At 51.1% G+C, this 57671-nt stretch carries 48 protein-coding genes and 1 riboswitch (1 of these 49 running past the window's edge); of the genes, 30 read left to right on the top strand and 18 right to left on the bottom strand.

The annotated features are described in order from the left end of the window. Positions 1-453, top strand: partial view of a TetR family transcriptional regulator gene (locus B2R29_RS08150; protein ID WP_301180592.1) — the 3' portion only. The gene continues 192 nt to the left of window position 1, outside the view; only the last 453 of its 645 coding nucleotides appear in the window; the start codon falls outside the window, past its left edge; the stop codon is at positions 451-453. Positions 454-473: 20 nt separating this feature from the next. Here the strand turns inward: B2R29_RS08150 and B2R29_RS08145 are convergent, their stop codons facing one another. The 7 genes from B2R29_RS08145 to B2R29_RS08115 all read right to left on the bottom strand — a co-directional run bounded on the left by B2R29_RS08145 (position 474) and on the right by B2R29_RS08115 (position 5546). After that, a complete protein-coding gene (locus B2R29_RS08145; protein WP_301180591.1) occupies positions 474-881 on the bottom strand; it encodes a hypothetical protein in 408 nt (135 codons plus the stop codon). Positions 882-884: 3 nt separating this feature from the next. Beyond that, entirely contained in the window at positions 885-1322 is a 438-nt protein-coding gene (locus tag B2R29_RS08140) for a DUF2059 domain-containing protein (protein WP_301180590.1), read from the bottom strand. 31 nt (positions 1323-1353) lie between these two features. After that, a complete protein-coding gene (gene dkgB / locus B2R29_RS08135; RefSeq protein ID WP_301180589.1) occupies positions 1354-2157 on the bottom strand; it encodes a 2,5-didehydrogluconate reductase DkgB in 804 nt (267 codons plus the stop codon). A 54-nt stretch (positions 2158-2211) separates the two neighbouring features. After that, a complete protein-coding gene (locus tag B2R29_RS08130; protein ID WP_301180588.1) occupies positions 2212-2496 on the bottom strand; it encodes a coiled coil domain-containing protein in 285 nt (94 codons plus the stop codon). A 446-nt stretch (positions 2497-2942) separates the two neighbouring features. Then, positions 2943-4583, bottom strand: coding sequence for a chaperonin GroEL (groL, locus tag B2R29_RS08125; RefSeq protein WP_301180587.1), 1641 nt, complete (start codon positions 4581-4583; stop codon positions 2943-2945). A 51-nt stretch (positions 4584-4634) separates the two neighbouring features. Next, positions 4635-4928 carry a co-chaperone GroES gene (locus tag B2R29_RS08120; RefSeq protein ID WP_068438427.1) on the bottom strand — a complete coding sequence of 98 codons (294 nt, stop codon included), beginning with the start codon at positions 4926-4928 and terminating at the stop codon, positions 4635-4637. Positions 4929-5075: 147 nt separating this feature from the next. Then, positions 5076-5546, bottom strand: a complete 471-nt coding sequence (locus B2R29_RS08115; RefSeq protein ID WP_301180586.1) for an FxsA family protein — start codon at positions 5544-5546, stop codon at positions 5076-5078. 191 nt (positions 5547-5737) lie between these two features. Between B2R29_RS08115 and B2R29_RS08110 the strand changes: the two genes are divergently transcribed. The 4 genes from B2R29_RS08110 to B2R29_RS08095 all read left to right on the top strand — a co-directional run bounded on the left by B2R29_RS08110 (position 5738) and on the right by B2R29_RS08095 (position 10355). Next, complete coding sequence (locus B2R29_RS08110) at positions 5738-7186, top strand: flavin-containing monooxygenase (RefSeq protein ID WP_301180585.1); 1449 nt, start codon at positions 5738-5740, stop codon at positions 7184-7186. 122 nt (positions 7187-7308) lie between these two features. Next, on the top strand, positions 7309-8067 hold the full coding sequence (locus B2R29_RS08105) for an SDR family oxidoreductase (RefSeq protein WP_301180584.1): 759 nt from the start codon (positions 7309-7311) through the stop codon (positions 8065-8067). Positions 8068-8070: 3 nt separating this feature from the next. Next, positions 8071-8391 carry an MGMT family protein gene (locus B2R29_RS08100; RefSeq protein ID WP_301180583.1) on the top strand — a complete coding sequence of 107 codons (321 nt, stop codon included), beginning with the start codon at positions 8071-8073 and terminating at the stop codon, positions 8389-8391. Between the two features lie 482 nt (positions 8392-8873). Further along, positions 8874-10355: a flavin-containing monooxygenase gene (locus B2R29_RS08095; RefSeq protein WP_301180582.1), complete on the top strand. Its 1482-nt coding sequence runs from the start codon at positions 8874-8876 to the stop codon at positions 10353-10355. A gap of 54 nt (positions 10356-10409) precedes the next feature. On the opposite strand, the gene B2R29_RS08090 is transcribed toward B2R29_RS08095, so the two are convergent. The 5 genes from B2R29_RS08090 to aceE form a co-directional block, all read right to left on the bottom strand. Continuing rightward, the gene (locus B2R29_RS08090; RefSeq protein ID WP_301180581.1) at positions 10410-11285 is read right to left on the bottom strand and encodes a M48 family metalloprotease; all 876 of its coding nucleotides are present in this window, start codon (positions 11283-11285) and stop codon (positions 10410-10412) included. Continuing rightward, positions 11260-11877 carry a hypothetical protein gene (locus tag B2R29_RS08085; protein WP_301180580.1) on the bottom strand — a complete coding sequence of 206 codons (618 nt, stop codon included), beginning with the start codon at positions 11875-11877 and terminating at the stop codon, positions 11260-11262. The genes B2R29_RS08090 and B2R29_RS08085 overlap by 26 nt, the downstream gene beginning before the upstream one ends. A gap of 99 nt (positions 11878-11976) precedes the next feature. Next, positions 11977-13998 carry a methyl-accepting chemotaxis protein gene (locus tag B2R29_RS08080; protein WP_301180579.1) on the bottom strand — a complete coding sequence of 674 codons (2022 nt, stop codon included), beginning with the start codon at positions 13996-13998 and terminating at the stop codon, positions 11977-11979. A gap of 22 nt (positions 13999-14020) precedes the next feature. Continuing rightward, positions 14021-15670 (bottom strand): dihydrolipoyllysine-residue acetyltransferase, encoded by a 1650-nt coding sequence (gene aceF / locus B2R29_RS08075; RefSeq protein ID WP_301180578.1) that lies wholly within the window; start codon positions 15668-15670, stop codon positions 14021-14023. Positions 15671-15681: 11 nt separating this feature from the next. Beyond that, positions 15682-18363, bottom strand: a complete 2682-nt coding sequence (gene aceE / locus B2R29_RS08070) for a pyruvate dehydrogenase (acetyl-transferring), homodimeric type (protein WP_301180577.1) — start codon at positions 18361-18363, stop codon at positions 15682-15684. A 487-nt stretch (positions 18364-18850) separates the two neighbouring features. Here aceE and B2R29_RS08065 point away from each other — a divergent pair, with 487 nt between their 5' ends. The 12 genes from B2R29_RS08065 (at position 18851) to B2R29_RS08010 (ending at position 31935) form a co-directional block, all read left to right on the top strand. Then, positions 18851-19399, top strand: a complete 549-nt coding sequence (locus B2R29_RS08065; RefSeq protein ID WP_301180576.1) for a hypothetical protein — start codon at positions 18851-18853, stop codon at positions 19397-19399. 433 nt (positions 19400-19832) lie between these two features. Further along, the gene (locus B2R29_RS08060) at positions 19833-21746 is read left to right on the top strand and encodes a methyl-accepting chemotaxis protein (RefSeq protein ID WP_301180575.1); all 1914 of its coding nucleotides are present in this window, start codon (positions 19833-19835) and stop codon (positions 21744-21746) included. Between the two features lie 11 nt (positions 21747-21757). Beyond that, a complete protein-coding gene (locus B2R29_RS08055; protein ID WP_301180574.1) occupies positions 21758-23311 on the top strand; it encodes a chemotaxis protein CheW in 1554 nt (517 codons plus the stop codon). 4 nt (positions 23312-23315) lie between these two features. Further along, positions 23316-24392 (top strand): chemotaxis-specific protein-glutamate methyltransferase CheB, encoded by a 1077-nt coding sequence (gene cheB / locus B2R29_RS08050; protein WP_301180573.1) that lies wholly within the window; start codon positions 23316-23318, stop codon positions 24390-24392. Between the two features lie 12 nt (positions 24393-24404). After that, positions 24405-25022 carry a HEAT repeat domain-containing protein gene (locus B2R29_RS08045; RefSeq protein ID WP_301180572.1) on the top strand — a complete coding sequence of 206 codons (618 nt, stop codon included), beginning with the start codon at positions 24405-24407 and terminating at the stop codon, positions 25020-25022. 3 nt (positions 25023-25025) lie between these two features. Beyond that, on the top strand, positions 25026-25871 hold the full coding sequence (locus B2R29_RS08040; protein ID WP_301180571.1) for a CheR family methyltransferase: 846 nt from the start codon (positions 25026-25028) through the stop codon (positions 25869-25871). Continuing rightward, positions 25868-26236: a response regulator gene (locus B2R29_RS08035; RefSeq protein WP_301180570.1), complete on the top strand. Its 369-nt coding sequence runs from the start codon at positions 25868-25870 to the stop codon at positions 26234-26236. Before B2R29_RS08040 ends, B2R29_RS08035 begins: the two co-directional genes overlap by 4 nt. Beyond that, positions 26233-29208, top strand: a complete 2976-nt coding sequence (locus B2R29_RS08030; RefSeq protein WP_301180569.1) for a chemotaxis protein CheA — start codon at positions 26233-26235, stop codon at positions 29206-29208. Before B2R29_RS08035 ends, B2R29_RS08030 begins: the two co-directional genes overlap by 4 nt. Continuing rightward, positions 29208-29456, top strand: coding sequence for a hypothetical protein (locus tag B2R29_RS08025; protein WP_301180568.1), 249 nt, complete (start codon positions 29208-29210; stop codon positions 29454-29456). The genes B2R29_RS08030 and B2R29_RS08025 overlap by 1 nt, the downstream gene beginning before the upstream one ends. Beyond that, the gene (locus B2R29_RS08020; RefSeq protein WP_301180567.1) at positions 29456-29827 is read left to right on the top strand and encodes a response regulator; all 372 of its coding nucleotides are present in this window, start codon (positions 29456-29458) and stop codon (positions 29825-29827) included. Before B2R29_RS08025 ends, B2R29_RS08020 begins: the two co-directional genes overlap by 1 nt. 13 nt (positions 29828-29840) lie before the next feature. Continuing rightward, positions 29841-31151, top strand: a complete 1311-nt coding sequence (locus tag B2R29_RS08015; RefSeq protein WP_301180566.1) for a methyl-accepting chemotaxis protein — start codon at positions 29841-29843, stop codon at positions 31149-31151. 16 nt (positions 31152-31167) lie between these two features. Then, complete coding sequence (locus B2R29_RS08010; protein ID WP_301180565.1) at positions 31168-31935, top strand: ParA family protein; 768 nt, start codon at positions 31168-31170, stop codon at positions 31933-31935. Here the strand turns inward: B2R29_RS08010 and B2R29_RS08005 are convergent. Further along, positions 31912-33999, bottom strand: a complete 2088-nt coding sequence (locus B2R29_RS08005; RefSeq protein WP_301180564.1) for a putative bifunctional diguanylate cyclase/phosphodiesterase — start codon at positions 33997-33999, stop codon at positions 31912-31914. The genes B2R29_RS08010 and B2R29_RS08005 overlap by 24 nt on opposite strands. Positions 34000-34245: 246 nt before the next feature. Between B2R29_RS08005 and B2R29_RS08000 the strand changes: the two genes are divergently transcribed. From B2R29_RS08000 to B2R29_RS07980, 5 genes are all read left to right on the top strand, one after another. Continuing rightward, on the top strand, positions 34246-35454 hold the full coding sequence (locus B2R29_RS08000) for a hypothetical protein (protein WP_301180563.1): 1209 nt from the start codon (positions 34246-34248) through the stop codon (positions 35452-35454). Continuing rightward, positions 35454-35882 (top strand): hypothetical protein, encoded by a 429-nt coding sequence (locus B2R29_RS07995; RefSeq protein ID WP_301180562.1) that lies wholly within the window; start codon positions 35454-35456, stop codon positions 35880-35882. Before B2R29_RS08000 ends, B2R29_RS07995 begins: the two co-directional genes overlap by 1 nt. A 228-nt stretch (positions 35883-36110) precedes the next feature. Next, on the top strand, positions 36111-36782 hold the full coding sequence (gene imuA, locus B2R29_RS07990; protein WP_301180561.1) for a translesion DNA synthesis-associated protein ImuA: 672 nt from the start codon (positions 36111-36113) through the stop codon (positions 36780-36782). Between the two features lie 4 nt (positions 36783-36786). Beyond that, positions 36787-38181: a Y-family DNA polymerase gene (locus B2R29_RS07985; RefSeq protein ID WP_301180560.1), complete on the top strand. Its 1395-nt coding sequence runs from the start codon at positions 36787-36789 to the stop codon at positions 38179-38181. Positions 38182-38192: 11 nt separating this feature from the next. Continuing rightward, on the top strand, positions 38193-41243 hold the full coding sequence (locus B2R29_RS07980) for an error-prone DNA polymerase (protein WP_301180559.1): 3051 nt from the start codon (positions 38193-38195) through the stop codon (positions 41241-41243). A gap of 12 nt (positions 41244-41255) precedes the next feature. On the opposite strand, the gene B2R29_RS07975 is transcribed toward B2R29_RS07980, so the two are convergent. Further along, positions 41256-42575 (bottom strand): MFS transporter, encoded by a 1320-nt coding sequence (locus B2R29_RS07975; protein ID WP_301180558.1) that lies wholly within the window; start codon positions 42573-42575, stop codon positions 41256-41258. A gap of 5 nt (positions 42576-42580) precedes the next feature. Next, complete coding sequence (locus tag B2R29_RS07970; protein ID WP_301180557.1) at positions 42581-43066, bottom strand: YajQ family cyclic di-GMP-binding protein; 486 nt, start codon at positions 43064-43066, stop codon at positions 42581-42583. A 176-nt stretch (positions 43067-43242) separates the two neighbouring features. Here B2R29_RS07970 and B2R29_RS07965 point away from each other — a divergent pair, with 176 nt between their 5' ends. From B2R29_RS07965 to B2R29_RS07945, 5 genes are all read left to right on the top strand, one after another. Then, positions 43243-44340 (top strand): hypothetical protein, encoded by a 1098-nt coding sequence (locus B2R29_RS07965; RefSeq protein WP_301180556.1) that lies wholly within the window; start codon positions 43243-43245, stop codon positions 44338-44340. A 15-nt stretch (positions 44341-44355) separates the two neighbouring features. Further along, entirely contained in the window at positions 44356-45285 is a 930-nt protein-coding gene (locus tag B2R29_RS07960) for a ketopantoate reductase family protein (RefSeq protein ID WP_301180555.1), read from the top strand. A gap of 25 nt (positions 45286-45310) precedes the next feature. Next, positions 45311-47254 (top strand): two-component system sensor histidine kinase NtrB, encoded by a 1944-nt coding sequence (locus tag B2R29_RS07955; protein WP_301180554.1) that lies wholly within the window; start codon positions 45311-45313, stop codon positions 47252-47254. A 40-nt stretch (positions 47255-47294) separates the two neighbouring features. Then, positions 47295-47516, top strand: a riboswitch (cobalamin riboswitch). Positions 47517-47612: 96 nt separating this feature from the next. After that, positions 47613-49568: a TonB-dependent receptor gene (locus tag B2R29_RS07950; protein ID WP_301180553.1), complete on the top strand. Its 1956-nt coding sequence runs from the start codon at positions 47613-47615 to the stop codon at positions 49566-49568. A gap of 27 nt (positions 49569-49595) precedes the next feature. Continuing rightward, on the top strand, positions 49596-50789 hold the full coding sequence (locus B2R29_RS07945) for a hypothetical protein (RefSeq protein ID WP_301180552.1): 1194 nt from the start codon (positions 49596-49598) through the stop codon (positions 50787-50789). A 91-nt stretch (positions 50790-50880) separates the two neighbouring features. Here the strand turns inward: B2R29_RS07945 and grxD are convergent, their stop codons facing one another. Further along, positions 50881-51201, bottom strand: a complete 321-nt coding sequence (gene grxD / locus B2R29_RS07940; protein ID WP_301180551.1) for a Grx4 family monothiol glutaredoxin — start codon at positions 51199-51201, stop codon at positions 50881-50883. A 117-nt stretch (positions 51202-51318) separates the two neighbouring features. Beyond that, positions 51319-53256 (bottom strand): transglycosylase SLT domain-containing protein, encoded by a 1938-nt coding sequence (locus B2R29_RS07935; protein ID WP_301180550.1) that lies wholly within the window; start codon positions 53254-53256, stop codon positions 51319-51321. Between the two features lie 217 nt (positions 53257-53473). On the opposite strand from B2R29_RS07935, the gene B2R29_RS07930 reads away from it, so the two are divergent. The 3 genes from B2R29_RS07930 (at position 53474) to B2R29_RS07920 (ending at position 56239) form a co-directional block, all read left to right on the top strand. After that, the gene (locus B2R29_RS07930) at positions 53474-54754 is read left to right on the top strand and encodes an NADH:flavin oxidoreductase/NADH oxidase family protein (protein WP_301180549.1); all 1281 of its coding nucleotides are present in this window, start codon (positions 53474-53476) and stop codon (positions 54752-54754) included. 16 nt (positions 54755-54770) lie between these two features. Then, a complete protein-coding gene (locus tag B2R29_RS07925; protein ID WP_301180548.1) occupies positions 54771-55622 on the top strand; it encodes a peroxiredoxin family protein in 852 nt (283 codons plus the stop codon). 110 nt (positions 55623-55732) lie between these two features. Further along, positions 55733-56239, top strand: coding sequence for a hypothetical protein (locus tag B2R29_RS07920; protein WP_301180547.1), 507 nt, complete (start codon positions 55733-55735; stop codon positions 56237-56239). Here B2R29_RS07920 and B2R29_RS07915 read toward each other — a convergent pair. Continuing rightward, on the bottom strand, positions 56236-57671 hold a 1436-nt coding region (locus tag B2R29_RS07915; RefSeq protein WP_301180546.1), incomplete at its 5' end, for a hydantoinase B/oxoprolinase family protein. The two genes, B2R29_RS07920 and B2R29_RS07915, sit on opposite strands and share 4 nt — an antisense overlap.

Raw genomic sequence — 57671 nt, 5'->3', positions numbered from 1 at the left:
CGCCTTTTAGCGCCTCTTGATGCCTTACATGATCAGATTGAAGACCCCTCAGAGCCTGACCCGCTCAGCCGTTTCCGCGAATTGCTTGAATACCTGACTCTCGAAATCGCCCGTGATCCACGGCGCCGTCGCGGGTTCGAAATTGCGTTTCTGAAATGCGAGCAGACAGAGGCCAATGCGGTGCTGAACGAGCGTCACCGTCAGAACTACCTGGATGGGTCAGAACGAATAAGGAAAGCTCTGGAAGCAGCCATCAGCAAAGGACAGCTTCCGGAAGATCTGGATATCGAGCGCGGCATTGCACACCTGCATATTCAGCTGACGGGGATCATCTACCTCTGGCTGATATTGCCAGACGTGATCGATTTCGAGAAAGAAGCTCGCCATATGATCGAAAGCTTTTTCATCACGATAAAACAAAATTTTGGCCCTGACTCTGGCTCCAAATATTAGAACCAGAATCAGCTCTGGATTCAGGCTTTAGCGGCTGAAGCGCTCTTCACATATACCCAGGCAAAAAACACCATAAACACGGCGTCGTTCAAGCCGTAGATGCTGTAGAAAATACCCGCGAAGAGATCTTGCTCATACACTGCCTGCAAATTCTCCCGACTGAACCAAGTCAGCCAGCAAACAACATACACAAGCTTCTCCACGGCAAATGCACCTGCAATCCAGCGCAGGTTACCCGGCGTAAAAGCAGCCCCCAGGTACGCCAACCCCCAGACCATGATCATGATCAGACCGAAAGACGACATCACCACCGGATCGGCTTCCATCAGTGCTGTATTGGTCAGCCCTTTCGAGAAAATCAGAACACCACTGATATTCGCGATAGCAGCGGCGATAAAGCCTTGTTTAACCAGCGTAGGATTCAGCATGAATTATTCCTGACGCTCTTTCAGTTTAGCTTGTGCGCGTTGCATCAATTTCATGCCCCACTCCTGGCCCACCATCATAGATTCCTGCATGATCAGCGGCTGTACTTTGATCATTTTCTGGCCGGCATCTGATTGCAGAAACTTCAGCTGTGCATTTACATCTGCCTGAGTGAGGTGCTTCTGATAGATTGGAATGACCATGTCTTCCAGCTCACCGCCATCGACCTGACTGGCAAACTCGTCCCAGAAAGCTTCTGGGGCATCCGGCACCATGCGCTTCATCGAAGGAATCATCTGTTCCATCATCTGCACTGCCATGTTACCAGCGCCAGTGACCTGAAGGAGCTCTTTGACGCTCTCACGACTGGGAGCCTCCGCCCAAGATGCCGCAGAAAAGACAACCAAGAGGCTCGTGAGAAGCGTCGACGTAAATGGTTTCATACAATATTCCTTCAACAAATGAAGGCCTATGCTAATCCCATTCTGGAGCAAAGTCAGGGTCAATTTTGCGGTCACCCCGATCAAGTTTGCCGATAGCGATCATGTCTTCAGCATCCAGCTGTAAACCGCGACTACTAAAGTTGTCTTTCAGGTGCTCTTTATTGGTCGATGCAGGAATGGTGATCAAACCGTTCTGTAACTGCCATGAAATAGCAACGTTTGCAGGGCTGACACTGTGTTTATCAGCAATACGAATGATCTCTGGGTCAGAAAGCACTTCGCCGACATAAAATGGATTGTAGCCCGTGACTTTAATATCATTTGAGGCACAGAACGCTCGCAGATCGTGATTCTGCAGATACGGTTGTACTTCGACCTGATTCAGATACAGCTCGCCCGCTGGCAGAATACGCAGCGCATCTTTCAGCTGACCAATCGTAAAATTAGACACACCGATATGTTTTGTCAGGCCCTGCTGTTTCGCCTTCAGGAGTTCGCCGAGATATTCATCCATTGGCGTATTGTCTTCAGGCGATGGCCAGTGAATCAGTAAAAGATCCACGTAATCGACAGACAGCTTTTCAAGGCTTTCTTTTACGCTGGGGATAAAACCGGTGCGATTAAGATGACTATTCCAGACCTTAGTCGTCAAAAAGAACTCGTCACGCTCTAATTCAAAATCAGCGAGCGCGGAGCCCACTTCAGATTCGTTATCATAAATCTGCGCGGTATCAATATGACGAAAACCTACATCAAGCGCGTCAGTGACTGCCTGATATGCGGTTTCGCCTTTGAGACGAAAAGTGCCCATGCCGAGTGCCGGAATGTCTTTCATAAGAAAATATCCTCGAAAATTAAAAGAGTCTGTCAGATGGCCTGAACCGCTTACTCAGAAGCGTGAAGCGGCAGAAGAAACAGCGTCGGACATTGAGCTCCAGGCACTCTCTGCTCCGTCTTTTACATCCTCCCAGGCATCTTCGCTGGCAGACTTAAGCTCTTCGAGCTTGTCATTCATATCACCACGACGACTTTCGAGCTTATCGATTTCCTTCTCGTAATCCGCTTCAGCATCAGCACTGGCTTTTTTTGCTTTTGCCTTCAGCTTATCGATGTCGGCATTCCACTCATCAATTTGAGCTTCCAGTTTTTTCTCATACGCCTGTTTATCACTCATAATAAGTATCTCCTGAGTTTCTCTACTTAAAAATTGTTGCCTGTTTTGTGACGTGTATGCGCCAAACAAGTTCGCTTTTTTATAAAAATCAGGCATAAAAAAACCGGCCCTCGTGAGGCCGGTTTTAATTGCTCCCCGGTAAGGTCGCAACGTTCTTAAATGCATAGAGAACAGCGTAAGCTTCGACAGCTTGAGTAAATTGACTACTAAGGGCAGTTCAGTCGTGGCGCTGGTTTCGATGGTCTGCAATCTGTTCGATGGATGAACGAGGCGTGGGCTTCGACGTGTAGTTCACCTACACGAGAAGCCCACAACAAAGAATGAACAACCTCAGGCAGCAATGAAATCGACGACTGAGGCAGGCTGATCAAGGCGTATTGAGCGACGCTTAGTTCACCTAAGCGAGCGAGATACAACAAAGAGCAGCCAACTTCAGTGGACGATTTTTACATCATGCCGCCCATACCGCCCATTCCACCCATACCACCCATGTCAGGTGCTGCTGGCGCATCCTGTGGCAGCTCAGCAACCATGGCTTCGGTAGTAATCATCAGGCCAGCCACTGACGCTGCTGCCTGCAGAGATGAACGCGTCACTTTCGCTGGGTCTAGAATACCCATTTCGATCATGTCGCCGTATTCACCTGTGGATGCATTGAAGCCGAACGAACCTTCGCCCGCTTTCACTTTATCAACAACGACTGAACCTTCGGCACCGGCGTTACCAGCGATCTGACGAATCGGTGCTTCCATAGCGCGCAGCGCCAGAGCAATACCGACATTCTGGTCTTCGTTATCGCCTTCTACGGTGATACCGGTCAGGGCGCGAACCAGCGCGACACCGCCACCTGCAACAACGCCTTCTTCAACAGCGGCGCGGGTCGCGTGCAGAGCATCGTCTACGCGGTCTTTCTTTTCTTTCATTTCAACTTCAGAACCCGCACCAACCTTGATGACGGCAACGCCGCCAGCCAGTTTGGCAACACGTTCCTGCAGTTTTTCTTTGTCGTAGTCAGAAGTAGACGCTTCGATTTCAGCACGGATCTGTTCAACACGCGCAGTCACGTCCTGCTGAGAACCAGCGCCATCTACGACAACAGTGTTTTCTTTGCTGATCACAACGCGCTTGGCAGTACCCAGCATATCGAGAGTCGTTGTCTCGAGTGACATGCCGACTTCTTCAGAGATCACCTGACCACCGGTCAGCACAGCGATGTCCTGCAGCATGGCTTTACGACGGTCACCGAAGCCTGGTGCTTTAACAGCTGCCACTTTGAAGGTACCGCGCAGGTTGTTTACAACCAGTGTTGCCAGCGCCTGACCTTCTACGTCTTCAGCAATAATCAGCAGCGGGCGGCCAGATTTCGCGACATTTTCGAGTACCGGAATCAGTTCCTGCAGGTTGTCGATTTTCTTGTCGACCAACAGCAGCAGTGGGTTTTCCAGTTCAGCAACCATTTTTTCCTGGTTGTTAATGAAGTAAGGAGACAGGTAACCGCGATCGAACTGCATACCTTCAACAACGTCCAGTTCGTCAGACAGGCCCTTGCCTTCTTCAACGGTGATGACACCCTCTTTGCCTACTTTCTCCATCGCTTCAGCGATGATACGGCCAACGGTCTCATCAGAGTTTGCTGAGATAGTACCGACCTGAGCAATGGCTTTGCTGTCTTCACATGGCTTAGCCTGAGCTTTCAGCGCTTCAACAACCGCTGCGGTTGCTTTGTCGATACCGCGCTTCAGATCCATTGGGTTCATGCCCGCAGCCACTGCTTTCAGACCTTCATTCACGATCGCTTGTGCCAGAACAGTCGCTGTTGTGGTGCCGTCACCCGCCTGATCATTGGCTTGAGAAGCAACTTCTTTCACCATCTGAGCACCCATGTTTTCGAACTTATCTTCCAGTTCGATCTCGCGCGCAACAGATACGCCATCTTTGGTGATGGTTGGGCCACCGAAGGCTTTGTCCAGAACAACGTTGCGGCCTTTAGGGCCCAGAGTCACTTTTACTGCATCTGCGAGAATGTTAACGCCGTCGAGCATTTTTGAACGCGCGTCATTACCAAACTTAACTTCTTTTGCTGCCATGGTAGTTTCCTTAAAATTCGTTGATTTGACGTATCAGAAGACAGATAACAATTAGTCTTCAATCACACCGTAGATTTCGCTTTCATTCAGAATCAGCAGTTCTTCGCCGTCTACAGTAATGGTGTTTGAACCTGAGTACTTACCGAACACAACGATATCCCCTACGTTGACAGCCAGAGCCTGCACATCACCGTTATCCAGAACTCGGCCATTACCGACGGCAACCACTTCACCCTGATTCGGCTTTTCAGCCGCAGCGCCTGGCAGCAGAATCCCGCCAGCTGTGGTTTGCTCTTCTTCCTTGCGACGAACAACGACGCGATCGTGTAAAGGACGGATTTTCATTTGAAGTTCTCTCCAATGTATATGCAATAAGTTGCGTGTTATGAAACCCCGCTGTCAGCGCATTCGCTGATCAGGCGGCCCCAAAATCTGTGTGGTTTTGTTTATTGGGGTAGTGTTCTGCTTTTCAACACCCCGGAATAAAATTTTTCATTCTTCCCGTTTATAGTCGCCTTCAATCACATCACCTCGGCCATTACGCGGACGTTGTGACTCATGACGCTGCTGAAACGGGTCCTGAGCGCCCTGCTGATCAAACGGATTCATAACCTGAGGCTTATAGCGCTTCATAATCGACTGCGCCATAATGCCGCGTATACCGGGCAGCAGAAGGCTGAAGCCAAACGCATCGGTGAGGAAACCCGGCGTCAGCAATAATGCACCCGCCAGAGCCAGCAGAAAACCTTCAGCCAACTCCTGTGCAGGCAGGTTGCCCTGCTGCATCCGCTCGCTGGCACGCATCAAAGTCGCCATTCCCTGAGCACGAAGCAGGGTGACGCCGACCAGGGCAGTCAGAAGAATCAGAGCAAAGGTCCACAGAATGCCAATGGCGCTACCGACTTTGATCAGTACAGCCAGCTCAGCCATAGGAACCAGGATAAATATAAAGAGTAAAGGCACGTATAACTCCCGTAAGCTTTGATGTGTGAAATGGGGGTCAATCCTGCAAATACAACCCCATGATAAGGATTCTGCCACCTGAGACATGGCCCATGCTTGTCATGTTCATCCTTATTTTGTCCCTTTTTGCCCTACTATTTACCGCTTACAAAACGGATAGTGCCCGCGTCAGATAATAATTGGAGTAAAAAATGGCAACTGAACATTTCGACGTATTGATTGCAGGCGCAGGACTCTCCGGTATCGGTGTAGCCTGTCACCTGAGTGAAAAGTGCCCGGACAAATCGGTTGCCATTCTGGAAGCTCGCGACGCCATTGGCGGTACCTGGGACCTATTCCGCTATCCCGGCATCCGCTCCGATTCCGATATGTTCACCCTGGGCTACCGCTTTAAGCCATGGACCAGCGACAAAGGCATCGCCGACGGCGGTGATATCCGCAACTATATTCAGGCCGCAGCTAAAGAACACGGCATCGATAAGAAGATCCGTTTTGGTCACAAAGTGACCAATGCCAACTGGAGCACCAAAGATAAGCTCTGGACACTCACCGCTCAGGTGGGCGATGAGACCCGTGTATATACTGCAAAATATATCGTTGGTTGTACTGGCTATTACGATTATGACGAAGGTTTTACACCAGAGTTCGAAGGACGCGACGATTTTAACGGCCAGATCATTCATCCTCAGTTCTGGCCAGAAGACCTCGACTACACCGGTAAGAAAGTGGTTGTGATCGGCTCTGGTGCAACGGCGGTGACACTCATCCCGTCTATGTCGCGTGAAGTAGAAAAAATCACCATGCTTCAGCGTTCACCGACCTACATCGTACCGGTGCCTAGCAAAGATAAGCTGGCGATCAAGCTGCGTAAGTTCCTGCCTGAGAGCTTCGTTTACACCATTATCCGCAGCCGTAACATCATGCTGACCATGGCGTTTTATAATTACTGTAAACGCTTCCCGCAGAAGGCGCGTGAGTTTATCTTCAACTTCAACAAGAAGATTCTGCCGAAAGATTTCGACATGTCGCACTTCACACCGAAGTACAACCCGTGGGATGAGCGTCTGTGCGCGGTGCCCGGAGGCGACCTGTACAAAGCCATTTATAAAGGTAAGGCAGATGTGGTTACCGATCACATCGACCGCTTCGTCGATAATGGCATTTTGCTCAAGTCAGGTAAAACCCTGGAAGCCGATATTGTGATCACCGCGACCGGCCTCAAAGTCGTCGTTCTTGGTAAGATCAATGTCACAATGGACGGCCAACCGTTCGATGTCACCGACAAAATGAGCTACCGAGGTGTCATGTTTGAAGGCGTTCCGAATGCGGCGATGGTATTTGGTTACACCAACTCCTCATGGACTCTGAAAGCAGACCTGATTGCCGACTACTTCTGTCGTCTTGTCCAGCATATGGATAAGAAAGGGTATGACGAGGTAGTGCCCGTCAACAGCGACCCATCCATGGCGAAGAAGTCCTTCATTGATCTGAGCTCTGGCTATATTGCCCGCGTAAAAGACCAGCTGCCAAAACAAGGCACCAAGGGTGCCTGGAAACTGCATCAGAACTACTTCCGTGACTTCCTTTCACTGCGTCTGAGCAGTATTTCTGCGAAAGAACTGCAGTACGGTAAAAAGTAAGTCTCTGCTGTTGCATTTGTCCGGGGTCTGCCCGGGCAAAGCGGACAGAGCTGTCAGTGCCTGCAAGGCCTGACAGCGAACCGCTATACTCTCTGGGCATTCACCCGCCTCAGGAGCTTTCCATGAATATTCACGGACATACCATCGCGATCACTGGCGCAGGTCAGGGCCTCGGACGCACGATGGCTGTAGAACTCGCAAAGAAAGGCGCTCGCCTTGCCATCATTGATCTCAACCCGGAGCCTATGCAGGAAACCCAGCGGCTGATCAGTGCTTTGGGTGGAGAAGCACGCCTGTACGAGTGTAATGTTGCCGACGAAGAGTCTGTTGTCGCAACGTTCAACGCGATCAACGAAGATTTCGGTGGCATTCATGGCCTTATTAATAACGCCGGAATCTTAAGAGACGGACTCTTCGTAAAATCAAAGAACGACGAAATCACCACGATGAACCTGGCCAACTGGCAGATGGTGATTGATGTAAACCTGACCGGCGTCTTTCTGTGTGGACGAGAAGCCGCCAGCCACATGGTGCGTAACAAAGAGCCCGGCTGCCTCATTAATATCTCAAGCATCAGTCGTGCAGGTAACGTCGGGCAAACGAATTATTCTGCTGCGAAGGCTGGTGTGGCAGCGATGGCGGTCACCTGGGCTAAAGAGCTGGCACGCTATAATATCCGTGCGAACGCCATCGCACCTGGCTTTATCTCCACTGAAATGACGTCGGGCATGCGCCCTGAAACGCTGGAGATGATCTGCTCTGGCATTCCGGCATCGCGCATGGGAACCCCGGAAGAAATAGCTCACGCCGTCGTTTTTCTACTCGAAAATGAGTACGTATCAGGCCGGGTCATTGAGGTCGACGGCGCGCTCCGTATCTGACACATGCAGAGAGACGCCACTACGCCTTCTGATGAAGAAAAGTTATACCTCGCGCTGAGCGGCATTCCTGCCGGAAGAGTCATAGCTTACGGTGAACTGGCCCGGCGCGCTGGACTTCCGGGACGAGCACGATGGGTAGGACGTACGCTGTCTCAATTACCCGAAGGGTCAGGTTTGCCGTGGCACCGCGTTATCAACGCGAACCGACGAATAAGCCTGCCCAGTGGCTCTCCAGGCCACCTCGAACAGAGGCAGAGGCTGCTCTCAGAAGGTGTTCAGTTCTCCTCCGCAGGTACAATCGACAGGAAATACCTGTTGACCTGAAAGCACAAACTACCGGGCATGACGTTAAAGCACCCTACCAGAACCGGAGCGGTAACCTGAAATCCGCCGGAAAAGGTTGAACGTTCCAGCCGTCTTATTCAAAGACCCCGACTATAAATAATAAAAAATCAATTACTTTTAGCTATCAATGGCGAAACGGTAACCTGAGCCACTCAACGATAGTAAGTACATACCAACAAACAGTAGCGGACACCGATATAACAATCGCGGCCAAGGCCTTAAAACCAGTAATGACGGGGCTTTTAGAGCCAGAGCACGTCGTATTCTGCAGCAACTGCCAGAAGAGTTTCCCGACATGTGTCAATTAAGTACAGATTTGTGTCGGTCAATCACCTTTCCCCCTTGCTTTATTTCAGACAAATTACACACCATCAGCCGCAAGGCACCCTTGAACAACGAGGGCCTGCTACCTTTGATCCCCGGATAGCAAGCCGACTCAAACGATAACAACAGGTGTGACTATGTCTCAGACAAACGAATATTTTGACCTTCTTATCATCGGCGCAGGCCTGTCAGGCATTGGTGCTGGCTGCCACATGAAAAAAGAATGCCCGGGCAAAAGCTTCGCCATTCTGGAAGGCCGTCAGGCTATTGGTGGCACCTGGGACCTGTTCCGCTACCCTGGTATCCGCTCGGACTCTGACATGTACACTCTGGGTTACGAATTCAAACCTTGGGTAAACAAGAAAGGCATCGCTGACGGTGACGACATCCGTAACTACATCCGCGAAGCTGCTCAGGAAAACAAAGTCGAAGAGCACATCCGTTTTGGTCACAAAGTGCTCGGAGCAGACTACTCAAGCAGTGAATCTCTGTGGACAGTGACCGTCGAAGTTGATGGTGAGACACGTACTTATCGCTCTCAATTCCTGCTGAGCTGTACTGGCTACTACAACTACAACGAAGGTTTCACCCCTGACTTCGAAGGCCGTGATGACTTCAAGGGTCAGATACTGCACCCGCAATTCTGGCCTGAAGATCTGGATTACGAAAACAAGAACGTACTCGTAATCGGCTCTGGTGCCACCGCTGTCACCCTGGTGCCAGCAATGACGGACAAAGCTAAGAGCGTCACCATGCTGCAGCGCTCACCATCTTACGTGATCTCTGTGCCGCAGATGGACCCTATGATCAACTTCATGCGTAAAATTATGCCTGAAAAGTGGGTCTACAAAATCACGCGTGGCCGCAATGTGACAATCACTCTGGCGATCTACAATTTCTGTAAGAAATTCCCGGGTCTGGCCCGTAAGCTTCTGCAGAAGCAGGTGTCCAGCCAACTGCCTAAAGACTTCGATATGTCGCACTTCACGCCTAAGTACAACCCTTGGGATGAGCGTCTGTGTGCTGTGCCAAATGGCGATATGTTCAAAGCAATCAAAGCAGGTAAAGCCCACGTGGTTACCGATCATATCGATCGCTTTGTTGAAAACGGTATTCTCCTGAAATCAGGTAAAGTGCAGGAAGCAGACATCATTGTTACCGCGACTGGCCTGAAGATTCAGTTGCTCGGCAGCATGAACCTGACAATGGATGGTCAGGAAATACCAATGCCAGAAAAAATGAGCTACCGCGGCGTGATGTTCGAAGACATCCCGAACTTCGGTATGATTTTCGGTTACACCAACGCATCATGGACACTGAAAGCGGACATGCTGTCTAAATGGTTCTGCGGTCTGATGAAGCACATGGACCACATCGGTGCTCGTGAAGCTAAGCCAGTTAACCATCACGGTAAAATGGAAACCCGCCCATTTGTTGATATGCAGTCTGGTTACATCGCGCGCATGGCTCACACTCTGCCGCGCCAGGGTATGGAGAAACCATGGAAGCTGTACCAGAACTACTTCGCTGATATGGCCGCTCTTAAAACGGCTGACTACGATGAAGAAACCATCGAATACGGCAACAAAGTTGTGACCACCGAGCCACGTCCCGCCTGACAGCTCAACGTTGGTCATTGAGAAAGCCCGGTTAATGCCGGGCTTTTTTGTGCCTTACTGCTTAAGCCGTGCGGCGATATCCTGAATATCCTGAGCCAAGCGAAGAATGTCCTGCTTCGTCAGTGAATGGCGGTTTTCATAAGAAATATATCGCCCAGGGGATTCCGACAAAGAATGAGCAATAGCATTGAGACGATCACGGCTGAGAGGGTGGGTGGTCACACGGTCGGAAGTCACAAGTGAGGTCGCCAGAAACCATACGACCATGCCGTAGGGAGGCGTCTTCATTCTGGCCATTACTTCGAGAGCGAAGTCGTCGGCCTGCTGCTCCTGCTTTCGGGCCGCTGCATATGAGATATCATGATATGCGCCATGCTTGAAATGCCAGTGAGCTAACTCGTGCAATAGCAGAAAAGCTAACCCTGATTTCAAAATTTTCTGAGAGACATCGTCCACATATTGACTCTGCTCCCAGGCTTTTTCTGGGACATTCAGCGCGGCTAAAGGCGGTAGAAATGGCAGGCCTTTTCTATGCAGATTAACCACATATTCTGCAATGCTTGTTGGATCCTGGCCTGTGTGCTCATACCAGGCAAAGGACAACGCAAGGTCATCGAAAAACTTGATTGCCTGAGCGGGAAACGCCATTTGCCCACTGTTCAGATCAATCGCAAAACCAAAAACATCTACGCTATCCTTGTTGTCAGGAAGGGGAAAGGTCAGAGATACCTTATTCAGCGACTTAAGCTCTTCAGGCGTCAGATAAGCCCGTATGTCGTCAAATAAAACCGCTTCAATATTTACACCATAAACCTCTCTTACCCGCTCCAGTTCAACACGGGGATAGAGCCCGGCTTCTGCCGCCGCTGAGCAAAGCATCAACAGGAGTAAAACAAACCTTCGCTCAAAGCTCACAGTCCATCGACACATAATTCAGTACCTCTTTGAGTTCAGGATCGCTGATCGGTACTTCAATCTCCGTTAGTTGTTCAGGGGCGCCCCACGTTTCACTATGCCAGACGTCGAGCAGATATAATTTCTTAGCATGATAAATAAGGTTCTCGCGACGCAAAGTCATTTGACCCTGTTCTCCCAGCCAGTGAGCCAGACAATTAAGATCTCCGACCGCCTCAAGTGCTGCGTACCTTGTCTGCTCACTCACCTCTGTGGTGTTCTGATCGCTTTCAGGGTCGATAGGTATTGCGCCCACAAAGTGCCTGGCCTCACTGCGGGATGCATCGGCCAGTGAAGTATCAGCAGACACTTGCCCACCGGAGCGGGTCTCTATTCCCTGATGTAGATTGGTAATCAGAATGAACGCACCGAATACGAGAAAAAAGACACCGGGGCCAACGCGGGATAGCACGACTTTCATTCCGGGTAATTCAATTTCACCCTTCTGATCAGTCTGATGCGGTAAATGAAAGAAGAGCTTATATCCGAGATAGATCGACATGCCGCCAAAGCCAACTACGAGCAGTCGCTCAAGCATTCGCAGTCCAATAATAATGAGATCTTCCATGAAGTTACCCAGGCTTTAAAAGCCATGAGTTTACATTTATTGGGGGATAGTAAAGAAGCCCACTCAGAACAAGTGGGCCCGAATCGGCCTACAGAGACGTCAGTTAACTTTAAACTGGCCGACTTTGTTTCCCAGAGATTCAGCAATTGAGCGCGTCTTGGCGACGGCCTGAACCGTGCCTTCGGCGTTGCGCGACGTCTCCTCACCGGTACTACGAATCTCACTCAGGTTAGTACGCAAGCGCGTGGCCGCCTCACGTTGCTGACCCGCCGTGCCGGCGATACGGTCAGTGCGCTGCTGAATATCGCCCATGCTCTGCTGAATTTCGGCCAGAGTATCACTGACCTGAACTGAATTCTTCACGGTGGCGTCCACCATGTCGCGGTTGACGCGCATGGTATCGACTGCTTTGACAATGTTTTCCTGAACATCGCTGATCAGGGTTTCAATCTCCTGAGCGGACCCCTGAGTTCGACTCGCCAGTGTGCGTACTTCATCGGCAACAACGGCAAACCCACGCCCTTGCTCACCTGCCCTTGCGGCTTCGATAGCGGCGTTCAAAGCCAACAGATTGGTTTGCTCGGCAATGCCTTTAATGGTTTCAAGAATAGAGCTGATGCTGGTCGAGTTTTCCGCCAGGCGATTTACCGCCGCCATGGAGTTTTCCATTTCATCAGACAGGCGACCAACCTCACCCATAACGCGCGTAACTACCTTACCTGCCTCATCCGATTTACCCTGTCCGGAACGCGCAGCCTCTTCCGCTTCTTCTGCAAGACGGCTGACATCTGCCGCACTCTCTGCGACTTCTTCAATTGTGGTACTGACTTCGTTCGTCTGGGCCAGCTGAACAGTGACAGCTTCGCGACTGCGATCTGCGATAGATTCAACCTCAGATACATTAACTCCTACCTCTGACGCCGAGTCTTTTACCGCTGTCAGGGTCTGGCGAATATTGTCGATCATCTGATTAAAGGCATCACGTAACTGCCCCATCTCATCACTGCCCACGACTTCAATCTGACGGGTAAAGTCGCCTTCTGCGACCACGCCAGCCGTTCTGGTGAAGCTTTTGATGGTCGCCCGGACTGACATAAAGAACGATAGATAGAGATAAACGATAATAGAGAGGGTTATGAGCAGCACCGCAACCAGCGTGGTAACCCGCGTGGTCTGTCCTGCCAGGCGCTCTTCGAGGCGGGTTTGCAACAACGGAAAGGCATTGCCGCGAAGATTGTCGAATACGGAAGACGCCTCGAGATAATAGTTATGGAAATCCTGCCACGATCGTTCAATGGAGGCAGCCATAATCACTTCTTCATCCAACGTCATTCGTAAATCGTTCATAAACTTGAGGACATTACTTGCATTGTCGGCAAGCGCCGCATCACCGGTCACTTCAGCGTTCGCCATCACCAGTTCTGTGCCCTGCTCTGCGGCCAGAATTTCATCATAAATAAGATTCATCAAATCATAGGTCGATGATTGAAGGTACTGCTCAGCAAAGGCATATATTCCAGCAGAATGTCCGAGACCAGCTGCCCGTTCTATCTGTGGCAAATCAATCAGAAGTGTCGATGTCAGGCGTTGAATAGCATCGTCAGAATCGAGTGTCAGACCGGATGTCTGCGCGTACTGACGCGCTGTCAGATATATTTCGTCGATATTGGTCTGGAAATAATTGAACTGATCAAGAAATGCGGGCTGACGCTGTTCACCCTCAATGCTGAAGCGCCCAAGGTATTGAGAGCGCCATTCTTCGATCGTGGTGATCAGATTGTTATCTTCAAGCTTTTCAATCAGGGTATTTGTTTTCTGCGGGAGGGATGCGATCAGACGTGTTGCTTCCTCTTTCAACGCTTCATCATTCTGAATTACGGCTGCTGAAGAGACATCCCGAACGTTTTCAAGATCTTTCGCGAATACCAACAAGAGTTCCACCGAGCGGACCGCTGTAATTTCCCGCTCAGTTTTTTTCATAGAATCAAAGGCGGCCAGAAAGACCTGACCGCTGAGAATCACGAGAGGCACCAGAAACAGGAAACTGATGAGGCTGAACTTAGAGGCGTAACTTAAACGCCCCATGAATTTGATACCCGGAAGCATCAGTGACCTGAACATATGTACGATCTCCGCTAAATCATTACATCAAGAGCTGCCGCATATCCTCCAGATAACTCACGAGTTTCTGACTGAAGCGTGCTGCTTCTGCCCCGTCGATCACACGGTGATCATACGAAAGCGACAACGGCAACATCAAGCGAGGTATAAATTCAGACCTATTCCATACTGGTTTCATTTCAGACCGTGACAGGCCCAGAATGGCGACCTCTGGCGGATTAACGATTGGGGTAAATGCAGTACCACCTATTCCGCCCAGGCTGGATAGACTGAAGCAACCTCCCTGCATGTCCTTTAAGGATAGTTTACCTTCACGGGCCAAGTTGGCCTTATCGCTCAGTTCTTGTGTAATTTCTGTAACTGATTTCTGATCGACATCACGAATCACAGGCACCAGCAATCCTTTCGGTGTATCTACTGCCACACCAATATGGATATACCCCTTCATGATGAGAGATTCACCGTCCGGTGCCAGCGACGCATTGAAGGTAGGAAACTCCTTCAATAGTTTCGCGATGGCTTTGAGAACAAACGGCACAATAGAGTAGCGCACATCGCTGTTGGCGTTCTGTTCCTTACGGAAAGCTTCCAGACCCGTGATGTCAGCGTGATCAAACTGAGTGACCTGAGGGACATTCAGCCAGGCTGTCGTCATCGAACGCGCAGTCGCACGCTTAATGTTGTTCAGAGCCTCCTTAGTCACAGGACCAAACTGTGAAAAATCGACTTCTGGAACCGCCGGAATTCCCGAGCCTCCGGTTGCCGCCGGACCATTCACACGCTCTTTCACAAAGGCCTGAACGTCTTCCTTCAGGACACGACCTTTCGGCCCAGAGCCTGCAACTAACGCGAGATCGACACCAAACTCCCGCGCAATCTTACGCACCGCTGGGCCAGCATGAATCTGTTTCGAAGGAGATGACGCAACGGCGGATGAGGCTGGCGCAGCCTGGCTCTTGGCAGACGTGGCCTCAGAAGCCGATGGTGCAGCCGCCGAATCAGGCTTATTAGCACTGTTACTACTTTCAGCACTTGCTGGAATAGCCTTGCTGTCTTGTTTGGGAGCAGCAGAGGCAGCGGTTTTTATCACCACCATAGGGTCGCCTTCGCTGACTTTATCCCCCATCTTAACCAGTATCTCTTCGACTTTACCGGCAACGCCAGCGGGGATTTCCATGCTGGCCTTATCTGTTTCGAGCGTGATCACCGACTGCTCTTCATCGACCTCTTCGCCGACACGAACCGACACCTCGATGACCTCGACGTCTTTCGAACCGCCCAGATCAGGCACAGGTATGGTCTTACTCTCACTACCATTGGCAGGAGCACTATTCTGCGCCGGCTCATCAGTATCACCAGCCTCCGGAGCAGCGTCGTCGCCAGGCGCTTCACTGTCTTCGTTCACACTGTCAGAACTGGTATTGCTATCTTCACTCGTGCTCGCAGCCTTCAGCTCAATAAAGTCATCGCCCTGGCTGACTTTATCGCCAACCTTTACAAGCACACCGGTGACAGTACCTTCATCTTCAGCCGGAATTTCCATCGTGGCTTTGTCTGTCTCAAGAACAATCAGAGCCTGCTCTTTCTCGACGCTGTCTCCCTCACTGACCAGCACCTCGATGACTTCGACGTTACTGGAACCACCCAGGTCAGGAATTTTCAATGTTGTCATCGGTTCCTTCCTCAGCTGTACAGCGGATCTGGTTTAGACGCATCAATAGAAAGCTGTTCTCTCCAGCTTTCTAACTCATCGGCAGACAGTGTGCCTTCTTTCATCAACTCATAACCTGCGGCCCAGGCGACATGCTGCCAGTCAACTTCGAAGAATCGACGCAAGGCATCACGCGTATCACTGCGGCCAAAGCCGTCCGTACCTAACACCTGATAGGCCCGACCTTGCGGAATGTAAGGACGAATTTGATCTGAATACGCCTTCATGTGGTCCGTCGCAGAAATCAGCGGCCCCTCACTTTGTTTAAGCTGAGCCGTCACATACGGTTCCGGAGTACGCTGACCCGCCGACAGCAGCGCTTCGCGCTCACAGGCCATACCATCACGTCGCAGCTCGTTGAATGAAGTCACAGACCAGACGCTGGCCGCGATGCCTTTCTCGTTCAGCCACTCAGCGGCTTTTTCGACCTGACGCAGAATTGATCCCGACCCCATCAATTGCACTGGCTTGTCTGTTCCTGCGGATTCGCGCAGGCGGTAAATCCCCCGACGTATACCTTCTTCAACGCCTTCAGGCATTGCAGGGTGTGGATAGTTCTCGTTCAGAGAAGTGATGTAGTAGAAGACTTTTTCTTTCTTCTCGTACATGCGTTTCAGGCCGTCCTGAACAATCACAGCCATCTCATAGGCATAGGTAGGGTCGTACGAAATGCAGTTTGGAATGGTCGATGCCAGCAGGTGGCTATGACCATCCTGATGTTGCAGACCTTCACCGTTCAGCGTTGTCCGGCCAGAGGTTGCGCCGATCAGGAAACCCTGACACTGCATATCCCCCGCCGCCCAGGCAAAGTCACCAATGCGCTGGAAGCCAAACATTGAGTAATAGATGTAGAACGGAATCATGGCGAGGCCGTTGGTGCTGTATGAGCTGCCCGCAGCCATCCAGGCCGAGAAAGCACCCGCTTCATTGATGCCTTCTTCGAGGATACGGCCCTTTTTGTCTTCGCGATAATACATGACCTGTCCCTGATCGACCGGCTCATAGAGCTGACCTTCAGAGGAGTAAATACCCATCTGGCGGAACATACCTTCCATACCAAAGGTGCGCGCCTCATCCGGAACAATAGGGACAACACGTTCGCCCATGTTCTTATCTTTCACTACCTGAGACAGGATGCGAACAAAAGCCATCGTCGTCGATATTTCCCGCTCACCCGTGCCGTCAAGTTGTGCCTGAAAGAAAGAAAGTTCTGGCGCCGTCAGGCCTTGCCAGTTTTCTGTACGTACCGGCAGGCTGCCGCCCAGTTTCTCACGCTGCTTACGCATGTAGGTCATTTCAGGGCTGTCCGCAGGCGGACGATAGAACGGCAGGTGCTCAAGGTCTTCATCACGAATCGGAATACCGAAACGGTCACGGAACGCCTTCAGGCTATCGATATCCAGTTTCTTAACCTGGTGCGCCTGATTCTGCCCTTCAGCCTCTCCGCCCATACCGTAACCTTTAACGGTGTGCGCAAGAATCACGGTCGGCTTACCTTTGTGATTCACCGCTTCGTTATAAGCTGCAAACACTTTGTACGGGTCATGGCCACCACGATTGAGTTTAAAGATGTCTTCGTCGCTAAGGTCTTTAATCAGGTCTTTCAGCTCAGGATACTTTTCAAAGAAATGCTCACGCGTGTACTTACCGCCCTTGGCTTTGTAATTCTGGTATTCACCATCAACAGTTTCATCCATGCGCTTCTGCAGCAGGCCTTTGCGATCTTTTGCCAGTAATGGGTCCCAATGACGTCCCCAGACCACCTTGATGACGTTCCAGCCCGCACCACGGAACTGACTCTCCAGTTCCTGAATGATTTTCCCGTTACCCCTGACCGGCCCGTCGAGGCGCTGCAGATTGCAATTAATAACGAAGATCAGGTTTTCAAGCTTTTCGCGCCCAGCAAGACCGATAGCCCCCAGAGTCTCCGGCTCATCACATTCACCATCACCAAGAAATGCCCAGACCTTACGCCCCTTCCGAGGTACCAGGCCGCGTGCAGAAAGATAACGCATGAAGTGAGCCTGATAGATCGCCTGTAACGGGCCTAAACCCATCGAAACTGTTGGGAACTGCCAATAGTCGGGCATCAGTTTAGGGTGTGGATAAGATGAAAGACCCGGCGCCAGCGCTTCCTGCCGGAAACGTTCCAGGTCTTTCTCTTCAAAGCGGCCTTCCAGGTAACTACGGGCATAAATACCCGGAGCGACATGCCCCTGATAATAAATCAGATCGCCGAGTGGAGACTGTTCGCTGTCGGCATTAGGCGCGCGGAAAAAGTGGTTAAAGCCAACATCATAAAGCGTTGCGCTGGAGGCAAAACTGGAAATATGTCCGCCCAGGTCACCCGCGCCTTCTTTGTTCGCACGCAATACCATCGCCAGCGCATTCCAGCGAACCAATGAACGGATACGTCGCTCCATAAAGAGATCGCCGGGCATGGGCGCTTCTTTCTCAGGAGGGATCGTATTGCGATAAGGGGTATTCAGGGCGTACGGGAGAGGCATACCATCACGGGTGGCCCTCTCGGCAATTCGCTCAATCAGAAAATGGGCTCTGTCTAACCCTTCTGCGCGAATAACGGAGTGGATTGCATCCACCCATTCTTTAGTTTCCTGCGGATCTGCATCGTTCGTGTAGACCTGATCATCCATTAGGTAGGCTCCTGACCTTGGGCATGTGCTGCACTCAGTATAGATAAAGTCTGGAAAAACACTCAGCCGGGGACGCAAACAATTTCGAGGCTGGTCGCAAAACTCTGTCTCAACCATTCACAGTTGCGGTTCCCGTCACAAAAGTGACTATTTTGTCATTTAAGACTTTCCACCTGATGGTGGGACATCGATATGTCCGTTGGGTTTCATCAGGTTTCTCTGTCTCGTTTTGTCCAGATTGATCATTCCACCTTTTCCAGTGTCCCGTGACGACACGCCATCATGCCAATTTCCGCACAGTACCTATGGTTAATTGCATTGAATTAGTCCAAACAGTTCTAAGACAGCCTACGTCAAGATAAGCAAACCCTCGCTATTTAAAGCTGGCGCTGATCTTTTCTTTAACGGTACCGAGCGCGGTGTTGCTGGTTGTGCTTCGTGCCACAGTGGCGACTTTTTCACTGACGAAGGTTTCCATAACATCGCGATGCCGCAAATCGGTGAAGGCAAAGCTAACGGCGACAACGGTCATGAAGACTTTGGCCGAATGCGCGAAACAGGTATAGAGGGCGATAAGTTTGCCTTCCGTACACCGTCATTGCTGAACGTCGAACACACAGGACCTTTCGGTCACGCCGGTGCGTACGACTCCCTTGAAGCGGTCATTCGTCACCACCTGAACCCGACTCAAGCGATTGATGACTACTTCGCTGCGGGTGGTGAATGCTCGGCTCTGGCGCAAAATGAGAGTAACGCGACCTGTGAGGACTACAGCGGTGGTTACGCGGAAGAGAATACCCGCAAGGTGCTCGCAGCACTCGAAGCGGATCAGGCCGAAGGAACGTCTCTGCTGACGAATACCGAGCTCAGCGATCGACAAGTCGGGTACCTGGTGTCCTTTCTTGAAGCGCTGACGGACCCATGCCTGGAAGACAGTGCGTGTCTGAGCCAGTGGATACCGCAAGACCTGGATGAGGAAGACGGCAATCGACTGGAAATCATTGATCAGTTTGAATCCCAACTGCTGGCCAACTAACCTCAGAGCCTCAACTCAATAGTCGCAAGGCCAGAACGTACAACCTACGTTCTGGCCTTTTTTCATTCGAACAGTCGACGTTAGTCAAATAGATCAATTAACGATTAAAATCCTGCTCGTTATTGATCGTTGTTATAGTATTTCTGTAAGAATAAGCCTCTGTTTACAGCCTGTAACAGCAGAGCGTGGCACCTCGAAACAATACTTAATCATTCTGTTGAATTTATGTAGCCAGCCCCCTCAATTACACAGCACATCACCTCTCCAGTTTTTTGACAAAGCCCCCTCTCCGTCTATCGTTTTAACCATGAGTGGCCCGAAAGGCTAATTCATTGTCTCCCAAAGGGACAATCAACTATCCACTGGCCGTGCTGCATCCCCCTCTATCGGGAGGCTAACGCTGCACTCCAATACCCGAAGCAGGATCACGAACATGGCACTTGTGAAGAAACCTCAGAACTCCAGCGCGAAACCATCCGACACAGCGGTCGACCCCAACGTCGCAAAAGAAGCCGAAGCAAAACGACGCCGGGCGCGCACCTTGGCTAAGCAACAACAGGCAGCCGAGCGTATCGCCGCCGCTACTGGGCAACTATCTTCGGGTATTACGGAAGCTGCCGCAGCGAGCCAGCAACTGCAGAGCGCCTCAGACCAAATTGCGGTAACGGCCGAAGAGACCAGTGGAGCAGCGCAGGAATCACTCGCCGCCTTTAACCAGGTAAACGACTCTATTTCTCTGCAATTGAGCAACGCTGAAGGCTCACGGGCTCGCTGTGAGGTACTGACAGGCGTCGTTTCAGAAACCAGTGAGAAAATCGACAGCCTGGTCGCTAACGTCCGTGAAGCTGCCAATCGCCAATCCGCATCGGTTGTAAAAGTCTCTGAGCTTGAGAAGCAGGCAGCGAACATTGGCGATATCGTAAAGGCTGTCGTGCGCATAGCTGACCAGACCAACCTGCTGGCCCTGAACGCCGCGATTGAAGCAGCCCGTGCCGGCAAGCATGGCAAAGGTTTCGCTGTGGTTGCAGATGAAGTACGAACTCTCGCCGAAACGTCAGAAACCAGTGCCAATGAAATCCAGACCCTGGTCAAACAGATTCAGCACGAAGTAAAAGGCATTGCTGAAGGAATCAAAACCTCCTCAGAGCGGGTTGAAGTCGAAGTTGAAAAGGGTCACGTAATCCGCGAACAGCTGACGGGGATTCGCCGCAATATGTCAGACATCATGGATGGCACTCAGGAAATTGCCAGCGGCGCATCACAATCCAGCGTCGCCGCAAAACAGGCGCTCAAAGGCATCGAAGATATCGCCGCCGCCGCGGAAGAGCAGTCAGCTGCGGCTGAAGAGTCCGCCAAAACCGTCAACGAACAGAGCCAGGCTCTGAGCGAGTGTGAGCGGGCTTCGCAAAGCCTCTTCGACCTGGCGGATGATCTGCGTAACTCGACTGACGTCGCTAAAAGCGCCGAAGAAGTCGCATCAAGCGCAGAAGAGCTCTCCTCTGCAGTGCAGGAAATCAGCCGGGCTTCTACGCAGATCATGACCGCGATTGAACAGATTCGCCTCGGCTCACAAACCGCAGCTGCAGCGACGGAAGAATCCTCCGCTGCCATTAATCAGATTGAGCGTGGACTGGAAATCGCACAGGATCGCGCAACACTCAGCCAGAAGCAGATTGCCGAAATCAAAGAATCATTGACGACAAATAAAGCGTCAGTGGATGAATTAGTACACGGCATTGACGCATCGGTCGAAGCGACACAAAACAGCATCAGACAAGTACGCGATCTTGAAACTGTGTCGCGACGCATCGACAAAATTGTAGAAGCGATTGCAATGGTATCTATTCAGACCAACATGCTTGCAGTAAATGGTTCGATTGAAGCCGCACGTGCTGGCGAGTTTGGTAAAGGATTTGTCGTGGTTGCTACTGACATACGCAACCTGGCTCGCGACTCTGCTGAAAATGCAGACCGAATCAAAGATCTGGTTAAATCCGTGCAGGATCAGATTTTTGCCGTCGGTAGCGACCTCGATGAAATCGTTGTAGCGGCAACCGAAGAAACCGAAAAAGCGAAAACGTCGACTTCAAACCTTACGCGCATTGAGAAAGAAATCCTTATTGTCGAAACAGGCGCCGACGAGATACTCAAAGCCTCTAATGATATTTCCGCTGCAATTCTGCAGGTGAAAAACGGTTCAGAACAAATCGCTACTGCCTCAGAAGAAGCTGAAAAGGCCGCAGATGAAGCCGCGAGTGCGGCAGAACAACAATCTCGTGGTGCCGATGAGCTCGCCTCCGCTATTGAAGAAATTGCGTCGCTTGCTGATGAACTCCAGAGCCTCTGAGGTGCAGAATTATGAGCGCAGCCGAAGAAATTAATGAGCTGGATGATCTGGATAACGACGAGCGACAACAGTACGTCACCTTCCGTGTCGGCGATGAACTGTTCGCCGTAGAGATGAACCCAGTTCAGGAAATCATACGGGTTCCTGACGTTGTCCGGGTACCGCTGGCACCGCCCTCGCTGTGTGGTCTGGCAAATCTGCGAGGAAAAGTATTACCGATACTGTCACTACGTTACCTGTTTGGCATTGCAGAGACAGAAAGTGATGAGGCAACACGAGCAGTCGTCATTGATGTCGGGCAACCCCTCGGCTTTGTCGTTGACCGGGTAGCCAGCGTTATTGATTGCGATCCTTCTCAACTGGAAGATGCATCCCAGATAAAGTCATCCGTAGATACGACTCTACTTAAAGGGGTCATCAAAAACAGTACTGCCAGCAGTATGGTGATGGTTGTCGATTTCCAGCAGCTCATCGATAACGAATTTGCGTCCCTTGATCAACTGACCAACGAAAGCAGCATGCTGTCGGATGGTTTAATCGACGACAGTATGAATCAGGAAGAAGCTGAAGAAGAAAGCGATCAGATTCAATTGGTCAGCTTTAGCGTTGATCGACAGGAGTACGCTATTCATATCGATGACGTCAAAGAAATCGTGCAAATGCCTGAAGCGATCACCACGGTACCCAGGTCACCGCATCATATTCTCGGATTGATGAACCTGCGCGACCAGCTACTTCCTCTGGTTGACTTGCGCACTATGTTTGCTCTGGAGGGTAAGCATCCTGACGATAAAAGCCGTGTCATTGTTGTGACATCTCACGGTTACTTTCTGGGCATCGTTGTTGATGGTGTCAGCGAAGTTCTGCGCATAGACAAAGATACTGTTGAAGCGCTCATTCCTGCCCTGGCTAAAGAAGCCGAGCTTTCAGATATCACCGACATCTGCCGCCTGAACAATGGTGAAAGACTCGTTTCAATCCTGTCCATAGAACGCTTCTTCGATAGTGAAAACCTGCAGGAAACAATCAGTGAGTTAGTGGAGGAAAACATGCTTGAACAGGAAAATTCGGATCACGACTACACCGACGATGATATGGAAGATGACAATCAGGTCGTGGTATTCACACTGAACCACGAGGAGTTTGCCGTCCCCATTACCAGCATCCAGGAAATCGTACGGATTCCGGATGAGCTCATCCGCGTACCCAAATCACCGGACTTCCTTGAGGGGGTTATCAATTTACGCGGCATTGTACTGCCGGTCGTCGACCTACGCAGGCGACTGGAGATAGAGGGTTCTGAACGCTCTGAGCGTCAGCGTATCGTTGTCTTCCTGATTCATGGTATCCGCACCGGCTTTATCGTCGATCAGGTCACAGAGGTACTTCGCCTGCCAGACGGTTGTGTTGAGCCTTCGCCAAGAATTTCTGAGGAACACGGTGAGTTATTCTCGGGTATGGCAAATCTTCGCGACAGCAAACGCATGATCCAATTGATTGCACCTGATGCACTGATCGATGAGCAATCAGTCGAACTGCTGGAAAATGCTGCAGGAGGTAACTGACACCATGATAAAACTTCTGATTGTTGATGATTCTGCTCTGATGAGACGCCATTTGACACAATTATTTGAATCAGAGGGCGACTTCACCATCCGTCACGCACGTAATGGTAACGAAGCCGTACAAATGAACCGGGATTTCCAGCCTGACGTAGTGACGCTGGACATTAACATGCCTGAAATGGACGGTATTTCTGCTCTTTCACTGATCATGGCCGAGCGTCCGGTGCCTGTCATTATGCTGTCTTCGCTCACCCAGAAAGGCGCCCTCGCGACCTTTGAAGCCTTGAATCTTGGCGCTGTCGACTTCGTAGCGAAACCCGGCGGTACTATATCCATGTCACTGGATGATGTTGCAGCCGATCTGATAGGTAAAGTCCGGTCTGTTACCAAGGCAAAGCTCAGACCAGGCTCTCAGGCCAAGCAGGCTCCAATACCGCGAGATACTGCCCCCAGAACCAGAGCGGCCCGACCTGCCCCCGCAGCCCAGGGCCGAGCAACAGGGGTCAAAGACAAAGTCATTCTGATCGGTGTAAGCACAGGTGGCCCCCGTACTCTGGAAGATATTCTGCCCGCACTACCCGGTGACCTGGCCGCACCAGTGGTCATCGCCCAGCACATGCCTGCCAGCTTCACCAAGTCGTTGGCAAACAGACTTGACCGCGCCTGCCAGATGAGTGTTGAGGAGGTGGACAAAGCGACACCTCTCAGCCCCGGAACTATCTATATCGGACGAGGCAATGCCGACATCACAATTGCCATCCGTAATAGCCAGCTTTATGCCCTGAGCAAACCCGAAGATAAAGAATTCCTGTGGCATCCATCAGTCGAGCTGTTGGGTAAGTCCGCAATGCGTCACTGCGATCCTAAAAAAGTTATGGCTATTTTACTGACAGGCATGGGTCACGACGGCTCCCGGGCTTTTGCCGAACTGCATAACAAGGGCGCGGAAACCATCGCAGAGAGTTCGGAAACTGCGATTGTATTTGGCATGCCTGCTGAATTGATTGAGCGCAGAGGTGCTGGGAAAGTACTTCCTGCTCATGCCATTGCCAATGAGATTATCAGGTTTGCGTCACATTAACCGGAGAGCATTATGGCCTTAAAAAAATCAAACACGACAGCACCGGATGAGGCGCAATCAAGCCAACGTGACTGCAGTGAAATAAGCCAGGATCTCATTTCAGAAGATCCATCGAAACGCCGTTGGGCGGCACGCGATATTGTTTCATGCGAACACGCTTCGGTCATGTTATTGGATCAACTGGAAGCTGAAAAAGATATCTCTGTTAAGCAGATTATCCTGAGCTCACTCACCCAGATTGGTGACACTGAAGCTGTCAACGGGCTGGTTCGCTGCTTACGCACAGAGGATGTAAGTCTGCGAAATGAAGCCATTGAAGCCATGAAACACCTGCCTCAGGAAGTGGCATCGATTATGGCCAGCTTACTCAATGACCCTGATCCGGATGTTCGCATCTTTGCGGTCAATATCCTCGAATCACTCTGTCATCCTGATGTCGAACAATGGCTGATCGATGTGATCCGTGACGACGAGCATATTAATGTCTGTGCCACGGCGGTTGACCTACTCGGCGAGGTCGGCAGCGAACAGTCTGAGCCTGCTCTGCAGGCCTTAAAAGAGCGATTTACCGATGAGCCTTACATTCAATTTGCAGCAGATCTGGCGATCAAGCGAATTATTGGGAGCTGATACATGAGCGAGCAACTCATCAGCGACCAGGAGTTTGATAAGTTCGCTGAGTTCTTTTACCGAAAGACCGGGATTAAGTTTGATAAAAGCAAACGCTACTTTGTTGATAAACGGGTTGCTGAGAGAGTGAAAGAAACTCAATCCGACTCGTTCAGGCACTATTTTACAACACTGCGTTTTCAGGCAAGTGGCGAAGAGCTTCAGAAGTTAACGAATCTTCTGACCGTCAATGAAACCTATTTCATGCGCGAAGATTATCAGTTCCGCTGTTTAATAGACTCAATGCTGCCCGATGTGATCAGCCGCCACGATCCAAACAAGCCCATCAGAATCTGGTGCATTCCTTCGTCATCTGGCGAAGAGCCCTACTCTATCGCTATGTATCTTCTTGAAGAGTGGGATGGTATCGATAAATGGGATGTTGAGCTGATTGCCTCTGATATTGATACCAGGATTCTGGAAACGGCTAAACGTGGTATTTACTCTGAGCGATCCGTACGAAATGTACCCCCCACCTGGAAGCGACGCTATTTCCGTGATGTTACCGGAGGACAACAGGTTATCGAAGATATTCGTGATGCGGTAGAGTTCACACGTATCAATCTTTCTGAGCCAGCTGATGTCCGTAAGATGCGAAATATCGACATCATTTTCTGCCGCAACCTGCTGATTTATTTTGATGATCTGTCACGCAAGGTCGCCGCTGAATACATGTTTGAAGCCCTGTCTCCTGGTGGCTATATCTGCCTGGGACACACAGAATCAATGGGGCGTATATCTCCACTTTATCGGGTTAAAAAGTTCCCCGCAGCCATCGTGTATCAACGACCACTGGAGGCAAAACAATGAATGTTCTAATCGTAGATGATGCCAGCACAGTGCGTATGTATCACCGAAATGTGCTCGAGGCGGCCGGGTACGTTGTCGATGAAGCGGTCAATGGCCTAGAAGCATTGGAAAAGGCTCTGGAGAATACCTTCGACCTCTACATCGTTGATATTAATATGCCGAAAATGGACGGCTACGAGTTTCTTATGCAACTCCGATCTGAAGATATCGATCAGGCACCCGCCATTATGGTGTCGACAGAAGCGGCCGAACTGGATCACACCAAGGCGTTCACCGCAGGCGCAAATCTTTATATGGTGAAGCCCATTAAACCCCTGCAGATGATGACCTACGTTCGTCTGCTCGTGGGAGAGGAAAGCGTATGAGTCCTTTACTACAACAATTCGTCTCGGAGACCCGCGACCTGCTGCAAAGCATCAGTGAGCAGCTTCTGGAAGTTGAAAAAGCAGACGACAAACAAACGACGCTGAACGAACTGTTCAGAATTGTTCATACGCTTAAAGGTAATACCGGTCTGTTTGAATTTCCGGATCTGACACGTGTATTACACGCCGGTGAAGACGTTATGTCAGAGGCCAGAGAGCGGCCCGAGATATGGGATCAGGCATTAACAGACCTGCTCTTCGAATCCATGGATTACGTCAGTAGCTTCTGCGATAGCCTTGAAGAGAATAACGGTGAGCCGACCTCCGACAGCAAAGCAGCAACACAACTTTCAAAAAATCTGAGAGCCTACCTTGACGGCAACAACTCAGAAGCAAAAGCAGAGGTTATCGATTCAGGCGCTGCTACCGAACCGAAAAAATCTAAAAAAGCAGCGACCAAAACGAAGAAAGCAACCGCGCAGAAAAAATCCGCCGGGGGGTCGTCAAAACGTCGACCTCCGCGTGCTAAAGGTCTGCCACCAGAACACAACCTGTTAAAAGATCTCCCAGCTGATACCTTGATTGAGGCTTGGAAAGCGAGCAACCCTGAAGAACCCGTCTGGCTGGTTAAATACTCTCCTTTGGCAGAGTGCTTCTTTCAGGGTGACGATCCTTTGCATACGGCACGCAGTACGCCTGGCGTACTTTGGGGCAAAGTCGAGAATGACTGTGCGACTCAAGATATCAACGACCTCGACCCTTATCAGTGCGTCAGTACGTTTACACTGCTTAGCAGCGCCACTGAGGACGAGCTTCATGAGCACTATCGCTATGTCGCTGAGCAAACCGATATTGAAGAACTGAACAGCCATCACTTATTACTATTGAATGGCGAAGATCAGAACGATGCGCTTCCCGAAGATTCTGTTGATGCGCTCTGTGAAGCCGTTGAAGCCACGAACCTGAAGGAAGCATCCAGCATTGCTAAAACGGCACTCGAACTGCTCAATAAGGATCTGCAAGCGGCTGCCGCGCTACGATGGGTTATCGCAATCAATAGTGATACAGATGCTCAGGAACATGAGAAAAAAGAAGCACTGATCGTTATCTGTCAGCGACTGCGACACAATCAACACCTGAGCGGTTATCGCTTCTCAGAGCCAGAAGAAAGGGCTGAAGAGCACGCGCCTGAAGGCGACAGCCCTGACGAGGATGCTGTGTCAACTTCTGATGCGTCAGCAGGGCTACCCGATACAGACACTGAAGATTTGCTCGATACGCTTGTTGAAGATGATCGTGAAGCGTTTGAACATATTGTAAGAACTCAGGGTCGTATTCTTGAGCTTGACCCGACCGTCGGCTGGGCCAACGGGCGCTTACGCGCCGCTTGCAATGTTCTGATGAAAACGACCACCAGCCTCAACCTGAGTACACTGATTCCAAGCCTTGAAGAGGCTATCAGTGCTGCTCTGTCTGGCAATACAGAACCACTGGCTGACTGGATAAATGAAGTAATTCCTGGCGCCTGTAATATTGCACTGGTGAACAGCGGGAGTAACGCCTCCAACGAGGCCCCGGATACTCGTGATACCGCAATCACGGAAACAAAGGCCGACTACGAAAATACAGAGAACGCTGACGAAACAACAGACAGTGAACACGAAGAAAGTATCGTTGAAGAAACTACAGAGCAGGATACTCCAGCGCCAACTGAGTCGCCAACGACAGCAACCGCGACAGAAGACAAGCAGGCCTCAGACAAGACACCTGCATTTAAGCCCGAACCTGCAGTAGCACCGTCGAAAAGCGTTAAAGTAGATCAGGAAAAAATCGACCGTCTTATGAACCTGATCGGCGAGATGACCGTCGCTAAGAACGCTCTTCCTTTCCTTGCTAAGCGCGCCGAAGAACAACATGGGCTGCGCGATCTCGCCCGAGAAATCAAAGAGCAGTTTGCTGTCGTAAACCGCATCGCAGAAGAAATGCAGGACTCTATCATGCAGATCCGCATGATGCCGTTTTCGTTTATTTCTATGCGCTTCCCTCGACTGGTCCGCGATATATCCCGACGACTTAATAAAGATGTTCAGTTGGTTATCGAAGGAGAAGACACCGAGGCCGACAAAAACATTATTGAGTCTCTGGCCGAGCCATTGATTCATATTGTCCGCAACAGTCTGGATCATGGCATTGAGGCGCCTGACGTGCGTAAACAGAAAGGAAAACCTGCAACCGGTAATCTGACCATACGGGCATCCCAGGAAGCCGACCGGGTGATGATCGAAATACAGGACGATGGTAAAGGTATTGACCCTGACGTTATCCGTAATAAAGCCTTTGAGAAAGGCCTGATCGACGAGGCCACTCGTCAGCGCCTGAGCGATAAAGAAGCCGTCAACCTGGTATTGATGCCAGGCTTCTCAACCGCAGACGAAGTCTCTGACTTGTCTGGGCGTGGCGTAGGCATGGATGCGGTTCGCAGTGCCGTCGACAAAGTGAACGGCACTATGGCACTCGAAAGTCAGGTTGATAAGGGTACTCGCATCCGCATATCACTGCCTATGTCGATCGCTGTGACCCGGGTCATGATCATCGAGTCAGACAACCAGCTGATGGGCATCCCAATGGATCAGGTACTCGAAACCGTGCGTGTGCCCCGCTCCGAAATACACACGGTTAAACACGTAAAAACAACGGTACTACGGGATCGTATCGTGCCACTGAAATCACTCAATGAACTGCTGGAGCTGCCTGCCGAGCAGATCATTAATGAAGAGGAAGAACACGCGGTACTCGTAGCACGTGTGGGTAACGACGTCATCGGTCTGGTCGTCGATGATTTCCGTGGTTCGGTCGATATTATCCAGAAACCAATGACCGGAGTTCTCTCCGGAATGCAGGCCTATTCTGGCGCAGCTTTAATTGGTGATGGCTCGGTTCTGATGGTTCTGAATCTTAAGGAGGTACTCTGATGGCTATCGACTATAGTGAAGAGAGAGCAGTACTGAAATCTTTGGTAACCATTCAGGAGGTTGATGACTTGCAGGAGTGGCTGATAGCTCATCCGCAGGGCGAGATAGACCTTGGAGAATGCGAGCATATGCACACTGCAGCGCTACAGACCCTGACATCTGCCCGGCGTATGATCAGCGCCTGGCCATCAGATACATCGTTCAGGGGCTGGATTGAACCACTGCTGGTAAAACAGGAAGCACAGTAATGAGTAAACTGATATTTGTTGTTGATGACTCTGCCACTATGCTGATGAGCGTACGTTCATCGCTTGAAATGAACGGCTTTAAAGTCGAAACCGCATCTGATGGCGTCGAAGCTCTGGATCGCCTGAACAGCATGAGCCCTGATCTGATCATCACAGATATGAACATGCCAAGAATGGGAGGTATGGAGCTGATTCAAGCGCTACGGGCTATGTCTAAATTTCGTTTTACCCCGATTCTGACACTCACAACAGAGAGCGAATCGTCAAAACGTGACCAGGCAAAACGTTTAGGAGCCACAGGCTGGTTAGTGAAACCTGTTCCCGCTATGGATCTGGCCAAAATTATTAAACAGGTACTGCCAGGCGCCTGAGCGCGGAGGAGATATGAAACAAGATACTGATCTGATACCGCTACGTATAAGACGGAATCGTTATGCTCTACTGGGCAACACGATTGTTCCCTTTATTCTTCTGATTATCCTGCTCATAGGGCATCGCACCGTGGGAGGTATCTTTTCAGATATTCTGGATGCAAGCCTCATTGGAGGCGCACTGTTTCTGTCTTTTCTGACGTTTACCATCATTCACTTTAACCGCATCTGGGTAAAGTCGTTTGTCGCTCGTATGACAGGTGACGAAGCACCACGGCGCGAAAGTAACTTTGATGAAGCAGAGCCCATGATGGTGCTGTCGGCCGCTGAAAAACAAATGCTGGCTGATCTGCGTAACGTACTGATCAGCTTCAGTCCGATTGCTGCCCTGTTCAATGCACACTTAAGCAAAACGAACGAAGTCACCGAAGAAGCAGCCACCACCATTATGGAACGTCTGATGTCCATTAATGATCGCTCGCAGATGTTTCTCCAGACTCTGAATATGGGTAAATCCGAAGCAGACGACATCAGCGAAAATGCTCATAGCATTATAAAACGCAGCCAGGAGCTGCTCAGTGAAATGACCCGCTACCGTGAAATTCATGAGCAACAGCGAGGGAAAGAAGAACAAGCTATTCGTGACGTGGTCACCCAGGTTGAAAGCTTCAAGCCCCTGATCGGTCTGATCCGGGACGTGACCAAGCAAACGAACCTTCTGGCATTAAACGCCGCCATAGAGGCCGCCCGTGCCGGAGAAGCAGGACGAGGCTTTGCTGTTGTTGCCGACGAGGTGCGTACGCTGTCTATGCAGATTGAAGATGCCGCAGGAAAAATCGAAGACAGTGTTCTTCAGGTCTCGAATACCGTTGAAGGTCAACTGAAAGAAATGGCAGTCAGTAGCGAGAAAACCGCGGATGAAATGAATTGGCTGGCTAATATCACTGACGCAGTTTCCTCTATTTCGAGAGACTTCGAGCAGGCAGTAGGGGCATTAGATCACTTATCCGGAAACACCGAAGAAGCGATTAATCTGGTTCGTAACTCCGTGATGGACGTATTAAGTGAGTCCCAATTTCAGGATGTGTCAAGACAACAGATTGAACACGTCCAGCATGGTCTTGAATTGCTTGAAGAACGCTTTCGTCTTCTCAGTCAGGCAGTGGCTGGTGAAATTGATCATCCACTACTCGACCTCAGTGATGTTACAGAAGCATTGAAGAAAATTTATACCATGCAGGTTCAGGCGGATACTCATCAGTCGGTCGTGACTGGTGAAGCGACTGAAACCAAAGACGAGCGCCCATCCATCGAACTGTTCTGAGAAAGGTAATCACGACATGGCTGTCCGGATCGCGATCTGTAACCGTAAGGGAGGCACAGGAAAGTCGACGGTATCGGTGAATCTGGCAGCGGGGTTGGCAGAGCATGGATTCCGGGTACTGATTATTGACCTCGATTCACAATCTCACTGTGCTGCTGGGCTTGGTATTAAGCCTTCCGCCCCATTTATTCATGACATCTTCGGTGGCAATCCCGAAGCACTTAATGAATCCATCGTGCTGAGTGATTATCCAGGCTTATGGCTATCCCCTGCCAACCCTACATTTGATCACCACTCTGCAGGTGAAAATCAACTTCAGCTGAAAGAAGCACTGCACCAGAGCAATATCGATGAGCGATTTGATGTCGTTCTGTTGGACACGCCCCCATCGCAAGATCAGCTATTAATGAATGCTTTAATGGCAGCCGATTGGGTCGTTGTACCGTTTGTCCCGCACTTTCTCTCGTATCAGGGAATTAAGCAGCTGGTCAGGCTGATGCACTCGGTGAAGCTAAGCAACAACCCAAGGCTCCAGCTGGCTGGCTTTCTGCCTACCATGGCCAGCAAAACTATGAAGCACCATAAAGCGGTGATGGAAGAAGTAAGTCGACACTTTGGCCGCGACCGGATATTACCCGCCATACGAACTGACATACGACTTGCTGACGCATTCAGTAAAGGTCAGCCAGTCATTGGCTTCGCACCAAAATCACGGGCGGCGGAGGATTTCTCGGTACTGAGTCAGTGTATTGGTGAACGGCTATCGGAGCGTGAGCACGCCTGACTGATCCGAAATTGACGTGGCGAAATTAGCCTTGAGCTGTTCGAGCTCCTGAGGACGGTCAAACAGATAGCCCTGCATCAGGTTACAGCCATGGATCTTCAAAAAGTCGCGCTGTGCTTCAGTTTCTACACCCTCAGCGCACAGTTCTATCCCCAGACGCTTGGCCATCTCAATAATGGTCAAAACCAATGCATCATCACGGGCTGTTACGCCGATGTTCTCAACAAACTGCTTATCAATCTTGATCAGATCGATAGGAATACGAGTCAGGTAACTGAGCGACGAATATCCCGTACCGAAGTCATCTAACGCGACGCGACAACCAAGTCCGCTGATGTCATTGAAGAATCGGTTCGCCATCTCAAGATTATCGAGATACGCATGCTCCGTCACTTCGAACTCGATCAATTCAGGACGAACAGCATAAGTATCAAAGGTACTGCGGATAAAATCAGAAAACTGGTAGCGTTTAAGGTCGTAAGCCGACAAGTTAAGAGAGACCAATATAGGAACAGGAAGGTCCTGAAAGTAATCCGCAACGTCGCGGCAAACACGCTCAACAACCCAGTCGGTCAGCGCGGAAATCTTGCCTGAGCGTTCAGCAATAGGAACAAAATCTGATGGCGACACACTACCAAGCGAATGGCTGTTCCAACGCACCAGTGCCTCGACCCCCCGGGGTTCACCATCGCTGCTGACCTTGGGTTGATAACAGATATAAAACTCACCACGCTCCAGGCCCGGCTCAATGGCATTGGCAATGTCAATTTTACGCTGATGCTCAATGAGCATATGTTCCTGGAAGAAGCAGTACTGAGACTTACCCTCTTTTTTGGCAACGTACATAGCGACATCGGCATTGCGTATGGTGTCTTGCGTATCAAACCCACCTTCAGAGGCCCGTGCTATGCCGACGCTGGCGCTGATCCGGACTTCCCAAGAATCAATCAGGAACGTAGCTCTGAGGCCACTGACAATATCCTCAGCCATGCTCTCCGGATGATCCGGAGAAGTACGGCATAAAACGAGGAATTCATCACCTCCATGACGACTGACCACGTCTTCTCTCGGGATGTAAGACTTCAATCTTTTTGCTACCTCAACCAGCAGCTTGTCACCGACTTCGTGGCCCAGTGTATCGTTGACCTCCTTAAAACCATCCAGGTCAACAAACATAACAACAAGGTCGCCTTCACCACTATCGCGCAATTCACGCAGTGCAGCGTCGAGAATGCCCATAAAGCTCTGACGGTTTAGCAGGCGTGTCAGGCTGTCGTAGTTCGCCAGGTATTCCATTTCTTCCCGGCGCTGCTCCAGAAGCTCGACATATTCCTGATTAATATCGGACTCAACCCGGATCGCGTCCATCATATTATTGATATCCTGCGTTAGCGAAGACACCTCGTACTTACCGTACACCGGGATTTTCAAACGATAATCTTTGGTTTCCTGAACTTTTCTCGCAAACTCAGATAGCTGAGTTAAAGGCCACAACCAACGACTGGCCTGAACATAAAACAGCCCGACCATAATGAGAATTACCGCAATGGCGACCGGAAGAATGCGTAATGCCAGGCTGATAGTGCTGGAAAGTAGTGGTCCTTCCAGGTCAACGATCAGAGCCAGGTGCCCCATCACCAACGGGGGTTCACCAATGCGCCGGACCGCAATCAGGCGACCATCATCACGTAAGACCCCGGATTCGAAGAACTTCCAATCCGTGAAATCAACCGGAAAGTCGCCCTGACTCTCAAGCATGGCCTGACCAGCATACAGTTCAAGTACATTCCACTGAGGATCAAAGATGGCAGCCCCGACAACATTTTCATAAGGCTCAAGACTGAGGAGATAGCGTTTCAGATCAAAGAAGTGATCTGACTTACTGAGAATACCGACCAGGTCGCTGGCCATATTGTCAGAGAGTGCGCGCAAGTCGCTTTCAACGTAACGGGTGTAAAGCTCCCTGTGCTCGCGCAGGGCAGAATAAAATACAGACGTAGCTACCAATGCAATCGAGATAAGACTCAATAGCATTACAGCGGTTCTGATGCTTCTAATCAGCATGTAGCTCTCTCTGTTCCCTGACGTCGTAAATTTTTATACCTGTCATCAGATCATAGTTCACTATAAGTTCAATGTCTGGCCGCTAAGGAATGATATTTATCCTTCTCAGCCCACTAGTTATATGACATATTAGGCCAAACTGTCTGAAGTGGGACATCTTGTAAGTCGTACGGGCAAATTTGATTACTATACTCCTGCGAAAGAGCCGATCTTGAGCCCTCTGACGCAACTTGGAGCAACCATATAATGATAAAAATACCAGGTGTTGCTGCCGTCTTATCTGCTCTCTTTCTGAGTGCGGAGGCATGCTATGCAGAAAAATTGACCGAAAATCTGGATATCTCAGGCTTTGCCCGCGTTATTGGCGGCTATCTCAGCCACAGTAGCCGACGTTTTGATGGCTACACAAACGAAGTATCGCTGGATGAACAATCACTGTTTGCAGTACAGCCGTCCTATTCATTCAACGACAAACTGTCCGTGTCGAGCCAGTTCGTCGCGCACACCAGTGATGACCGGGATAGCGGGCTGGAGTGGGCTTACCTGAGCTATCAGCCAAGCAGCGCATGGCATCTCAGGGCAGGAAAACTACGCACACCATTTTTTATCTACAGCGACGGCTACGACGTTGGCTACAGCTACCCATGGGTAACCGCACCCGTACAGGTCTACAACAATTATCTGTTCTCTAACTTTAACGGTGCGAGTGCCAGTTATTATCATTCGGGCAATTCTCTGGCATTTAACCTTGAAGCTTACTATGGGTACTTTAAAGGCGACCTGTTTCTCGCCGGAACAAAATTAGACATCGAGACAGAAGTTGAAAACCTGGCTGGTATCGTCGCAACCATTAACCGCAACAACCTTTCGCTGCGCGTGTCATACCATCAGGCGCACAACAAAACTGAGATTCCGAACGTATCTCAACTACGCTCACAACTTTATGCCCTCGGCTACAACGATAGCGCCAGCAGTCTGAAATCTTCCGGCAATGTATACGCATTACAGACATCTCTCAGCTATGACACGTTAAATTCATTCTATAAAGCCGAGTTAATGAACATCGTTACAGGGTTTGAGATCGCGCCCGAAGTCACCGGTTACTATCTGATGGCGGGCCGGGTAATTAACGACTGGACGTTGCATGCGACTTACAGTCGTAGTGAATATACCTCGGTTAAAGTGTCGAATGAACTGCCCATGCCCCCGACCGGAAATGCGCAGCAGGACATATTATCGACTGCCTACTACCAGGTTTTTGCCAGCACACCCAATGGTAGCCTGGACAGCTATACACTGGGAACACGCTGGGACTTCCGCATAAATATGGCTCTGAAAGCAGAGACAACATTGCTTAAAGAGTCACAAAACCGCAGCGGTTTCTTTATGAACTCATCAAATGAGTCCACAGAAAATGCCTACCTGTACCAGGTGGCATGGGAGTGGATATTCTGATGAAATTCATACTTAGTCCTTTTCTGGCGCTGACCTTATTGTTTGCGCCCGGAGTATTTGCAGCCTTTGCCAGTGAGCGGGTCGTTATCGTGACGCACTCTGACAATGCCGGTATACGATTATCCCGTGAACAGATACGAAACCTGTTTATGGGGGCGTCTGTTGGTCGTGATCTACAACCTGTAGCCCTGCCTCCGGGCAGTCGCACGCGCAGTCTGTTTAACATCAAGATCGTCGGCCTGTCTGACTCCAGAGTGCAGTCTTACTGGGCCCAGATGAAGTTTACCGGCCGTCGCCCGCCGCCTCAGATAGTGAATTCTGAGAAGGCCATGATTCAACACCTTCTGGATCAAACTGACAGTATCGGCTACCTCACAGCGGATGCCGATATACCGGATGATCTGATCATTATTTATACGACTGACTGACCGGTAAACGTACGCCGCGTACGTCGGTTATACAGTAAACTGAACGAAGAAAGGGGCCTGAACGGCCCCTTTCTTCGTTCAATTCTTGTGTCACATGCTCTCTGTTCTGTTCAGCCCTGCTTCCATATGTCCAGCTTTCATGTGTATTTCTCCCATCGGTCTTACTCCAATCTTGAATACTGTTTTTATATACAGTACTGTATATAAAAACACATTCAGGAGAGAGGCATGCCAGCGACACAACCACATTCGTCATCCGGTCTGAGCCACCCTCTCGACCAGGCTCTGAACAAAGGGCTGGTATGGCAAGCTGCTCAGCAGCCCTGTAGCAGTGCCAGAGTCATCTCCTCGGGTTATCAGCAGCTGAACCGTGAACTGCCTCAAGGGGGCTGGCAGGCTGGCCAGGTGTGTGAAATCTACCCTCACAAGTATGGATGCGGTGATATGCATATTCTGCTGCCCGTGCTGGCGACGTTAAGCCATCAACAGCAGTGGATCATGATGGTAGCCCCTCCTGCGATTCCTTACGCGCCAGCCCTGACCATGGCAGGGATCGATACCCGACGGCTGTTGATGGTGCATCCCAAAGATCGTAAGGAGGCACTCTGGTGTGTCGAAGAAGGGCTGCGCTCTGGTCACTGTAGCGCGGTTCTGGGATGGCTCCCCGAATCAGACCCTAACAGCATTCGCAGAATTCAGCTGGCCTGTGAAGCGAACCAGAACTTCTGTTGGTTATGGCCCGATTCCAGATACCAGAACAGCACCTCAGCAGCGCCATTGAGACTTCAGGTCAACCGGATCTCAGCAGAGCTGGCAGGTCTGCGCTTTATCAAACGCCGTGGGCGCTGGCCTGGTGATGCTTTTTCACTGTCACTGAACAGCGCAACCAGCACAGGTTGAGCCAATGAACGCCTGGCTCTACCTCTACTTTCCGGACATGTACCTGCATAGCCTGGTTCATGATAGTCACAGCCCAGTCGTTGTGATTACGCAGGACCAACAGCGGGTAATACAAGTATCTACAGCCGCAAAGCAGCGCGGAATCCGTTCAGACATGCCATTGGCGAGTGCTTTGTTTCTGTGTCCGGAAATTATCTGTCATACCCTGAATCAGGAGTATGCCGAGCAATTACTGCAGCAGAGGGCATTGTGGGCATATCGTTATTCGGCGCAGATATTCCCGGACCCTGCCGAAGGACTATGGCTTGAAGCAGGAAGCATGCTGAAGCTGTTTGGGGGCATCGAAGCCTTCGTTGATACGCTCAGAAACAGCTGCGAACAACATCGTTGGCCAGTGAAATATGGATTGGGCCTGACTCCCGTTTCTGCACGTTGGCAGGCACTGGCCGGAGTGAATACATTGTCTCTGAACCCCGAACAACAAAATCATGCACTTCAGACACTCCCTTTAGATGAATTACACCTCAACGACATGCAGTTACTGGCATTGCAACGACTTGGTATTCAACGCCTCGGCGAATTATTACAACTCCCTCTTGCAGAGACTGGCCGCCGCATCTGCCCGCAGTTAATGCAACAACTACAGCAACTGCACGGACAGCAAAAACCGCCCTCTGGTCTTTTTACTCCGCCGCTGAAATTCTCTGAGAAAGTCATTTTCAGTCATGATGCCGAACACAGAAATGGGCTATTTTTTCCATTGGCTCGTCTGCTCGACAGCCTCTGCGGGTATCTCCATCATCATCAGCTTTCGGTCCGCTGGCTAGCCCTGCGTCTGTTGCATCGGGAACCACCAGAGACCCGTTGGCTATTCAGTTTTGCCAGCCATGAATATCGCTATGAAGAATTACTGCAGCTGTGTCGGTATCAGCTGGATAAACAGTCTCTGCGTGCCCCAGTGACTGAGCTGCAACTCAGCGTCACCCAATTCACATCAAGGCAACAGGAACAAGCATCATGTCTGGCAACCGACGCCCCGAAGGCTCATTCGGCCAGCCTGATTAACCGCTTACAGGCTAAGCTATCAGCCAGTCAGGTGTCTGTGCTGCAAAGCACTGGCGACCCTCGCCCGGAGGCTTCATGGCAAGCACAACCAGCGGATGAACGCTTGCCTGATAGCCTTGCCAGAACTGGCGACTGGCCCATCTGGTTATTACCTGAGCCGATTCCTTATGTGTCTCCCGCGCAGATCATCCATGGCCCAATGCGCATCAGTAGCGGTTGGTGGGACAGCCAGATAACGCGACGCGATTACTATCAGGTCATGCACGATGAGCAATTGCTCTGGGTCTTCAGAGATGACCAGAGACGTTGGTTTCTGCATGGTTATTTTTCATAGACGAATACCCCATGACTACGCCATACGCTGAACTCCACTGTCTGAGTAATTTCACCTTCCTGCGGGGCGCCTCTCATCCCGAAGAGTTAGTGCAGCAGGCCGCTGACCTTGGCTATCGGGCATTGGCTCTGACTGATGAATGCTCCCTGGCAGGTGTCGTATGTGCCCACCGGGCTATCAAAGAAGAAAACCTGCCATTAAAGCTGATTATTGGTAGCGAGTTTCATCATGACAGTGGCCTGTATGTTGTGCTCGTTACCGGGCGTGCGGCGTACGCTGAACTCTCAACATTCATTACTCAATGCCGGCGCCAGGCAGAAAAAGGGCACTACACATTTGATCCTGCAAAGCTCATCAGTTTGCAGCACTGCCTGTTGCTCTGGCTGCCGGCAGAACAGTGTATGCTTCCACAGCTCGCATTATTAATCCGACACTTTCAGCAACGCCTGTGGCTGCTGGGGGAGCGTACTCTGGATGAATTTGATGTCCACCACTACATTGATATCGCTCGCTGGGCAGAGATTTTCGATCTTCCTGTTGTGGCAGCCAGTAACGTACATATGCACCATCCTTCACGTCATAGCCTGCAGGATTGCCTGACCGCCATACGCATGAACCAACCGGTTCATCAGATAAAACATCGACTGTACGCGAACGCCGAACGTCACTTGCGATCACTGAAAAAACTGTCTCACCTCTATCCTGAACATTGGTTACAGGAGAGCATAATAATCGCTGAAAAATGTACCTTTAATCTGGATGAAATCTCTTATCTCTACCCCACAGATTCCGTTCCTGACGGCCTTTGTGCGCGGGAATATCTCAAGGATCTGGTAGAGAAAGGAGAAGCTATACGCTTTCCTGACGGCACTCCTCAAAGTATTCAACAGATCATCGATAAAGAACTTCGCCTGATCGCACAGAAAAAATACGAACATTACTTTGTCACTCTCTACGATATTGTTCAGTTCGCCCGCTCAAAAAATATTATGTGTCAGGGGCGGGGGTCTGCAGCCAACTCGGTGGTTTGCTATTGCTTATTCCTGACTGAAGTAAACCCACAGGAAGTCCAGCTTCTGTTTGAGCGTTTTATTTCAGAAGAGCGCCACGAACCACCGGATATTGATATTGATTTTGAGAGTCAGCGGCGCGAAGAAGTCATTCAGTACATCTATCAGAAATACGGACGTGAACGGGCGGCGCTGGCGGCTACCGTCATTCGTTACCGACCGCGCAGCGCTTTGCGTGATGTCGCCAAAGCACTAGGAGTCAGTACTGCAGAGCAGGATCGTATCGTTGCCCGCTACGCTGGCCGCTATCACGGCAGCGAGTGGATGGATCATGTCTATCCAGACACAGATCAAAGTCCTTTGACGCAACGTCTTCGCTCACTGACACAAGACATTCTCGGTTTCCCACGTCATTTATCGCAGCATGTTGGCGGCTTTGTTATTGCCGAAGGATGTCTGCATGAGTTGGTCCCTGTAGAAAACGCCAGCATGAAAGAACGCACGGTTATTCAATGGGATAAAGACGACCTCGAAACGCTAGGCCTGATGAAAGTGGATATTCTCGGTCTGGGCATGATGACGGCGATACGTCGTAGCCTGAATCACTTAGGTATGCAGATCAGTGACATTCCGCGGGAAGATCCGGCGACGTATAAAATGCTACAGAAAGCAGATTCTGTCGGTGTTTTTCAGGTCGAAAGCCGTGCCCAGATGAATATGCTACCGCGCTTGAAACCGGCCTGTTATTACGATCTTGTGGTACAGGTTTCCATTGTCCGCCCCGGCCCTATCCACGGTGATATGGTGCACCCATATCTGAAAAGACGAAACGGACAGGAGGCCGCAGACTATCCACTGCCAGAGCTACGACCTATTCTTGAACGTACCCATGGTGTGCCATTATTTCAGGAACAAGTCATTGCTTTTGCCATGGTCGCCGCAGATTTTACGGCCTCTGAAGCTGACCAGTTACGACGCTCCATGGCCAGCTGGCGAAAAAAAGGCCACATGCACCGGCTGCAAAATCGTCTTCGGGAGAACATGCTCAAAAATGGATTTTCAGAAGCCTACATTGAGAGAATTCAACGTCAGCTTGAAGGCTTCGGTGAATATGGATTTCCGGAATCTCATGCCGCCAGTTTTGCTCTGTTGGTTTATCTGACGGCCTGGTTGAAGTGCCACCATCCCGGAGTGTTCCTTGCCGCATTGCTCAACAGCCAGCCTATGGGGTTTTATAGCCCGGCGCAGCTGATCAATGATGCGCGACATCATCAGGTGGTCGTTCATCCGGTCGATGTGAATCACAGTCACTGGGACCACGAAGCACTGCCAGATGGGTCCGTCAGGCTTGGCCTGCGCCTGGTCAAAGGCATGAATCAGGATGCGGCATTACGACTAATCAACGCCCGGCCGGATACAGGATATAAAACCATTTCTGACTGCACCCAGGCCAGCCTGCTCAACCGTAAAGAACGAGAAGCACTGGCCTCTTCAGGTGCGTTTGGCGCCCTCAGTGAGCATCGCTACCATGCACGCTGGCAGGCGGCCGAACCTCAGAATATTTCTTACCAACCTGATTTACTGGCTCCTCTGGCGATGCCCGATGAATGGACACTCGACGCCCCCAACGAAGTGGACAACCTGCTGGAAGATTATCAGAGTCTGGGGGTAACTCTTGGGCGCCATCCAATGGAAGTCCTGCGTGAACAGGGCCTCTTGGGCAACAGCGTGACAGCAGAAGGTTTAAAACAACTGAAACACGGTGACGAGAGCTATATCAGCGGTATTGTCACCTGCCGCCAACGCCCCGGAACCTCAGCAGGCGTTACCTTTATTACGCTCGAGGATGAAACCGGTTGCTCAAATATTGTGGTCTGGCTGGCTACAGCAAAACGCCAGCTGGATACATTAATTCACGCACGACTGTTACAGGTATACGGCAAAGTTGAGCAAGACCCCGAAAGCGGCATTACCCACATGATTGCATACCGGCTGCTCGACCTGAGTGGTTCACTGGAGCGACTGAAAGTTCAGTCGCATGATTTCCACTGATCCACACTCCTGTCAGTCACGGGATATGAAATTGCGTTCCTGCAACAGGCGTATCAGCCACCAGAGAATCACCAGACTCGGCAGCACCATCAGGGTGGTCAATACAAAGAAAGTCGCCCAATCACCGTTAAGATAATCGACAACATAACCGCTGGCACCAGACACTGTTGTCCTGCCAAAATTCGCGATCGAGGCCAGAAGAGCATACTGAGTCGCCGAGAACACCCGATCAGTCAGCAGGGTAACAAAGCTTACCAGCACCACTGTCGCAAAAGCACTGGTAAACCCATCGGCAATCACAGCAAACAGGTAGAGGCTTTCCAGAGGTCCGGAAACAGCAATCCAGGCGAACAGAAGATTGGTCCCCGCCATCGCCAGACCACCAATCAAGAGCCCCCTGAAAATCCCCAGTTTCTGGTTAAAATACGCGCCGATTAAGCTGAAAACGATGGTCACCCACCAGGTCACCATTTTTGAATAGGTAGCAATCTGAGCATCGGTAAAGCCAATTTCCTTGTAAAAGGTAATCGACATACGCCCAAGAAACGCCTCGCCCATTTTGAACGTAAACAGAAAAGACAGAAGCAGGAGAACTATCGTACTGCCATAGCGGCTGAGTAAGGCTCTGAAAGGTTCGATCAGAGTAAACCGAAGCTGCGCCCGCAGACTCAGACCTGCGACGCGGCTCTCCAGCTTTTCCCGGCGTCGGCTATCGCGCTCGACTAATATCGCCACCATAGCGGTGATAAAAAGACAGAACAGGGCCAGATAGAAAAACACATCGGCCCAGGCCATCGACGACAGACCTTTCATATAAAAAGCCGCAGCTCCCAGCAGGCTGTAACCCGTCCACCAGCCACTGGTAGCAAACGCCGCGGCATAAGGAATCAGCTCGGCTTCAGCTTCGGGGTCGAAGCTATCCACCCGAAAACCATCAATCGCGATATCGCAGGTCGCAGACGCTAAAGCAATGGTCATTGCCAGCATGCTCAGCCACACCATACTCGCCTGCGGAGAAATCTGACTGATGCCCCAGCACGCCAGAGTCATCACCAGCAACAGGAAAACAATCCAGGATTTACGATCACCTAAACGGCGAAAAACAGGCAGGCGAAAACCGTCAACAACAGGCGCCCAAAGGAAATTAATGGCGTAAACAAAGAAGATAGAACCGAACAGCCCGATGCTCGTGCGTGACAAGCCAGCATCCGTCAGCCAGCCTGTCATAGCAGAGCCAATCAGAACCCATGGAAAGCCGCTGCAGATGCCTAATAAAAAGATCATCCGCAGGCGCGGTTCACGTAACAGCTGCGTTAGCGGCATCCCGCTCATAAATATCAGTCTTTGAAGTTTTTGAATGCCAGCGGCATATCGATAGATTCTTCACCCCGGAGCATCGCCATCACCTGTTGCAGGTCATCGCGCTTTTTGCCCTGAACCCGCACGGTATCGCCCTGAATACTGGCCTGAACCTTGATCTTGCTGTCTTTGATCAGCTTGGCAATTTTGCGGCCCAGATCTTTATCGATACCCTGACGCATAGTCGCCAGAATTTTTACCTGCTTACCCGTTCCCTGAGGTTCTGCGAACTCGAGACAATTCGCTTTGATCGAACGCTTAATCATGGCGCTGATCAGCATAGACTTCATCTGGTCGAGCTGGGTTTTGTTATCAGCGATCATAGTGACGACAAAGTCTTTCAGCTCAAAGCTGGCGCTGACCCCGCGAAAATCGAAACGAGTGCTCAATTCACGATTCGCCTGATCAACGGCGTTCTGTGCTTCGTGCTTATCTACTTCTGATACAACGTCAAAGGATGGCATATCGGGTCTCCTGTAAATGTCGCCATATATACCGCGCCATCTGCGATATTGCAAAGAAACGGCCTTTCTGAAGACTGGCGAAAGTCCGTAAACGCACTAGTCTTAGAGCATATCTGCATCGCTATTCAAGGCATTGAATAGCCCAGGTCGCTGAACAGGCATATTGAGAGCAACGCATGGATAATCGTCAGAAAACACTGCATGGCCCGGGAATCTATTACTTCCGGATGACCGGAGCCCGACAGCAGGCAATATTCCGCTCAGTCTTTGAGTACGATTATGCCGCGCACCTGCTCAGTCATATTGATGGCTCAACGCTCCTTGCCTATGTGTTTTTTGACCACGAAATCCATTGTGTCCTGGATTGCCAGCGTGACTGGCCCGGCATCATCGACGACATCCGCGATAGATTCACCGATCAACATGAGCGCCTCTGGGATGCACACAAAGCCGTTATTTCAGAAGAAATCAGCCCGGTATTGGTTGATGAACAGGCCTGTCTCGCGGACCTAATCATCACCCTGCATCAACTGCCTGTCAGCAGAAACCTGGTGCCTGACGCCAGCATGTATTCATGGAGCAGTGATCACCACTACCGCTCGCTGAACCCGCCGGGCTGGATCGACTGTGGGCGAATGCTCAATCAGGTCTGTCAGACCCGTCACAATCGCTCACTGCGTTACGAGTCATTGATGAATACGACACACGCTACGCGAATGAACCTGAACGAGAGCGATCACCCTGAATTTCTTCTGTTTGGCCGCCCGGCATTAGCCGAGAAGCAACAGGCACGCGCTGAAATGAATCAGCCGGGCCGCAGCGCCAATGAACTGAGACGATTACGGGACGATGCCCTGCAACTCATCGCTGGCCGTTTTGGTATCACCCTCGAGTCGTTGAAAGATTCGTCATTCAGGCGTCAGTACCAACGCCTGATGCCACTGGTTGCCTGGCTGCTGGAAAAGCGCCAGCTAAGTTATGAAACCATCGCCGACCTGCTGGATGAAGATGAAGATACGATTCCCCTCTGGCTCAGGGGAATACCCGCCGACCATCCTCAGTCACTCCTCGACAAACTGAGCGCGCTCTGGTCGCCGGCGGAGTATTCTACCGAGTCACCCGCTGAGTCGTCCGCTGAGCGCTCATCGGGCACAACCTCTCCTGACGATGAAGCAGAAGCGACAGCAGACCAGGAAGGCGAACCTACAGACGATGCCGTTAACCCGGATGCTGACGCCGAAAAACCAGAAAACAAGGACGTCGTGAATCAGTAGTCATATAATCGGGTTATGACGCAGATTGATATTCATACTCCCCAGAGTTCCACCGGACGCCAACGCATCGTCGTCGCAGGCGTCGGTGCTTTGGGCACCCTGATGGCCTGGCATTGCCGATCTCAGACCCTGTTCACCCATAATCGCCGGCAGCAGACCCGTTTCTCTTTACAGACCTCCGCCAGTGCCTCTGATGTCACCACCACAGTCGACACCTTTTCTGCAAAACCCTGGCAGGGCGAAGTGGTCGACTGGCTGATTGTCACGACCAAAGCAGCAGCCACAATAGATATTTTGAGTGACCTTAAAGATCGGCTGAATAACACGTCGCGGATTCTTCTTCTGCAAAACGGGATGGGTCAGCAGGCCGAAGCGTCGGCATGGCTTACGCAAAATAAAATAAACGCCGAACTCTGGGTCGGTTCATCCACCGAAGGAGCGTACCGGGCGGATAACGGAACCGTTATATACGCTGGTAAAGGGCAGACACTGGCAGGGCGCTGGCAGCACTCTACGGAAGATAGAGAAGCTCAACTTCCTCCTGCCATGCAGCTAACCACTGATATAAAACAGGTGCTGCACGAAAAACTCGCCATCAACGCCATTATTAACCCACTCACCGCGCATCATGGTTGCCGCAATGGTGAGCTGCTGGCCAGTGAAGAGAAGCGCCGGGACTTTAAAGCATTGAGCGCCGAAGTCGCGAGCCTGTTTCATAATCTGAACTGGAAAACCGGTTTTGATATAACACAACAGGCAACAAAGGTTGCTGAGGCAACCGCACAGAATCAATCGTCAACTCTTCAGGATGTATTGCATCAGCGCCCAACTGAGTTACCTTATATCTGTGGGTACCTGCTGAAACATGCACAGCAGCATGGATTAAGTGCACCACTGACAGAACAACTCTATCAGTCAATTTCTGCCCGGGAGGCAGCATGGTAATGCACATAAAAGGAAGCCAGTTCATATGATGTTGGCGCGACAGAAATCGATGCTCGCCATGGTAATGGTTTGTTCAGGCATCATCCTTGTCGCAACCCTCGCATACGTTATTGCCGCTGAACGCATTGGCCGCGAACATCTGGCGCCTGATCTGTCACGCACCATGGGTCATATTATTGAAGCCCAGATGGCTGCCTCTCCCGGTAAGCTGCAAGCCGTACAGACCACCCTGTATCATATGTCACAGCATTATCAGATTCAGGAAGCGGCACTGTACAACCAGCGCGGAGAACGCCTGGCTCACAGTCATTCGGGCGAAGGCGCGACGCTCTTAGCCCCCAACCTCCATGCACAACCTTTCCCTGATGATTATTTTGAATACCGCTTTGCCATTCTCGATGACGAATTCGATTTGGTGGTCAGGAACGATGTGTCACTCCCCGGCTTTTTTTACATGGACACCCTGAGCACCAGCCTGGTGATCGTCACGCTATCGGCGATGCTCGTATTTATGCTCTACCTGATGACCCGCCAATGGCAGCAAACGCCGTACATGCACTTGCTGGAAGACATTCGCGAAGCCAACACCCGCGATGACGATGGCCGGATTACTCTGAAACTCCGAGACCCTGACCTTCACCCACTTATTGAAGCCCTGAATGACCTTTTCTGGCGCCGCAACCAGCGCACACAACACCTGAAAACGGCCCATCAACAAGCAGAACATGCCCGTCTACGTGCAACACGTCTGTCGACAGAAACCCGCCAGATGAACGAAAATCTGGCGAAAGAAGTGTCCGTCCGTCGTAGCGTCGAAGTACAGCTGAAAAATACCCAGACCCTGCTCGACGGTATTCTGAATGCCATGCCGACCGCTCTGTTCGCACTTGATTCACGCAACCGCATCGTTCAGTGCAATGAGCAGGCGGGTGACTGGTTGAACATGGAATACTCCCAACTCAACGGCTTGCCTCTGACGCAGCTGATACCAGAATTAGGCGAGCTCAACCTGATGCCGTCGACCCCTGGAGAAACACCAAAAATGGTGAAGTCCGAGCGGGTAAAGATCCGCTTCAATGACAAAGTACTGGTCACCGATGTACTTGCTTACCCATTGCCGAGCGGCCAGCAAGCGCGCCTGGTCATCCGTATCGACGATGTGTCCCAGCGTCAGCGTATGGAGGAAGTCATGGTGCAGACCGAGAAAATGATGACGGTCGGTGGTCTGGCTGCTGGGATGGCCCATGAAATTAACAATCCTCTGGGCGCTATTCTCCAGAACTTACAGAACACACGTCGGCGGCTGGACCCCAATCTCGCGGCCAATCAACGCCTTGCAGACGAGCTTGGCTTAAGTATGGATCTGCTGAACGAATACCTCACGGGCAGAGGAATTGACCAGTTTTTTGATCACATCCAGAGTGCCGGTGAGCGTGCTGCACGAATCGTCGCGAATATGCTGCAGTTTTCGCGCAACGACCATCTGCAAAAGCGCGACATCGGCATCACCGAGCTCATTAATACGACCCTGAATATTGCCCACAACGATCTTTCGTTGAAACATATCGATCTGGACATCGATAAAGCCGCAGGCGATGCCCAGATTCACTGTGTGCCGAGTGAGATTGAACAGGTATTACTGAACCTGCTGCGCAATGCTCAACAAGCCCTGGAAGAACACGATGGCGGCGAAGGCTGGCACCCTAAGGTAAGAATCAAAGCAAGCCGCCAGAGCAATATGACCTGTCTCGAAATTGAAGATAACGGCCCCGGCATTCCGGCAGATATTGCACCTCATATTTTCGAACCCTTCTACACCACCAAAGAAGTCGGCGACGGTACCGGGCTCGGGCTGTCGGTGTCGTACTTCATCGTTACATCACACCACCAGGGACGCCTGAGGTATCAGCGCAGCGCCCTGGGTGGCGCCTGCTTCGTTCTCTGCCTTCCCGCCGAAAAGAACGGATGACTTAACAGCGTCCAACTTGACCCAACTCACTCCCACGAGTACTCTCCCCTGCAATTCAGGTGCCTCTGTCGGCAAGACAGAGGTTAAACGGGAAGACTGGTGCGTGTAACAACAAACCCAGCGCTGCCCCCGCAACGGTGATCGACCAGGTATTGATACAACGCCACTGTGCTATGCATGGGAAGGCATCAACACCGGAAGCCCTCAGAATGTCAGGGTTTCAGTCGTCAGCCCGGATACCGGCCTGTGAAGATTAACCGATGTTGCGGTGGGCGACAGGTCGGTGGTAAACGCGTGGCGACAATCCGCTACGCGCCTCCATTGGCTGATCCCAGCTGCAGCATCTGCGGATGTTGTTGTGACTTTTACATTCCGAACTGCGTTTCTGATCTCTGCTCTCAGCCCAGCAATTGCTTTGGCAAACGGTGAAACTGTGCCCGACGCACTCACCCTGCCAACGGTCGTCGAAACAGCTCAGCGGGTGACCACCGCTGGACTGACAAGTATTGATGGAGAGGAACTGCAGTCACGTTATGGCAGTCTGCAAAATTACCTCAAAAGCCTGACCGGTATGCAAGTGCAGCACAGCGGTGGGCTCGGTGATCCGGTATTGCTCTCTGTTCGCGGCGCCAGCGGCCGTCAAACCACCGTGCTCGTCAATGGTATCCGCATAAACGATGCTCAGGGTGGCGGTTACGACCTCAGCCAGATCCCCGTTGATATGATTGAACGGGTCGAAATATCCAGCAGCGGCAGTCATGGTGGCCTCTACGACAGCGCAATCGGCGGCACTGTTAATATTATTACCCGTGAGCAGGAGTATCAGAATCAACTGGCGGCCGCCGTAGGTAATCATGGTTATAAGAGTGCTTCAGCACGCGGCAATATCAATAATTATCTTTCGGTATACGCGGGTAGCGAATACAGCGAAAATAGCTTTGATTACCCAGTCCCAGCGCCTTGGAATGGCGATGCACGCAATTCAGAAGAAGCGCTGAACAATGCGGAGTTCTTCCGCCATACCGCGCAACTTGCAGCGACAACAGGCACCGTCGTCAGCCAGCTGAGCTGGCAGCATCAGCGTAAAAACATCCCGGATTATTTTCGGAATTCACCAGAAAATAAAGCCCACTACAGCACCCGGGAAATTCGATTTACGACGTCTAACTCGAACGCCTCAGCCTCTGAAGGATTTCATCTACCCTGGTCATTTGCAGTGTCACGCAAAAACGAAAGCTATCGTGATCCAGAGAGTAATATAGGCTTGGGTGAAGACGATAACCGCTACCGACTCCGCCATGCCGAAATCGCGACATCACCACAATTGCACTCAGGCAAACTGGTACTCAGAAGTGGCATCCGGGCCGAATTTGATGAGTATCAAAGCCGCTATGTAAATGATACCGACAGCCGCGATTGCACAACTCCGCAAGGCAGTTGTGATCAGAGCGCAAAGCAGCAGGTCATCAATCTGACTGCAGGTGCTGACTACCGAATCAGCCCGCCATGGAAGACCAGTGCAAGTATCTATCACCGTGGTTACCGCACAAGTAATGAACGAACTCATGCCGATGACGCGGCACGCACTGAGAGTAAAGACAGTTTCACCGGTGCCAGCGCGTCATTTACTCATGTGTCGTTGTTCAGCGAAACTGCGCTCAGCGCCCGCCGAAGCGTTCGTATACCCAGCCTGTATGAGCGTTATGGTGACAGAGGTTTAATGCTCGGTAATGACGACCTTTCGGCAGAAACGTCGGATAACCTGAGCATCGACGTACGTCTGTTTAGTCAGCAATCAGAAGCCACTCTGTCTGTATTTTCCCGTAAAACCAAAGACACCATTGTGCCCATCTATGACAGTCGCGGTATCGGCCGTTATATCAATGTGTCTGACTCGATCATGCAAGGCGTTGAGGTTGAGCTGATACACACTGAAAAGCTCAAGGGAATCACACTAGAGCCGACGATATCGGCAGCAAGCTACACCAGTGAACTGATCAGCGATGTACGAGCATTTGAAGGAAAACAAGTGCCAGGCATCTATCACGACCGCTATCTGTTCGGCCTGACTACGTCTTACCAACAGCATTCACTGTCGTTGGATTACGAATTGGCGGGCAACCTCTATCTGGACTCAGGCAATAATATCGAAGGCGACATACGGCGTTCACTCGATCTGACTTATCAGCTCGAACAGAACCGTTGGGGTCTCAGAGTAGCAGCAAACAATTTAACCAATAATCAGTTCCGGGATTATTCGAACCGACCCGTTGCAGGACGGCAGATTTATCTTTCGGGACACTTAAATTTTTAAAGTAAACGAATTCAATAACGAGGTGGCATGATGAAAAAACTCGCATTAACTGCGCTCTCTACAGCCCTGTTGACCGGCTGTTTTGGTGACGACTCTTCCAACAGCAGCAGTGTTAGTGGGCATACCTTTATTGCTCAAATGCGAGCCGCTGATTATTCCAGTAGTGAAATCGCGGTCGGCACCGTAGGCGAAACCGAAATTGTTGAAAACTATGCAAACAAGGATGCCTCGGACTATACCATCGATGTTTACGAGCAATACCTCTACCACATTGGTAAATTTAATATTGATACGCTGACACGTTATGACGCCGCTGCTGAATTCCTTCAGGCCGATTACACCTACAGCCTCACTGAACCAGAAAGCTCATCAAGTAATACTTACCAATTTGTACAAGTTGCAGAAGATAAGGCGTACGTAATCCGCTACGGAAAATCCAGCATTCTGGTTGTTGACCCATCTGCAGATGAAGAGAATTTTGTCCTTGGAGAAATTGGTCTGGCTGCTTATGTCGCAGAGGGCGCAACCTATCCACGTATGTCTGCCGCCGTCGTCGCGGATGATAAATTATTCGTTGGTCTGCAGCGCCTGGACGCCGACTACCAACCGACACAGTCTTACGTTGCTGTCATTGATATCGAAAGTGATAACGAGATCGACACTAATACCAACGAGACCGGACTGAAAGGTATTCCTGTTAATGCCGATAACTTGTTTAAATTAGTCGCTGATGACGATTACGTGTACGTCTCAGGTCGTGGAGACTACAGTAATAATTCGGGTGCACTCGACCGGATAAGCCTTGATGACTATGCAGTGACTAACTTAGTTAACGGAACCACATTCTCTGACTTAAACGATATTTCAGATGATGAAGATACAAGTAACGACACTTACTACCATGTGATGAGTATTGCTCTGGTAGACGATACAGGTTTTATAAAGCTGAACCTGGAACAGGGTTATACCAACCTTCGCAGTATTCTTTATAGCTTTCCACTGGACGACGTGGCCAGTTTTACGGCTGTGAACCCTGACGTACTAAAAGACGAGAAGATCGGCATTCTTAAATCAGGCCCTGACAACACCTTGTGGGTTGGTATTGATAACGCAGAAGCGCCTGATATCGTTGTCCTCAACGAAGAGGGCGAAGTGCAGGGCGAAGCTCTCAAATTTTCAATGCCGGTTATTGATCTTGAATTTATGGAAATTCGAGACTGATCGAAGGCAGTCATATACAAAAAAGCCCGCACTAAGCGGGCTTTTCTGATTTACGGGTACCGAAGCAGCTGTCCGACCCCACAAGCGGTGTTTACTCAGCTGGCGCTGCTTCTTCAAGCAGAGTCTTCAGCTCACCTTTTTCGTACATTTCGGTGACGATGTCACACCCACCTACCAGCTCACCTTTCACCCACAACTGCGGGAAGGTCGGCCAGTTACCGTACTTAGGCAGATTCGCGCGAATGTCCTGATTAGACAGTACATCAACGTACGCAAACTTCTGACCGCAATCCATGACTGCTTGCACGGTGCGTGCAGAGAAGCCACACAGTGGCTGGTTCGGTGAACCTTTCATGTACAGAAGGATGTCGTTGTTTTCGATCTGATCTTTAATGACCTGCATGATATCCATAGCGTCTGTCTCTCACTGTTCGTATTAACTGAAACTGGCGGCAGTTTACCATATTCCCGACCATGATGCTCAGGTATGGAGCCAGAGATAAGTGACACGCACTGACGGGGACGTAAGTCAGTTGCGAGCCGGTACCACTGATTCCACCTGAGAGAGCTGCTGTGCAAACACGCGCTCATCAGGGTCAAGTACTGCCGTCACTTCTTTGCCCTTCAGGCTGCTGAAAATAACACGATAAGCGAGCACTGCTTTGACGTAATCGCGGGTCTCACGATACGGGATACTTTCGATAAACTGATCATAAGCAACCGGTGCGTCCTTGAGCCAGCGATCCACTTTATGGGGGCCCGCGTTGTAGCCGGCCAGGGCAGCAATCAGATTTCCCTGGTAACGCTCAAGCAAAGAGCGCACATAGTAGCTGCCCAGAGGAATGTTAGTGCGGTAGTCCATCAGGTCGTCGTTGACGTCGTTTAGAACCAGGTTCTTTTCTCTGGCCACCTGCTTCGCCGTTGCCGGCATAATCTGCATCAGGCCACGAGCCCCGACCGGAGAGCGTGCGTGCGGATTAAACGCACTCTCACGACGCGCAATCGACATCAGTAATGATGGATCAAGGTCGTATTCTTCAGCCCAGCGGCTGAACTCATCCTGATACGCCAGTGGGAAGCGGTGCTCCAGCAAGTTCCAGTGGCGCCCGGAAATCGTCGCTTGAACGGCGAGTGCTGGCCAACCATTCTGCTTCGCCAGCTCGGCATACACCGGCGTATCTGACGGGTTGCGCAGCAGCGTGAAATTCCACTCATCAGCTGCCAGCCCTTCTTCGCCGATCGCCCAAAGAGCGCGAATACGGGCAACGGCGGGCGTCTCGGCAACGGTCTCTAACTGTCCTTCCTGCAAGCTCGTTGTCGACTGCTTCAGCTCATATGGCAAGGCGAGTTTTTCTGCCGCCAGAAAGCCATAAAACTCACGGGCAGAGGCAGCTTTCGTGTAGGCGTGATGAGCAGCTTCAGATTGCCCCAGCGCTTCAAGCGCACGGCCGCGCCAGTACATGTGGTATCCCGAGTCTTTATCGCTACCCTGCACTTTATCGGTCCAGGCGAGCACGGCATCCCAGTCTGACTGAGCAATAGCTTCACGCAGTACAGGGCCAATCAGGTTGCCATCGCCCAGGTCAGTCAGGAGCTGATCAATAATGTCGGGGCGCTCACCGGCATCAAATTTATAACTGCGTGCTGCAAGCATGTTACCAATACGCTCGAGTTGAGCATCACTCAACACACCTGCCTCTGACAGTTTTGGATATAACTCAGCGACAGTTTCGGGCTTCCGGCGCACAAGATACGCCAGAACCGCGTATCCCATGTCGCTGCGCTCAACGCCAGCAGGAAATGTTTTATCCAGGGTAAGAAGTTTTTCTGGCGACGAACGAAGCTGACGGAAGGTACTTGAAGCAACTCTCCACTCCGCTGGTAATTTTCGCAACAAATAGTCAGATAGGCTGCGGTTACCCGCTTGCAGTGCCATCACAGCACGCTGCCAGATTGCCTGTTCGTTAATTTCACCCCGGCTAAGCATCGCTTTAAACAGATCATCACATTGCTCTGGGCGCGAGCTGCCGCTCAGCCATAACTGCCGTCCACCATCAAAGGCTGCCGTCTGGTCTTTAATCAGTTTTGCACGGTAATAAATGCAACGCCCTGGCGCATCAGCGGGTGCGTACTCATTTAACGACAGTACTTCATCCCACTTTCGGGCTGCACCGTAGGTCAGAGTCGCATGACGGACAATCCAGCGCGAAAGAGGCGAATCGGAGTTCTCTGTCGCATAAGACCTGACGTCAGAGGCAGACACATCCGGCAGATTACGTTTGATACGGTGATATTCAATATAGGGAGCAAGAACATGCTCCGAGACAGCGTCATCAACCTGGCTCCACTTACCGCTGCGGGCAGCGTCCAGAGACGTTTTAAACTCTGCATCTGACAGCGCAAAAGTGCTGAGGCTGGCCAGCCCGACGATCAGGCCTGTAAGTACTTGCAGATACGATTTACTCATCGGCTTCGAAAAGACCCCGAATAAGAGATTGTCTGTACAGGTTAGTTCTTATATTCCAGAAAGACACAACAACAACCGCTATGTGGCACAACCGACACGGCTGGTTACTTTCTGTTACTGACACTACCCGAGTTTGGCTCAAAATAACATCAATTTACACTTCCCTTCACCGTATAGTGCTGGCTGTTTCTCATATTGGTCACCACAGGAGCCACCAATGAACGCCAGCCAGATTCTCGGACAGACACTCACGCTTCCAAACGGAAGCATTGTGCCTAACCGCTTTGCGAAGTCGGCACTCAGTGAAACTCTGGGCAGTGTCGATCTGCGCGTCACTAAAGCGCTGCCGAAACTCTATCAGCGCTGGGCTGAAGGTGGTACCGGGCTCAGCTTTACCGGTAACGTGATGATTGACCGCCGCCATCTGGGCGAACCCAACAATGTGGTGCTCGAAGACGATCGTGATATGGAGATGCTCAAAGCCTGGGCAACCGCAGCTAAATCGCAGGGCGGCCTGGTCTGGATGCAGCTTAACCATCCGGGCAAGCAGACCCCAAAGATGCTGAATAATGATCCGATGGCACCCAGCGCCATTCCTTTCCGGAAAGAAATGCAGGCCTTCTTCGGTACGCCGCGGGCCATGACAGAAGACGATATACAGGATTGCATCAAACGCTTCGCGACCGCTGCGGCACTGGCCAAACAAGCGGGGTTCGACGGTGTTCAGATTCACGGCGCACATGGCTATCTGGTCAGCCAGTTTCTGTCCCCTCACCACAATCAGCGGGACGACCGCTGGGGCGGCGAGATAGAAAACCGTATGCGCTTCGTTGTCGAAGTCTATAAAGCCATGCGTGAAGCCACAGGAACAGACTTCAGTATTGGCATTAAGATGAATTCTGCAGACTTTCAGCGGGGCGGCTTTGATGAAAATGACGCAGCCACCGTCGCAACCACACTGGCTGGGCTGGGCATTGATCTGATCGAAATTTCAGGCGGCACCTACGAAACCCCCGCGATGGCTCAGGGCAGCGAGCATCACAATAGAAAACTCGGTAAAGATGAGCCGGTAAAAGAGTCGACCAAGCTGCGTGAAGCCTACTTCCTTGAGTTCGCTGAAATGCTGCGCAGCAAAGTGGATGTCCCGCTCATGGTCACTGGTGGTTTCCGTACCTCCGAAGGAATGGCTGCAGCTGTCGAATCCGGAGCCTGCGATCTGGTTGGCCTCGGCCGTCCACTGTGTGTCGAGCCTGACCTGGTAAAACGCATTCTCAGCGGTGAAGACTTCACCAGCGTTGTTCGCCCGATCAAAACTGGCGTAAAAATGATCGATAAAATGGCATTGATGGAAGTCTCCTGGTACGAACGCCAACTGCACCGTATGGGCAAAGGCAAAGCACCACGCCGCCAGGATCAGGGCTTCTGGTCACTGCTCGACGTACTCTGGTTGATGACATATCGTGGGTTATTCAACCGTGTCGGTCGTTTAAGAGCCTGATAAAGGAAAAATACTGATGAAAGGACTGGTTAACCGCCTGAAAGCCGCCTACGTGTCTGCCTACCTCACGGTTGCCTCGCTGATTTCCGCGTATGCCGTGTGGCAACTGGCAGAAGGTAGTAATGCCCTGACCTGGTCTGGCGTGCTGTTATCGGCCGCGCCCATGGCTCTCGTCATTGGCTTTCTGATGGTCAAGCCAGTGATGGCCCGCACCAGCGCAGATTTGCCTGAGGCACATGTGCCGATTGCTGTCGGCGTCGCATTGACCGCGTGGGGCTCGTCGGGTGACAGCTGGCTGCCATTAAGCCTCGCCCTGATCAGCTACGCTGGTTTTCTGTTATACGTGTACTGGTATTCACGCTACGGGCGCATTAAGAGCGAAGCACTCTCGGTTGGCAAGCCCCTACCGGCATTCACACTCACAGACGTTAACGGCGATATCATTCAAAGCAGCGAGCTGGCCGGTAAACCTGCTGTCATTCTGTTTTATCGCGGCAACTGGTGCCCGCTATGCATGGCACAGATCAAAGAGATTGCTAAGCAGTATCAGGAGCTTGAAGCCTTGGGCGCTGAAGTGATCATGGTATCGCCACAACCCCACAAATACACACGCGAACTCGCTGAGAAATTCAGTGTGAATTTCCGCTTTATGACCGACAAAGATAATCAGGCTGCCAGAGTACTGGGAATTGCGTCTGAATTTGGCATCCCTACCGGCCTGGAGGCCATGGGCTACGATACCGAAGCACCCATGCCGACGGTGATTATCATCGATAAGCAAGGGACGGTTGTCTGGACGCATGAGACGGATAATTATCGGGTTCGCCCAGAACCAGAGACCTTTCTTGAAGTCATCCGGGCGATCTGATGTCGCTCCAAATACCCTTCAACGCAAGGCGCGTCAGAGGGGTGTGCTCTCTACAGATCAGCTAATTACTGTATAGTAGAGAGCATATTTCAAGTCGATACGGACCCGTTATGCCACGTCAGGTTGTGACCACCCCACTACTTATCACTATAGCAATCAGCGCACTGCTTTCGGGATGCGTCACCGTTTCTCCAGAACGTAAAAACGAAGTTGCTGAAAAACTCGGCTGGGTCACTGGCAGCTGTCTGGCGATACACAATGAAAACCTGAAAATCGGTGATGAATTAACACTGCACCAGGTATCTGATCAGGAGCACAGTAAGACGCTTACGGTCATTTCACGCGCATCCTCCTCTGAGCAATGTGTCCCCTTGCAGAAAGATCGACGCTTCGTAAACCAGCTCACCGATGCAACCTTCTACTATGTGAACGCCGACGAACTGCCGGAGCTGGCGGTGGCCAGTATCAAGGGGTACTCGACCCGAGGAATAAAATTCCGCGCCTGTTACAGCAATCAGGCCGTCCAGTTTTTCGCCTTTAAAGGCGAGCAACAGATCTGGCAGGGCTATTATTTTGTCGCAGCACAGGTTCCGGAAACCTGTCGCGGGTCTCGTTAAGACCCGCTATCACCATTCCAGCCTCCGCCTCCGGGCGTGTGTATGCAAAAGGTGTCACCGGATGCAATATCAGTGGCTGCACAGCCCTGTAACCACTCGATCTTCCCAGACTGTCGCAGAACAAAGTTCACCCCTGTTTTACCCTCTCCGGCACCATTCAATGAGAACGTAGGCACTGATCGGTGACCACTGATAATGTTGGCAGTCATCGGCTCAAGAAAACGAATATGCCTTTCTACACCATCTCCACCGCGGTGCTCTCCTGCACCGCCGCTGAACTGGCGAACATGAAATAGATCAAGTACCACTGGGTAACGCTGCTCCAGAATTTCAGGATCGGTCAGACGGGAATTGGTCATGTGAGTATGGACTGCACTCGCGCCCGCGGCCTTTTCTGTTGCTCCCGCGCCACCACACAGTGTTTCGTAATATTGATAACGCTCATTACCAAAGGTGAAATTATTATTCGTTCCCTGACCACCAGCCATGAGGCCAAGCGCCCCCATTAAGCAATCAACCAGGTACTGGGCTGTCTCGACGTTGCCAGAAACAACAGCCGCGGGATATTGCGGCGCAATAATCGATGCGTCAGGTACCCGGATTTCTAACGGCCGGAAGAAGCCTGCATTCAAGGGCATCTGCTTATTCACAAGCACCCGGAAGCTATAGAGAACTGCCGCCTTTACGACCGACGTTGGCGCATTAAAGTTACCCGGATGCATTGGCTGACCTTTGCGATAGCCGGTACCTTTAAAATCGATCACAGCAGTACGGGAATTATGATCAACATCAATGATCACTTTAAATCGCGTACCATCATCCATGGCATAACTGAAACTTCCGGATGGCAGTTGCGCCAGACAATCACGCAGTGTCTGTTCAGCATTATCCTGCACGTACTTCATGTACGCGTGCACTGTGTCTGAACCATACTGCTGACACAGCCGCTTCAATTCTTCAGCGCCTTTTTCGCAGGCTGCTAACTGAGCCATCAGGTCGGCAATATTCTGATCCGGATTACGGGCCGGATACTTTGCAGACAGGAGCACCTCACGAAGTGAGGACTCCTGAAACTCGCCAGCACGCATCAGGACCAGATTGTCTAACAACACCCCTTCTTCTTCGATGTGCTGACTGTAGGCTGGCATGGAGCCTGGAGTGATCCCACCGATATCCGCATGATGCCCACGCGCCGCGACGAAAAAATCGGCGCGTTGACTATCACTGATAAAGACAGGTTTAACCACTGTGACATCAGGGAGATGCGTTCCACCGTTATAAGGGGTGTTTAATACAAACGCGTCACCCGGCTGCATATCGCTATGCTCACGCATGACAACGTGAATGCTTTCACTCATTGACCCCAGATGAACGGGAATATGCGGCGCATTTGCAACCAACTCACCCTCGCAATCAAAAACAGCGCACGAGA

It is taken from the genome of Thalassolituus sp. UBA3500, from assembly GCF_002377545.1.
GTDB lineage: Bacteria > Pseudomonadota > Gammaproteobacteria > Pseudomonadales > Oceanobacteraceae > Thalassolituus.
Note: the sequence above shows the minus strand (reverse complement) of the source record. Positions and strands in the feature narration are given on the sequence as shown.

Bases quoted from the DNA above. Each gene is read 5' to 3' on its own strand.
- B2R29_RS07970 (WP_301180557.1), bottom strand. From the start codon at position 43,066: ATGCCATCCTTTGACGTTGTATCAGAAGTAGATAAGCACGAAGCACAG.
- B2R29_RS08140 (WP_301180590.1), bottom strand. From the start codon at position 1,322: ATGAAACCATTTACGTCGACGCTTCTCACGAGCCTCTTGGTTGTCTTT.
- B2R29_RS08035 (WP_301180570.1), top strand. From the start codon at position 25,868: ATGAATGTTCTAATCGTAGATGATGCCAGCACAGTGCGTATGTATCAC.
- B2R29_RS07930 (WP_301180549.1), top strand. From the start codon at position 53,474: ATGAACGCCAGCCAGATTCTCGGACAGACACTCACGCTTCCAAACGGA.
- groL (WP_301180587.1), bottom strand. From the start codon at position 4,583: ATGGCAGCAAAAGAAGTTAAGTTTGGTAATGACGCGCGTTCAAAAATG.
- B2R29_RS07975 (WP_301180558.1), bottom strand. From the start codon at position 42,575: ATGAGCGGGATGCCGCTAACGCAGCTGTTACGTGAACCGCGCCTGCGG.
- B2R29_RS08085 (WP_301180580.1), bottom strand. From the start codon at position 11,877: ATGGAAGATCTCATTATTATTGGACTGCGAATGCTTGAGCGACTGCTC.
- B2R29_RS08080 (WP_301180579.1), bottom strand. From the start codon at position 13,998: ATGTTCAGGTCACTGATGCTTCCGGGTATCAAATTCATGGGGCGTTTA.
- B2R29_RS08020 (WP_301180567.1), top strand. From the start codon at position 29,456: ATGAGTAAACTGATATTTGTTGTTGATGACTCTGCCACTATGCTGATG.
- cheB (WP_301180573.1), top strand. From the start codon at position 23,316: ATGATAAAACTTCTGATTGTTGATGATTCTGCTCTGATGAGACGCCAT.
- B2R29_RS08100 (WP_301180583.1), top strand. From the start codon at position 8,071: ATGCAGAGAGACGCCACTACGCCTTCTGATGAAGAAAAGTTATACCTC.
- B2R29_RS08065 (WP_301180576.1), top strand. From the start codon at position 18,851: ATGCCGCAAATCGGTGAAGGCAAAGCTAACGGCGACAACGGTCATGAA.
- B2R29_RS08040 (WP_301180571.1), top strand. From the start codon at position 25,026: ATGAGCGAGCAACTCATCAGCGACCAGGAGTTTGATAAGTTCGCTGAG.
- B2R29_RS07955 (WP_301180554.1), top strand. From the start codon at position 45,311: ATGATGTTGGCGCGACAGAAATCGATGCTCGCCATGGTAATGGTTTGT.
- B2R29_RS07935 (WP_301180550.1), bottom strand. From the start codon at position 53,256: ATGAGTAAATCGTATCTGCAAGTACTTACAGGCCTGATCGTCGGGCTG.
- B2R29_RS07980 (WP_301180559.1), top strand. From the start codon at position 38,193: ATGACTACGCCATACGCTGAACTCCACTGTCTGAGTAATTTCACCTTC.
- B2R29_RS08145 (WP_301180591.1), bottom strand. From the start codon at position 881: ATGCTGAATCCTACGCTGGTTAAACAAGGCTTTATCGCCGCTGCTATC.
- imuA (WP_301180561.1), top strand. From the start codon at position 36,111: ATGCCAGCGACACAACCACATTCGTCATCCGGTCTGAGCCACCCTCTC.
- B2R29_RS08005 (WP_301180564.1), bottom strand. From the start codon at position 33,999: ATGCTGATTAGAAGCATCAGAACCGCTGTAATGCTATTGAGTCTTATC.
- B2R29_RS08090 (WP_301180581.1), bottom strand. From the start codon at position 11,285: ATGTGTCGATGGACTGTGAGCTTTGAGCGAAGGTTTGTTTTACTCCTG.
- B2R29_RS08105 (WP_301180584.1), top strand. From the start codon at position 7,309: ATGAATATTCACGGACATACCATCGCGATCACTGGCGCAGGTCAGGGC.
- B2R29_RS08025 (WP_301180568.1), top strand. From the start codon at position 29,208: ATGGCTATCGACTATAGTGAAGAGAGAGCAGTACTGAAATCTTTGGTA.
- B2R29_RS08095 (WP_301180582.1), top strand. From the start codon at position 8,874: ATGTCTCAGACAAACGAATATTTTGACCTTCTTATCATCGGCGCAGGC.
- B2R29_RS07960 (WP_301180555.1), top strand. From the start codon at position 44,356: ATGACGCAGATTGATATTCATACTCCCCAGAGTTCCACCGGACGCCAA.
- B2R29_RS07945 (WP_301180552.1), top strand. From the start codon at position 49,596: ATGATGAAAAAACTCGCATTAACTGCGCTCTCTACAGCCCTGTTGACC.
- B2R29_RS08030 (WP_301180569.1), top strand. From the start codon at position 26,233: ATGAGTCCTTTACTACAACAATTCGTCTCGGAGACCCGCGACCTGCTG.
- B2R29_RS08120 (WP_068438427.1), bottom strand. From the start codon at position 4,928: ATGAAAATCCGTCCTTTACACGATCGCGTCGTTGTTCGTCGCAAGGAA.
- B2R29_RS08000 (WP_301180563.1), top strand. From the start codon at position 34,246: ATGATAAAAATACCAGGTGTTGCTGCCGTCTTATCTGCTCTCTTTCTG.
- B2R29_RS08110 (WP_301180585.1), top strand. From the start codon at position 5,738: ATGGCAACTGAACATTTCGACGTATTGATTGCAGGCGCAGGACTCTCC.
- B2R29_RS07965 (WP_301180556.1), top strand. From the start codon at position 43,243: ATGGATAATCGTCAGAAAACACTGCATGGCCCGGGAATCTATTACTTC.
- B2R29_RS07985 (WP_301180560.1), top strand. From the start codon at position 36,787: ATGAACGCCTGGCTCTACCTCTACTTTCCGGACATGTACCTGCATAGC.
- aceF (WP_301180578.1), bottom strand. From the start codon at position 15,670: ATGACAACATTGAAAATTCCTGACCTGGGTGGTTCCAGTAACGTCGAA.
- B2R29_RS08060 (WP_301180575.1), top strand. From the start codon at position 19,833: ATGGCACTTGTGAAGAAACCTCAGAACTCCAGCGCGAAACCATCCGAC.
- aceE (WP_301180577.1), bottom strand. From the start codon at position 18,363: ATGGATGATCAGGTCTACACGAACGATGCAGATCCGCAGGAAACTAAA.
- B2R29_RS08015 (WP_301180566.1), top strand. From the start codon at position 29,841: ATGAAACAAGATACTGATCTGATACCGCTACGTATAAGACGGAATCGT.
- B2R29_RS07920 (WP_301180547.1), top strand. From the start codon at position 55,733: ATGCCACGTCAGGTTGTGACCACCCCACTACTTATCACTATAGCAATC.
- B2R29_RS07925 (WP_301180548.1), top strand. From the start codon at position 54,771: ATGAAAGGACTGGTTAACCGCCTGAAAGCCGCCTACGTGTCTGCCTAC.
- dkgB (WP_301180589.1), bottom strand. From the start codon at position 2,157: ATGAAAGACATTCCGGCACTCGGCATGGGCACTTTTCGTCTCAAAGGC.
- B2R29_RS08045 (WP_301180572.1), top strand. From the start codon at position 24,405: ATGGCCTTAAAAAAATCAAACACGACAGCACCGGATGAGGCGCAATCA.
- B2R29_RS08130 (WP_301180588.1), bottom strand. From the start codon at position 2,496: ATGAGTGATAAACAGGCGTATGAGAAAAAACTGGAAGCTCAAATTGAT.
- B2R29_RS08055 (WP_301180574.1), top strand. From the start codon at position 21,758: ATGAGCGCAGCCGAAGAAATTAATGAGCTGGATGATCTGGATAACGAC.
- grxD (WP_301180551.1), bottom strand. From the start codon at position 51,201: ATGGATATCATGCAGGTCATTAAAGATCAGATCGAAAACAACGACATC.
- B2R29_RS08010 (WP_301180565.1), top strand. From the start codon at position 31,168: ATGGCTGTCCGGATCGCGATCTGTAACCGTAAGGGAGGCACAGGAAAG.
- B2R29_RS07995 (WP_301180562.1), top strand. From the start codon at position 35,454: ATGAAATTCATACTTAGTCCTTTTCTGGCGCTGACCTTATTGTTTGCG.